This is a genomic window from Candidatus Cloacimonadota bacterium (assembly GCA_021734245.1).
Taxonomy (GTDB): domain Bacteria; phylum Cloacimonadota; class Cloacimonadia; order Cloacimonadales; family TCS61; genus B137-G9.
Genome location: JAIPJH010000002.1, coordinates 1 through 57,671, shown reverse-complemented (window position 1 = coordinate 57,671; position 57,671 = coordinate 1). Strand labels below are relative to the sequence as shown.

General features: G+C 37.7%; 45 protein-coding genes, 1 rRNA gene and 1 pseudogene (1 of these 47 running past the window's edge). 32 read left to right on the top strand and 15 right to left on the bottom strand.

Annotated elements, in window-relative coordinates; genetic code table 11:
• The 3 genes in view from K9N40_00805 to hcp are tightly spaced (at most 30 nt apart) and all read left to right on the top strand, a layout consistent with a single transcriptional unit that may run on beyond the window.
• On the top strand, window positions 1–170 hold the final stretch of the coding sequence (locus K9N40_00805; GenBank protein ID MCF7813000.1) for a 4Fe-4S binding protein. Its footprint begins 652 nt before the window's first position; the window shows 170 of its 822 coding nt (coding positions 653–822); its start codon lies off the left edge, out of view; it ends in the stop codon at window positions 168–170.
• A 30-nt stretch (window positions 171–200) separates the two neighbouring features.
• Complete coding sequence (locus tag K9N40_00800) at window positions 201–1,391, top strand: anaerobic nitric oxide reductase flavorubredoxin (GenBank protein ID MCF7812999.1); 1,191 nt, start codon at window positions 201–203, stop codon at window positions 1,389–1,391.
• A gap of 25 nt (window positions 1,392–1,416) precedes the next feature.
• A complete protein-coding gene (gene hcp / locus K9N40_00795) occupies window positions 1,417–3,084 on the top strand; it encodes a hydroxylamine reductase (GenBank protein MCF7812998.1) in 1,668 nt (555 codons plus the stop codon).
• Window positions 3,085–3,269: 185 nt separating this feature from the next.
• Here hcp and K9N40_00790 read toward each other — a convergent pair whose 3' ends face one another.
• Window positions 3,270–5,327: an ATP-binding protein gene (locus tag K9N40_00790; GenBank protein MCF7812997.1), complete on the bottom strand. Its 2,058-nt coding sequence runs from the start codon at window positions 5,325–5,327 to the stop codon at window positions 3,270–3,272.
• A 285-nt stretch (window positions 5,328–5,612) separates the two neighbouring features.
• On the opposite strand from K9N40_00790, the gene K9N40_00785 reads away from it, so the two are divergent.
• On the top strand, window positions 5,613–5,834 hold the full coding sequence (locus K9N40_00785) for a hypothetical protein (GenBank protein ID MCF7812996.1): 222 nt from the start codon (window positions 5,613–5,615) through the stop codon (window positions 5,832–5,834).
• Window positions 5,831–6,094, top strand: a complete 264-nt coding sequence (locus tag K9N40_00780) for a type II toxin-antitoxin system RelE/ParE family toxin (protein ID MCF7812995.1) — start codon at window positions 5,831–5,833, stop codon at window positions 6,092–6,094. Before K9N40_00785 ends, K9N40_00780 begins: the two co-directional genes overlap by 4 nt.
• Window positions 6,095–6,276: 182 nt before the next feature.
• Here K9N40_00780 and K9N40_00775 read toward each other — a convergent pair whose 3' ends face one another.
• The gene (locus K9N40_00775; GenBank protein MCF7812994.1) at window positions 6,277–7,023 is read right to left on the bottom strand and encodes a peptidylprolyl isomerase; all 747 of its coding nucleotides are present in this window, start codon (window positions 7,021–7,023) and stop codon (window positions 6,277–6,279) included.
• A 184-nt stretch (window positions 7,024–7,207) separates the two neighbouring features.
• Between K9N40_00775 and K9N40_00770 the strand changes: the two genes are divergently transcribed.
• Window positions 7,208–7,726: a lipocalin family protein gene (locus tag K9N40_00770; GenBank protein ID MCF7812993.1), complete on the top strand. Its 519-nt coding sequence runs from the start codon at window positions 7,208–7,210 to the stop codon at window positions 7,724–7,726.
• Here K9N40_00770 and K9N40_00765 read toward each other — a convergent pair.
• Window positions 7,723–10,107: a hypothetical protein gene (locus K9N40_00765; GenBank protein ID MCF7812992.1), complete on the bottom strand. Its 2,385-nt coding sequence runs from the start codon at window positions 10,105–10,107 to the stop codon at window positions 7,723–7,725. The genes K9N40_00770 and K9N40_00765 overlap by 4 nt on opposite strands.
• Before the next feature lie 164 nt (window positions 10,108–10,271).
• On the opposite strand from K9N40_00765, the gene glgP reads away from it, so the two are divergent.
• Genes glgP through K9N40_00750 form a run of 3 tightly spaced genes read left to right on the top strand, consistent with a single transcriptional unit; the run spans window position 10,272 to window position 17,671 of the window.
• Window positions 10,272–12,815, top strand: a complete 2,544-nt coding sequence (glgP, locus tag K9N40_00760) for an alpha-glucan family phosphorylase (GenBank protein MCF7812991.1) — start codon at window positions 10,272–10,274, stop codon at window positions 12,813–12,815.
• Window positions 12,816–12,861: 46 nt separating this feature from the next.
• A complete protein-coding gene (locus K9N40_00755) occupies window positions 12,862–16,074 on the top strand; it encodes a hypothetical protein (GenBank protein MCF7812990.1) in 3,213 nt (1,070 codons plus the stop codon).
• Window positions 16,064–17,671: a glycogen/starch synthase gene (locus K9N40_00750; GenBank protein ID MCF7812989.1), complete on the top strand. Its 1,608-nt coding sequence runs from the start codon at window positions 16,064–16,066 to the stop codon at window positions 17,669–17,671. Before K9N40_00755 ends, K9N40_00750 begins: the two co-directional genes overlap by 11 nt.
• A 580-nt stretch (window positions 17,672–18,251) precedes the next feature.
• Here the strand turns inward: K9N40_00750 and K9N40_00745 are convergent.
• Both K9N40_00745 and K9N40_00740 read right to left on the bottom strand, forming a co-directional pair.
• A complete protein-coding gene (locus tag K9N40_00745) occupies window positions 18,252–18,992 on the bottom strand; it encodes a hypothetical protein (GenBank protein ID MCF7812988.1) in 741 nt (246 codons plus the stop codon).
• Window positions 18,993–19,266: 274 nt separating this feature from the next.
• On the bottom strand, window positions 19,267–19,950 hold the full coding sequence (locus K9N40_00740) for a hypothetical protein (GenBank protein MCF7812987.1): 684 nt from the start codon (window positions 19,948–19,950) through the stop codon (window positions 19,267–19,269).
• 161 nt (window positions 19,951–20,111) lie between these two features.
• Here K9N40_00740 and malQ point away from each other — a divergent pair, with 161 nt between their 5' ends.
• Complete coding sequence (malQ, locus tag K9N40_00735; GenBank protein MCF7812986.1) at window positions 20,112–21,584, top strand: 4-alpha-glucanotransferase; 1,473 nt, start codon at window positions 20,112–20,114, stop codon at window positions 21,582–21,584.
• A gap of 171 nt (window positions 21,585–21,755) precedes the next feature.
• On the opposite strand, the gene K9N40_00730 is transcribed toward malQ, so the two are convergent.
• Both K9N40_00730 and K9N40_00725 read right to left on the bottom strand, forming a co-directional pair.
• A complete protein-coding gene (locus tag K9N40_00730) occupies window positions 21,756–22,670 on the bottom strand; it encodes a tetratricopeptide repeat protein (protein ID MCF7812985.1) in 915 nt (304 codons plus the stop codon).
• A gap of 157 nt (window positions 22,671–22,827) precedes the next feature.
• Window positions 22,828–23,802: a hypothetical protein gene (locus tag K9N40_00725; protein ID MCF7812984.1), complete on the bottom strand. Its 975-nt coding sequence runs from the start codon at window positions 23,800–23,802 to the stop codon at window positions 22,828–22,830.
• Window positions 23,803–23,897: 95 nt separating this feature from the next.
• Between K9N40_00725 and K9N40_00720 the strand changes: the two genes are divergently transcribed.
• The 8 genes from K9N40_00720 to K9N40_00685 all read left to right on the top strand — a co-directional run bounded on the left by K9N40_00720 (window position 23,898) and on the right by K9N40_00685 (window position 30,665).
• Window positions 23,898–24,587, top strand: a complete 690-nt coding sequence (locus K9N40_00720; protein MCF7812983.1) for a TIGR04283 family arsenosugar biosynthesis glycosyltransferase — start codon at window positions 23,898–23,900, stop codon at window positions 24,585–24,587.
• Window positions 24,588–24,598: 11 nt separating this feature from the next.
• Window positions 24,599–24,931: an arsenosugar biosynthesis-associated peroxidase-like protein gene (locus K9N40_00715; protein MCF7812982.1), complete on the top strand. Its 333-nt coding sequence runs from the start codon at window positions 24,599–24,601 to the stop codon at window positions 24,929–24,931.
• Window positions 24,932–24,936: 5 nt separating this feature from the next.
• Window positions 24,937–25,902 (top strand): arsenosugar biosynthesis radical SAM protein ArsS, encoded by a 966-nt coding sequence (gene arsS / locus K9N40_00710; GenBank protein MCF7812981.1) that lies wholly within the window; start codon window positions 24,937–24,939, stop codon window positions 25,900–25,902.
• Window positions 25,903–25,989: 87 nt separating this feature from the next.
• Entirely contained in the window at window positions 25,990–26,673 is a 684-nt protein-coding gene (locus tag K9N40_00705; GenBank protein MCF7812980.1) for a TIGR04282 family arsenosugar biosynthesis glycosyltransferase, read from the top strand.
• Complete coding sequence (locus K9N40_00700; GenBank protein ID MCF7812979.1) at window positions 26,603–27,346, top strand: DUF547 domain-containing protein; 744 nt, start codon at window positions 26,603–26,605, stop codon at window positions 27,344–27,346. Before K9N40_00705 ends, K9N40_00700 begins: the two co-directional genes overlap by 71 nt.
• A complete protein-coding gene (locus K9N40_00695) occupies window positions 27,343–28,758 on the top strand; it encodes an FAD-dependent oxidoreductase (GenBank protein ID MCF7812978.1) in 1,416 nt (471 codons plus the stop codon). The genes K9N40_00700 and K9N40_00695 overlap by 4 nt, the downstream gene beginning before the upstream one ends.
• Before the next feature lie 129 nt (window positions 28,759–28,887).
• A complete protein-coding gene (locus tag K9N40_00690) occupies window positions 28,888–29,940 on the top strand; it encodes a hypothetical protein (protein MCF7812977.1) in 1,053 nt (350 codons plus the stop codon).
• A gap of 8 nt (window positions 29,941–29,948) precedes the next feature.
• Entirely contained in the window at window positions 29,949–30,665 is a 717-nt protein-coding gene (locus tag K9N40_00685; GenBank protein ID MCF7812976.1) for a TVP38/TMEM64 family protein, read from the top strand.
• Between the two features lie 12 nt (window positions 30,666–30,677).
• Here the strand turns inward: K9N40_00685 and K9N40_00680 are convergent, their stop codons facing one another.
• Window positions 30,678–32,006, bottom strand: coding sequence for an amidohydrolase (locus K9N40_00680; protein ID MCF7812975.1), 1,329 nt, complete (start codon window positions 32,004–32,006; stop codon window positions 30,678–30,680).
• 198 nt (window positions 32,007–32,204) lie between these two features.
• Here K9N40_00680 and K9N40_00675 point away from each other — a divergent pair, with 198 nt between their 5' ends.
• Together K9N40_00675 and trxA are read left to right on the top strand one after the other, a co-directional pair.
• On the top strand, window positions 32,205–32,453 hold the full coding sequence (locus K9N40_00675; GenBank protein ID MCF7812974.1) for a glutaredoxin family protein: 249 nt from the start codon (window positions 32,205–32,207) through the stop codon (window positions 32,451–32,453).
• A gap of 12 nt (window positions 32,454–32,465) precedes the next feature.
• Window positions 32,466–32,891 (top strand): thioredoxin, encoded by a 426-nt coding sequence (gene trxA, locus K9N40_00670; protein ID MCF7812973.1) that lies wholly within the window; start codon window positions 32,466–32,468, stop codon window positions 32,889–32,891.
• A gap of 258 nt (window positions 32,892–33,149) precedes the next feature.
• Here the strand turns inward: trxA and K9N40_00665 are convergent, their stop codons facing one another.
• From K9N40_00665 to K9N40_00640, 6 genes and pseudogenes are all read right to left on the bottom strand, one after another.
• Window positions 33,150–35,006 (bottom strand): carboxypeptidase regulatory-like domain-containing protein, encoded by a 1,857-nt coding sequence (locus K9N40_00665; protein ID MCF7812972.1) that lies wholly within the window; start codon window positions 35,004–35,006, stop codon window positions 33,150–33,152.
• A gap of 88 nt (window positions 35,007–35,094) precedes the next feature.
• Entirely contained in the window at window positions 35,095–37,965 is a 2,871-nt protein-coding gene (locus tag K9N40_00660; protein ID MCF7812971.1) for a carboxypeptidase regulatory-like domain-containing protein, read from the bottom strand.
• A 324-nt stretch (window positions 37,966–38,289) separates the two neighbouring features.
• Window positions 38,290–42,426 (bottom strand): sigma 54-interacting transcriptional regulator, encoded by a 4,137-nt coding sequence (locus tag K9N40_00655; protein MCF7812970.1) that lies wholly within the window; start codon window positions 42,424–42,426, stop codon window positions 38,290–38,292.
• A 40-nt stretch (window positions 42,427–42,466) separates the two neighbouring features.
• Complete coding sequence (locus K9N40_00650; GenBank protein ID MCF7812969.1) at window positions 42,467–43,165, bottom strand: SDR family oxidoreductase; 699 nt, start codon at window positions 43,163–43,165, stop codon at window positions 42,467–42,469.
• Window positions 43,166–43,302: 137 nt separating this feature from the next.
• Window positions 43,303–46,026 (bottom strand): annotated as a pseudogene (locus tag K9N40_00645) (bifunctional acetate--CoA ligase family protein/GNAT family N-acetyltransferase).
• The gene (locus tag K9N40_00640; protein MCF7812968.1) at window positions 46,011–46,928 is read right to left on the bottom strand and encodes a histone deacetylase; all 918 of its coding nucleotides are present in this window, start codon (window positions 46,926–46,928) and stop codon (window positions 46,011–46,013) included. Before K9N40_00640 ends, K9N40_00645 begins: the two are co-directional and overlap by 16 nt.
• Before the next feature lie 443 nt (window positions 46,929–47,371).
• Between K9N40_00640 and K9N40_00635 the strand changes: the two genes are divergently transcribed.
• From K9N40_00635 to K9N40_00620, 4 genes are read left to right on the top strand one after another with little or no spacing between them, the layout of a single operon-like run.
• The gene (locus K9N40_00635; protein ID MCF7812967.1) at window positions 47,372–48,550 is read left to right on the top strand and encodes a PAS domain-containing protein; all 1,179 of its coding nucleotides are present in this window, start codon (window positions 47,372–47,374) and stop codon (window positions 48,548–48,550) included.
• 19 nt (window positions 48,551–48,569) lie between these two features.
• Window positions 48,570–49,736, top strand: a complete 1,167-nt coding sequence (locus K9N40_00630) for a 4Fe-4S binding protein (protein MCF7812966.1) — start codon at window positions 48,570–48,572, stop codon at window positions 49,734–49,736.
• Between the two features lie 9 nt (window positions 49,737–49,745).
• On the top strand, window positions 49,746–50,234 hold the full coding sequence (locus K9N40_00625) for a cache domain-containing protein (protein ID MCF7812965.1): 489 nt from the start codon (window positions 49,746–49,748) through the stop codon (window positions 50,232–50,234).
• Window positions 50,235–50,251: 17 nt separating this feature from the next.
• Window positions 50,252–50,479, top strand: coding sequence for a hypothetical protein (locus K9N40_00620; protein MCF7812964.1), 228 nt, complete (start codon window positions 50,252–50,254; stop codon window positions 50,477–50,479).
• On the opposite strand, the gene K9N40_00615 is transcribed toward K9N40_00620, so the two are convergent.
• Window positions 50,472–51,686: a hypothetical protein gene (locus K9N40_00615; protein MCF7812963.1), complete on the bottom strand. Its 1,215-nt coding sequence runs from the start codon at window positions 51,684–51,686 to the stop codon at window positions 50,472–50,474. The genes K9N40_00620 and K9N40_00615 overlap by 8 nt on opposite strands.
• 167 nt (window positions 51,687–51,853) lie before the next feature.
• On the opposite strand from K9N40_00615, the gene K9N40_00610 reads away from it, so the two are divergent.
• The 8 genes from K9N40_00610 to K9N40_00575 all read left to right on the top strand — a co-directional run.
• Window positions 51,854–52,954, top strand: a complete 1,101-nt coding sequence (locus tag K9N40_00610) for a peptidoglycan DD-metalloendopeptidase family protein (GenBank protein MCF7812962.1) — start codon at window positions 51,854–51,856, stop codon at window positions 52,952–52,954.
• A 15-nt stretch (window positions 52,955–52,969) separates the two neighbouring features.
• Window positions 52,970–53,365, top strand: a complete 396-nt coding sequence (locus K9N40_00605; GenBank protein ID MCF7812961.1) for an FMN-binding protein — start codon at window positions 52,970–52,972, stop codon at window positions 53,363–53,365.
• Between the two features lie 2 nt (window positions 53,366–53,367).
• A complete protein-coding gene (locus K9N40_00600) occupies window positions 53,368–54,405 on the top strand; it encodes a threonylcarbamoyl-AMP synthase (protein ID MCF7812960.1) in 1,038 nt (345 codons plus the stop codon).
• A 29-nt stretch (window positions 54,406–54,434) separates the two neighbouring features.
• Window positions 54,435–54,959, top strand: a complete 525-nt coding sequence (locus K9N40_00595; protein ID MCF7812959.1) for a hypothetical protein — start codon at window positions 54,435–54,437, stop codon at window positions 54,957–54,959.
• Window positions 54,959–55,867 carry a ribonuclease HIII gene (gene rnhC / locus K9N40_00590; GenBank protein ID MCF7812958.1) on the top strand — a complete coding sequence of 303 codons (909 nt, stop codon included), beginning with the start codon at window positions 54,959–54,961 and terminating at the stop codon, window positions 55,865–55,867. Before K9N40_00595 ends, rnhC begins: the two co-directional genes overlap by 1 nt.
• A gap of 8 nt (window positions 55,868–55,875) precedes the next feature.
• Window positions 55,876–56,412 carry a gamma carbonic anhydrase family protein gene (locus tag K9N40_00585; protein ID MCF7812957.1) on the top strand — a complete coding sequence of 179 codons (537 nt, stop codon included), beginning with the start codon at window positions 55,876–55,878 and terminating at the stop codon, window positions 56,410–56,412.
• The gene (locus tag K9N40_00580; protein MCF7812956.1) at window positions 56,409–57,335 is read left to right on the top strand and encodes a hypothetical protein; all 927 of its coding nucleotides are present in this window, start codon (window positions 56,409–56,411) and stop codon (window positions 57,333–57,335) included. The genes K9N40_00585 and K9N40_00580 overlap by 4 nt, the downstream gene beginning before the upstream one ends.
• Window positions 57,336–57,563: 228 nt before the next feature.
• A 16S ribosomal RNA gene (locus K9N40_00575) occupies window positions 57,564–57,671 on the top strand; the annotation flags it as partial.

The window sequence follows — 57,671 nt, the reverse complement described above, 5'->3', positions numbered from 1 at the left end:
AACTGGCTGAGATCTTCATTAATCAGGATATCAAATCTCTCACTATCGTGCGCATGGAAGTTCCCTGCTGCGGCGGCACTGAATGGATCGTGCAGAAAGCGATGGAGAAAGCAGGAAAGATTATCATGCCGCGTGTGAATGTCGTATCGATTCAGGGTGAGATTATTTAATTTTAAAAAAAGCCAAATAGGAGGCATAAAATGAGTTTTAATGTGAAGAACAACATTTACTGGGTAGGTAAAATTGACTGGGAATTGAGAAAATTTCATGGCGAGGAATATTCCACACATAAGGGATCTACTTACAATTCCTATCTGATCCGAGAAGAAAAGAATGTATTGATCGACACAGTGTGGCAGCCTTTTGCTAAAGAATTCGTGGAAAATCTGAAAAAAGAGATCGATCTGAAAAAAATCGATTTCATCATCGCCAATCATGCCGAGATAGATCACAGCGGTGCCTTGCCTGAACTGATGAAAGAAATACCAGACACACCAATTTACTGCACCAAAAATGCACTCGATTCGATCAAAGGACATTATCATCAGGACTGGAATTTTAAAGTCGTGAAAACAGGTGATGCTCTGGAAATCGGCAACGGCAAAAAACTGATCTTTGTAGAAGCTCCCATGCTGCACTGGCCAGACAGTATGTTTGAATATTTGACTGAGGATAATGTGCTGTTCAGCAACGATGCTTTTGGCCAGCATTATGCCAGCGAATTCATGTTCAACGATCTGGTCGATCAGGATGAATTATGGCGGGAATGCATCAAATATTACGCAAATATTCTAACCCCTTTCAGTAAATTTGTCATAAAAAAAATCCAGCAATTCCTGGAACTGAAATTACCTCTGGATATGATCTGTACCAGTCATGGCGTTATCTGGAGAGACAATCCGGCTCAAATCGTTGAAAAATATCTGGCTTGGGCTGATGCCTATCAGGAAGATCAGGTGACAATAGTTTACGACACCATGTGGAATGGCACCAGAATAATGGCTGAAACAATAGCAGCCGGTATCAAAAATGCCGATCCTGCGATCAATATTAAGCTCTTCAACGTGGCGCATTCCGACAAGAATGATGTCATCACGGAAATCTTCAGATCCAAGCTGGTTCTACTGGGCTCGCCCACGATCAACAAAGGAATTCTTACCAGTATCGCAGCTCTTCTGGAAGAGGTCAAAGGCCTGAGTTTCACTGGCAAAAAAGCTGCTGCCTTTGGAACTTATGGCTGGAGTGGTGAATCGCCCAAACTGCTTTCAGAAAAACTGGCAGAAGCTGATTTTGAGATCATTGCAGAGCCGCTGAAAGCAAAATGGAATCCCGATGAACAGGCAAAAAAAGAGTGTTTTGAATTTGGAAAAAATATAATAAGTAAAATTTAAAAAAAAATAACAGGAGGATGAATTAATGAGTATGTTTTGTTATCAATGTCAGGAAGCTCTGGGCAACAAAGGCTGCACCGTGAATGGAGTTTGCGGTAAACCAGCTGATGTGGCAAATTTGCAGGATCTTTTGATCTATGCTTTGAAAGGACTGGTGATTTTCCGTTCCACAGCCAGCCTGGAAGTACGAAAACAATATGCCGATACCTGCAATGAACTGGATGATTTTATCGTGGGAATGCTGTTTTCCACCATCACGAATGCCAATTTTGATCGGGATTTTTTCGTGAAGGCCATCAAGGAAACCATCAAAATGCGGGATATGGGCAAAGAAAAAGTTGCCGAAATGGGAATAAAGGACATCAAGTTTGCCGATCATGATGCTGCCAGTTTTACGATCACAGATGAAAACGTCGATGCCAAAGCCCAGCAGGTGGGCGTGTTGCAAACCGACAACGAAGATATCCGCTCCCTGCGTGAACTGCTGACTTATGGTTTAAAAGGAATCGCTGCTTATGCTCATCATGCCAGGCAATTGGGCAAGGAGATCAAGGAAATTGTGATGTTCACAGAAAAAGCGCTCATCGCCACGCTGGATGATGGACTTTCTGCCGATGATCTGGTGAAACTTGTGCTGGAATGCGGAAAAGTTGCCGTGGATACAATGGCTGTTCTGGATGCTGCAAATACCGAAACTTACGGCAATCCTGAAATTACAGAAGTTAATATTGGTGTTCGCAATAATCCGGCTATTCTCATTTCAGGCCACGATCTGAAAGATATGGAAGAACTGCTGAAGCAGACCGAAGGTACGGGCGTGGACGTTTATACCCACAGTGAAATGCTGCCGGCTAATTATTATCCAGCCTTTAAAAAGTATGAACATTTTGTAGGAAACTATGGAAATGCCTGGTGGAAGCAGGATAAGGAATTTGCCAGCTTCAACGGACCCATTCTGATGACCACGAACTGCATCACTCCCGTTAAAGATTCTTACAAAGACAGGATTTTTACCACCGGTATGGCTGGCTATCCCGGTGTGCCACACATTGCCAGACCAGAAAAAGGCGAAGCCAAGGATTTTAGTGAAATCATTGAACTGGCAAAAACCTGCGATCCGCCAATTGAGATTGAAACCGGAAAGATAGTGGGCGGATTTGCTCATAATCAAGTAATTGCATTGGCAGATAAAGTGGTGGATGCCGTCAAATCCGGTGCTATCAAACGTTTCATCGTGATGGCAGGCTGCGATGGGCGTCACAAAACCCGTGATTATTTCACGGAAGTAGCCGAAGAATTGCCGCAAGATACGGTTATTCTTACTGCCGGTTGCGCCAAATATCGTTACAACAAACTTGATCTGGGCGACATTGGTGGCATTCCCCGTGTGCTGGATGCCGGTCAATGCAACGATAGTTATTCGCTGGCTGTAATAGCTTTAAAATTGAAGGAAGTTTTTGGCCTGGATGACATCAATGATCTGCCGATCTCTTTCGATATTGCCTGGTATGAGCAGAAAGCTGTAACAGTGCTACTGGCTCTACTTTATCTCGGTGTGAAAGGAATTCGTCTGGGCCCGACTCTGCCGGCTTTCTTATCTCCAAACGTGGCCAAAGTTCTGGTGGAAAACTTCGATATTAAACCGATCGGAGAGGTGCAAGCCGATGTGGCAGCGATGACGGCTGGGAAGTAGGATTAGCAACGAATAAAGGGCGATAATTCATGGGCTTACAAGTTCATAATCGCCCTTTATTGTAGATTCGATGCTCCAAAAAAAGAAGACATTCTTGCCAAAAAAAGCTTCCACGCAAATCTAGATGTTTTTAACGTGAAAATAAGATTCTATCAGTTATATAAATAAAAGTAATAGGATAAGTTTTATGAAAAATAATCTTTTATTATCTGTAAAGTGGGTTGTAAAGAAATAATTATTTCTTGAAAATGGGTTTCATTTAAATCAATAATGTAATTTCTGAAATCATCCTTTTTAACTCTTTTTATTTTCTTTGAAACCTTTATTATAGCAATATTGTCTTCAATGAACTTTCCTCTCAAATATTCATCTAAAGATAAATTATTTGGAATAGCTCTAATTTCAAATTTGTTAGCATCTTCTAAAAAGTCATTATTATACAAATAATCCCAAATAAAATCTGGAAGTAATTCGTCAATCGAATATTCTATTCCTTGTTTTTGAAGAATTTCAATCAATCTATTGTTAGGTTTTATATATTCATTTTTAACTAAATTATTTTCATTACGATTATCTTTAATAAAAGAAACAGCATTTTTTCCAGCACTGTCGTGATCAAATAGACCTAAGACTTTATGTCTTGAATCCTTAAATGAACTACCAATAATTTTTTTTGCAACACCATTTGCACTATTGGCAGATTTAATCTCAAAATTTATGTTATCACCTAATATTTTTTTAAATACACACTCTTCAAATAAACCTTCAACATATAATATTGGTCCATTTTGTTTTTCTAAAACCTCTTTTTCTTTCAAAAATTGTTTTTCTTTTTCTTTTAGTTCTTTTGAATATTTTGCACGTATTAGTGATGTTCCTAAGTCATCTTCTATATCTGATTTTGTTGTGCTAAATTCGAAAGTCTGATTTTCAACATCAAAAATCTTAATAACTGAAAAATCCGAAAATTTATCACTGGATGCTTTCTTAACGTGGTACAAGTTTGCTTTCCTTTCACTGTTTTCAATTTCTTTTCCATCGTAAATGGATAGAAACTCTTCTGAATGAGTAGTTACAAAGATTTGCTTATTTCTTGAAAAATCTTTTTTAAGGATATCAGCTAAAGCTTTTTGATTTCTATACTCAGATGAATTTTCAGGCTCTTCAAATCCCCATAAAAAATATTTTTTATCATTCTGTATTGAATCAACAAAATCCAAAATTTGGGGAATAAATCGAGCTCTAATACCATCACCTCTTAGTTTCAAAGAAAGGGTTTTATTTGTACCTGTTCCAATATCAAAATTCTCAAAAAAATCTCTTAGATCGTCACCTACTTTGAATTCTGATGATAAAAATGTAGTAGATGAAAAAAGTGAATCTGAAAATTTGTTTATTTGGTTTTCAAGAGATCTTATTGCTGATTGCATCTTTGAAGTTGCTTTTATTCGAGATTCAATATCATTGAGTTCTTTTATACGCCATTTTTTGTCTTTCAAATTTTTTCTTTTTTCAGGTTTTAGTTTTTTCTTTTTTATAAATGATTGCCAGTTTTCAATTTCATCTTTTTTACTCAACAATTTATTAACTGAATTCTCCTCATTAGAAAGCAACTGTAAAATAGTCTTACCATATAAGTATGAAAAAAAAGATTCATCTTTTATTGCTGGTACATATTGAAATGAAACAGATCGGTTTAAAAAACCTGAGAATTTAACTCTATAATTCCATTCTCTTTTCTTTGCTCTTTCTTCCAGATTTGATTTAGTCTTATCATCTAATTTCTCAAAATTGTCAGGTAAAAATACGTGATATACTAATCTATTTTTATCAGCTCTGGAATCTATTCTAATAGTTTTACTAATATTTTTTATTTTAAATTCATACCAATAATTTCTAAAACCGTTAACATCATAGAATTTTGATATTGAAAATCTTGATGGTAAAAATTTATCTCTTTTATTATCCCATGAAATATCAAAATCTAATTGAATTTTTACAACTCGATTTCCAGATTTTCTTTTTTGAATATTTAGATCAGATATATGATTGAATGATTGACCTCTATTGACTTCATTGTTGAAAAATAGATTTAAAGCTCTTAGTACATTCGATTTACCAGAATCATTTGCTCCAGAAAATATATTTAAATCGGCTACATCAACAACTTCAGCAGTATCATCTTTCCTAGTTCCACAAAAAGATCTAAAGTTTTCGATGTGGATTTTTGTAATAACTTTCATGCTATCCCCTCAAAATTAAATTTGATGATTATCAAAAATTGCAATTTTCATTTGTTAGTCAAGCTGCAATTTTTTCCAATAAATATTTCAATATTAAAAGAGTAAAAGAAAAATTGTTATAGTTTATAAAATAATTTTAGAAATTCCAATACTCTCATAGATATTAAACCCAATATTAAAAATTAAAAACCTGCTTGATTTTTGGAAACCAGGCAGGTTAAAAACAAATCATGCTTGACAAAATACACTGTAAAATACACATTACTTTCTGTATTTGGAGGAAAAATGGAAAAGCACGAAAGATTGAATATTACGCTTCCGGCCGGAATTGCTCTGGAATTGAGTAAACTGGCAGAAGAGATGAACAATAAAAAGAGCCGCATCATTGCAGATGCCCTGGAACTTTACTTTGATGAAATGGATGCAGAATTAGCAGAAAAAAGAATGATAGAAAACGGTGAAGAACTCGTTCCGGCTGAGAAAATCTGGAAAGAACTAAGCTTGTGAAATACGGCGTCAAATTTCATAAGAAAGCAGTTGAAGAATTTAAACGGATCGATCCTGTCTGGCAGAGAAGGATCAAAGCAAAAATCCTGCAATTAGCCGAAAATCCGGCATCTTTGAAACACAATTTGAAAGCCTTGAAAGGGAATTTACAGGATTTGTTTCGACTACGAGTTGGCTCCTATCGAATCATTTTTCAGAAGAAAGAAAACGATTTAATCATCATCATAATTAGAATTGCTCATCGCAGAGAAGTGTATTGAAAAATGTTGTTTCTCTCGTCACGAGCGAACTCGCTGTTTTTACCGATCAACTCCGATCAGCTTTGATTTCATGGCTTTCGAGACGTGAAGTACAACTAAAAAAAAAACCTGCCGGAATTTAAATTCCAACAGGTTTATTTTCAAATTCGAGTAAATACTTGAAAATTCGTGGTTTATAAAACCTACATCATTTCCACATTATATTTTCCTTTCAAATCCTGCAGTTTATTAAAGTATACTTCGTGCTGTTTTTTGGCTTTCAGGTCTTGAGCTACTTTATCTTTTAATTCGGCAAAATCTGCTTCTTTAGCTTCTTCTTTGTCGTTAAGCTTGATGATGTGATAACCGAACTGAGTTTTTACAGGTTTGCTGATATCACCAACTTTCATATCGAAAGCTACAGCTTCATATTCGGGAACCATCTGGCCGCGAGGATACATTCCCAGTTCACCGCCTTTCTGGCTGGAAGGGCATTTGGAATGGTCTTTTGCAGCCTCAGCAAAATCGATTTCCTGCTTCATTAATTTGTCATAAATTTCATTACATTTGGCTTCGTCTTCCACCAGAATGTGACTAGTATTTGCCGAGGCCGGAAGATCGTATTTGCTTTTATTTTCCTGGAAATATTTTTCAATTTCATCTTCTACAATTCCCACCTGACGCATCGTGGAATTTATGTTCACTTGAGTTAATATCACATCTTTCATTCTGTTCATTTCATTCTGGAATTCGGCTGTTTCTTCGACTTTGCTGTCGATGGCATCTGCCAGAAAGAGGTTCTGATTAACTAATTCGTCCAGAATGCGTTTTCTACCTTCTTCATTGTTGAATTGAGCTGCTCGTTCCTGCCCCATACTGCGCAAGAAATGATCTACATCAAATTGGGTTATTTCTTTTCCATTCACTTTAGCTAAAACTTTGTTTTGCATGTCTTATCCTTTTTATTTTTTTTTTAATTTGCGTGTCAACCTGTGAGGTGTGGTCTATCTGTCAAAGGGTAAATCATTAAAAAGAAAAAATATTAGGTGTAGTCGGAGAGAAAACTTCACATATTAAATTCTCTTTGCCTTAGGCAATATTAGCTTTAATTTATAAAACAAAAAAGGTGATATAATGAAATCAATTGGACTATTCGTGATAATTCTTGCAGCTTCTAATTGTTTTGCTGCTCCCAAAACAACAGGAATAAAAGTGGTTGAAGATTTTAAGTTGGAAAGATATCTGGGAAAGTGGTATGAAATTGCCAGATTACCGCATTTTTTTGAGAAAAATCTGCAACAGGTTACTGCAACTTACACACTTTTGGAAAATGGTAAAATAGAAGTTTTGAATAGAGGATATAACACCAAGAAACAGAAATGGAGCGAATCCAAAGGAAAAGCCTGGATTCCTGATGAAACTAAGCCATCAGAACTGAAAGTAAGTTTCTTCTGGCCCTTCTCATCAGCTTATCGCATCATTTATCTGGAAGAAGATTATTCTCTGGCAATCGTAACCAGCAAATCATTCAATTATTTCTGGATTCTAAGCCGAACTCCGCAGATTGCCGAGGAATATTACAATCGACTTATTGAAAAAGCTGGATTATGGGGATTTAATAAAGAAGAGATCATCAAAGTTAAGCACGACTAAATTCTTTTTAGAATTCTTCCTTCATATTCCTTGATAATTATGATATCTGACTCTTCACTTTCAGAGATCAAATCACAATAATTTTCTTTCAATTTAAATTCTTTGATCTCATCCGAATTATTGATCAAAACCAAAATTGTATTTCTACCTAAAACTCTTTCAAAAGCAACAAGATGATTCTGTGAAACTATTTTTAGATCTCCATAGATCAAACATTCATTTTCATTTCTTATTTTTATAATTTCAGAATAGAAATCATGCAGTTTTTGCAGTGTATTTTCTTCTTTGTAATTCCAATTCATCGGTCGGCGATTATCTGGATCATCGCCACCACGCAAACCGACTTCATCTCCATAAAAAATATGCGGAACTCCAATCCAGCTCATCTGAAAGAGAACTGCCAGTTTCAATTTTCTAATGTCACCACTTACAGCTTCCAGAAAACGATGTGTGTCGTGGCTGTCCAAAAGATTCATCATCAAGCTCAAACCGGCAAATCCATAATGATGCAGGCCATTCAGCATTTCCTGCAGGAATTTTCCTGAATCCCAATTATGCAGAGCAAAAAACTGCAGCATCGGCTCGCGAAAATAGGAGTAGTTCATCACGGCATCGAAGTATTTATCCAGCCATTCTTCGGCATTATGCCAGATCTCTCCAACCAGGTATGCATCAGGTTTCAGCTCTTTCACTTTGGCTCGAAATTGCTTCCAGAACCAGAAAGGAACTTCGTTGGGAACATCCAGCCTGAAGCCGTCGATCTGCATATCTTTAATCCAGAATTCAGCAACATCCAAAAGATGATCAACCAGCGGTTCATTCACTTCTGCATCTTTTTCATCATGCAGATAATTTTCCTCAGGATGAAAACGTGAAAGATCAAAATTCAAATCGGGAAGATCGGCATGCCCCCACCAGCATTGATAATAATCGGAAGCTCTGAATTCATTGGAAATCTTTTTTGGTAACGGGAACTTGTACCAATCGAACCAGTTGAAATAGTTCGATTTCTTTCCATGTTTTAAACAGTCCTGAAACGCGAAGAACCCAAGCCCTACATGATTGAAGGCAAAATCCAAAATTACTTTTATTCCAATTTGATGACATTCTTCGACCAATTTCATAAATTCTGAATTTCCACCAAAATGGGGATCGATTTGAAAATAATCGTAAGTATCGTATTTATGATTGGAAGCAGATTCTACCAGGGGATTGAAGTAAATACAATTCACACCAAGCTCTTTCAGGTAAGGAATTTTCTGAATTACACCGATCAGATCACCACCAAAAAATGTAAAATGTTTTTGCGGATCATCTTTCAAAATCTGCCAGTTGCTCCAGTCTTCTTCATACTTGAATAATTTTTTACGAGCACCTTCCGAAAGCGGATTTTGTTTGGGATCGTAATACCATTCTCTAAAATTCTGGTTCAATTTTGGATTTCCATTTTTAAAGCGATCGCAGAATATCTGATAGATCACACTTTTTCTGATCCAACCAAGATCTTGCGGTTGCTTTTTTATGTGGAAAAAATTATCATTTATATTTAGATATTTAGTTTTGGATTTTTTGATGAACTTCAATTGAAAATTCTCTGAATTTTTTTTGCAATTTAGGATCAAAGAATAAAAATCTTGATTTGAATTGGAAAAATATTTGTTTAAAGAATATGTTTCTTCATTCCAGATAAGCTGAACCGAATCTACATTATTGCGATAAGTTTTGCAGGCAAAGCGAACAAAATTATTTCCAATCTCTTCACCGATCGGAAAATGATCATCAACCAAGCCAAAAGTAAATATTTCCGCTTCATTTCCTGTGAATCTGGTTGAGTTTTCATCTACGCTCAAAACCGAATTTTTTCCACCCCGATCATCTGGTTTCAAATTACTATTTTTTGGATCAGTTATCCATTTTTCATTATTCACGATCAGCTTGTATTCATGCTCTCCTTTGGGTAAAAGAAGATTCAGTTTGAATTTATTTTTATCAATTTTTTCTAGTTTATTTTTCTTCGGATTCCAATCATTAAAACTTCCGGCAATGTAGCAATTCTTGATATTAGTTTCAGATACAAATTCAATTGGTATCACATAAAGATCGGAAGATTCTGTTCCCACATAAACTATGCTGTTTCTACCACCTCTGTTGTCATCTTCATAGTAATTTGCAGTTTCATCGGCCAGCCAATGTCCATCCACGATAAATTTATAAGAATATTTTCCAGCTGGAAGTTCCAACTCAATTTCATAGTTATCAGCTTGTTTTTTCAGCTCGTATTCATCTGGTTTCCAATCGTTGAATGAACCACAAATGAAAACTTTTTTCACTCCCCCGATGGGAGGTGTGTAATTGAACTTTGTTCTATATTTTTCTATCATAATTTTATCCTTATCTGAATCTTTTTATGACAGTAATTCCGTCAAACAAAACCTGCAGCCGAAAAAAATAAAAAAGTTTTAATGGTCATCATATTAAAATAGTCGACTAAGAGAGTTGACACATATTCGACTTATGTAAATTTACATATTATATGGAGGTAATTATGAAAGATAATATAAAATTCAAAAATTTTTATGTGAATCCGCAAGTTCCCAAAGACATGGAACCGCTATTAAAACTTGCTCGTAATCTCTGGTCAACCTGGGATCCAGATGCATTTCGCTTATTTAATCGAATCGATCCGGTACTGTTCAGAAAATTTGATCATAATCCGCTCAAAGTTCTTCAAGATGTTCCTAATGAAAAACTGGAAGAACTTTCACAGAATTCCGGATTTATGAACGAGATGAACTCGGTGTATGAAAAATTCGAAACATTCCAGCAATATGAAGGTTTCTTTCTGGATGAAAACGGAGAAAAAAAGAAGTTTGATCCCGAGTTTAAAATTGCCTATTTCTCGATGGAATTTGGAATTCATGAATCTTTACCGGTTTATTCCGGAGGTTTGGGAGTGTTGAGCGGAGATCATCTGAAAGCAGCTTCCGATCTGGGAATTCCATTAACAGCTTTTGGACTTTTGTATCGTTATGGCTATTTCAATCAACGCATCGATCTGGAAGGAAAACAGCAGGAAGTTTACACCGAAAATGAATGGTACAATAAACCGATTCAGAAACTGAAAGATAAAGATGGCAAGGATCTCTTACTTTCTATAAACTTACGTGATGAAAAAGTTTATTTAAAAGTTTACAATGCTTTTGTGGGAAAGGTTCCGCTTTACCTTCTGGATACCGATCTGGAACAGAATAAACCGCAATTTCGTGCCATAACCGATCACCTTTACGTGGCCGACAGAACCATGCGAATGCTGCAGGAAATAGTGTTGGCATTTGGTTCGCTGGAATTGATAAAAGCTTTGGAATTGCAGCCTAATGTGTATCATTTGAATGAAGGACATTCTGCTTTCCTGATTATAAAAAGATTACAGAATTTGATAACAGAAAACAAATTCAGCTTCGATGAAGCTATGAATCTTATAAAGGGTAGCACGGTATTTACCACTCATACTCCAGTTCCAGCTGGAAATGAGGAATTTGATTCTCAACTTGTAAAATTGTATCTGGAAAAAGAAGTTACATCGTGCGGAATAAGTTTTGAGCGTTTCAGCGAATATGCTAAAATGCCAGGGAACAACAATTTCAATCTTTCTGCTTTGGCTATAAGATTTTCCAAATTTGTAAATGGTGTTTCCAAAATACACAGTGAAGTAGCCCGTGAAATGTGGCATCCTATTTATCCAAACCTTTACGAAGATGAATTTCCATTTTCCGCCATCACGAATGGTGTTCATGTTCAAAGCTGGATCAGCAGGCAGATGGCTCGCTTGTTTGATCGTTATCTGGGAACGGATTATCAGCATCGGGCAGATGATGAAAACACCTGGAAAAATATTCATACGATTCCCAATGTGGAAATCTGGCATGCTCATCAAGAGCGCAAAGAACAATTGATCTCTTTTGTACGAAGACGTCTTCTGCATACTCTGGTTTATCGGGGAGCTTCGGCAATTCGAGTCGGTTCAGTTTTAAATCCCAATCATCTTCTGGTAGGATTTGCACGCAGATTTGCTTCTTACAAACGTGGTTCGCTGATTCTGCACAACAAGGAAAGATTGTTGAAGTTGCTTTCCAATGAAGAAAGGCCAATCCAGTTTATTTATGCTGGTAAAGCACATCCTGCAGATGAAAAAGGAAAAGCTGTCATCAAATCTCTGATCGATTTCGCGAAAGATATTGGAATGGAACACCGCTTCGTATTTCTGGAAAATTATGATATTAATATTGCTCGTCATCTGGTGCAAGGTGTAGATGTGTGGCTGAATAATCCGATCAAACCACATGAAGCCAGCGGAACTTCGGGCATGAAAGCTGGAATGAATGGAGCTTTGAACCTCAGTGTTCCAGATGGTTGGTGGCCGGAATGCTATAACGAAGGCAACGGCTGGTCGATAACCAGCGGAGACAACATTTTTGATCCCAGTGTGAGAGACACATTGGAAGCTAATGAAATTTATGATATCCTGGAAAATGAGATTACTAAAATTTACTATGATCAGGATAGAAATGGTCTTCCAAAAAATTGGATCAAAATGATGAAGAATTCTATTCAAGATGTGGGAAGTCAATTCAATATGCAACGAGTTCTGCGTGATTACTTGAACAAATCTTATTTACCGAGTTACCATAACAATTTGCAGCTTTCTGAAAATGAATTTGTAAATCTGAAAAAATTACAAAAAACTCAGGATATGATAAAGCAGTATTGGAATAAGATCAAATTCCAGAAAGTGGAGATGAATATTTATCCAGACGAGCATGTTGAGAGTGGTTTGGATCTTAATGTTAAAGTGGAATTATTTATCGATAGTGCTTCGGAAGACCTGATAAAAGTGGAAGCATTTTATATGGAAAACGAAACCGACTGGCAGGTAATTCCGTTGGATTTCACTGGTAAAGAAAAGGACATTGCTCATTATGAACTGAAAACAAATATCATTGGTGCCGGAAAGCAGAGTATCAATGTTAGAATTCGACCAAAACCATGTTTCTTCCAGCAATTTGAAGATTATATAAAGTGGTATTATTAAAGGATTGATTGGTAAGAAATTGAGAAATATTCCAGTAAAAAAATCAGTGTTACAGAAACTGCATCTAGAAGAATTTCTGCAGTCAGATGGTTCACTTGCTTTTAAAGACAGCAAGGCGTTATACAAAATAATCGAGAAATTAAGCAGCGAAAATATAAAAAATATTTCGGCCGGTGAATTAAACGGCTTGCAGCTGCTCATAAAGATCTACAGGCAGATTATTTCTGCTTACACAATCAAAAATGCTCCTTCAGCCTGGAAAGATATTTACGAGCATATCCTGCACAATTCTGATCAAAATGATTTTAATCAGTTCAAAGATCAAATACAGAAGAACTATGCAATCAATGAAGATGAAATTATCTTTGAATCTCTTATTATCTGGTTTTGCAACCAAAACGAAGCCTTCCAGAAATTTAGTATTTTCTTTGATGATAAAAAGTTAAAAAAGCAAAAAACGTATCATAAACTGATAGAATTTTCTAAAAAATATTTTTCCGAAAAACCCAAAATAGCACAGAACTACAGTTTGCTGGAATTAATTCTGATAGCCATGAAAAAAGGTTCTATTCAGCAGCAGCTGGAATTTATCCGAACTCATTTTGGTGAACTTCTGGGTGATCTGCTCTGGCAGCTTCTGGAAGGTTTGGACATTCTGAATGAAGAAACAACTTTCCGTGGTGGCGGACCCGGTCCAACTCAGATTTACGATTTTTCCGATGAAGAATATGAAAGATTTTCCGAAGATCAGGATTGGATGAGTAAGCTGGTTCTGCTGGCAAAATCTACTTATGTGTGGCTGGCGCAACTCAGCAGAAAATATGATCGGGAAATCAGCAGACTCGATCAGGTTCCACCAGAAGAATTGCAGGAAATTTCCGATAGAGGTTTTTCTGGAATCTGGCTGATTGGAATTTGGGAACGCAGCGATGCTTCCCGAAAGTTCAAGCAGCAGAAAGGAGATCAGGAAGCTATTGCCAGTGCTTATTCGCTCAAAAATTATCATGTGGCACACGAGCTGGGTGGCAATGGAGCAATGCATGAACTGCAGAAAAAAGCCTGGCATTTTGGAATGCGGATCGGCTGCGATATGGTTCCCAATCACATGGGGATCGATTCCGATTGGATCGTGCAGCATCCCGACTGGTTTCTACAGGAAAATGAACCCCCATTTCCTTCCTATAATTTCCATAGTCAAAATCTATCTGATCGAGGAGAAATCGAGATTTTTCTGGAAGATCATTATTTTGACGAAAGTGATGCAGCAGTTGTTTTCAAGCTTTATGACAAAAGAGATGGCAGATCGCGTTATATTTATCATGGAAACGACGGAACCAGCATTCCCTGGAACGATACAGCTCAATTGAATTATCTGCTGCCGGAAGTGCGGGAAGCTGTTATCAAAGAAATAATCTCGATTGCAAAAAGATTTCCGGTGATCCGCTTCGATGCTGCTATGACGCTGGCGAAAAAGCATATTCAGCGTTTGTGGTTTCCAGAACGGGGAAGTGGCGGAGCAATTCCCGGACGATCTCGACATGCGATGAGCAGAGAAGAATTTAATTATCATATTCCCAACGAATTCTGGCGGGAAGTAGTCGATCGCGTGGCACAAGAAGCTCCTGATACATTGCTTTTAGCTGAAGCTTTCTGGATGATGGAAGGTTATTTTGTGCGTACACTGGGAATGCATCGGGTATATAACAGCGCTTTTATGAATATGCTGAAAGCAGAAGAAAATCAAAAATATCGCGAATCGATAAAGAATGTGCTGGAGTTCAATCCACAAATCCTAAAACGATTTGTGAACTTCATGAGCAATCCCGATGAAGAAACTGCGATCTCACAATTTGGCACGGATGATAAATACTTCGGAGTTTGCATTTTGATGGCAACAATGCCGGGACTTCCCATGTTTGCCCACGGTCAGATCGAGGGATTTACTGAGCGTTACGGCATGGAATTTTCCAAACCAAAAATGTGGGAAAATCCTAATAGATATATGGTGGAAAGACATCAAAAAGAGATCTTCCCATTATTGAAAAAACGGGAATTGTTCAGCGATGTAGAAAAATTTGTTCTCTACGATTTTGTAAATACCGATGGCCATCTGAATGAAAATGTTTTTGCCTACAGCAACGAGTTTCAAGGTCAGCGATCTTTGGTAGTATACCATAATGTATTTCAGGAAACGTGGGGAAATGTTCATCATGCCAAAAAACCGGTCTTCGTGGAAGACAATATTGAATGGCAACAGGTCACACTGGCCGAATTATGGAATTTGCACAATGAAGATAACTGGATAACGATCTTTAAAGATGCCATAACCGGACTTTCTTACATACGAAGATCTAAAGATCTATACGATAGAGGAATGTTCCTGAAATTATCTGCCTTCAAATATCACGTTTTCTGGGAAGTGGTCGAGGTTTATGATACCGCGGGAATATATGCCAGACTTCACGATCATCTGCATCTGGAAGGAACGAAGAATATCAATCGGGAATTGAAGAGAATGGAATATGCTGATCTGCTGGACAGTTTTGCTAAACTAATTTCTAAAGAATTTTTGAAGCAGCTTATCCTTAAATGGAAGGCCAAAAAAATTAAAGATAATGCTTCCTGGCAGAAAGAGTTGAATTTCAGGATCAGCAAAAATATTTCTGAATTGGTTGGGAATTTTGAAGTAAAAAAATCAGATAAAATTTCAAAATCGATTTGTGAAAATATCCAAAATGTTGTGCTGCTGAATTCCGATGACCTTTCCGAAAAAGAAAAACTTTCAATTTTATTGGTTTCTATGTTAGAACCCCTGATCGAGATCTTCCAAAATAAGTTTGGTAAAAATTGGTATCATGATTCCCTAATTGATTCCGAGATCAATTCAATATCAGAAAAATTTATTCCCGAACTTGAAGAAGATTTTGCTTTCCAGATTGGTGTGATTTTAGATTCCATAACAAAGATCAGAGATGCAGAAGATCAATTGGAATGGCTAAAGATGATTCTACAGAAACCTCGAATAATCAAGTTCCTGGCAATTAATGAATTTGAAGAAAAAATTTGGTTCAATCTTGAGTCATTTGCAGAATATATCAAATTGATGGAAAGCTTGATTTTATTGTTTATCACAAAGAAAAGATCTCAAAATAAATGGTTGAAGTTTTTCAAAAAAATCAAACAAAATTTAATTAGTTCAGAATATCAGGTTGAAGTGCTTTTGGAAAGTCTCGGGGAGGAAAAACCGCATGAGAAATAGAAATGCCAATGCTGTAAATCAGGAGATCAGCCGGCAGTACGAAAACGTAGTAACGAAAAGCAGTAAACCCAAGATTTTGCTTTGCACCCCTGAGATCACAGAACTGCCTGAAGGTATGGGAAATGCTGCCAATCTGTTTGCTGCCAAAGGCGGTGGAATGGGCGATATCTCTGCCAGTTTGGTTCGTCACCTGAATGATAGCCAGGAGTTTGAACTGCATATCGTGCTGCCCAAATACGATCGCACCGTGAAGCAAATGGCGGATATTACCAGCCAGAAAATCGATAAGCTGGCAGTTGTATTGAGTGGACGTGGAATTCATCTGGTAAATGACAGCGCTTTTTCATACCTGAAAAATCCTTATGAAGAAAATCCTTTTCATTCACCGATCAAACGTTCTCTGGCTTTGCAGAGGCATGTAATAAATTTACTGCTGGATTATATTCAACCCGATGTGATCCATTGTAACGATTGGATGACAGGTCTAATTCCGGCAGCTGCCAAAGCAAAAGGAATTAAGACGCTGTTTACATTACACAATATTTTCACAGAAAAGCAAACGATGATGGAAATCGAAAGCAGCGGAATTCGCCCTGTAGATTTTGTGGAATGGTTGTATTTTGGAAATTATCCTGAAAATATAAAAGAAACCTGGCCGCAGCATTTCAAAACCAATTATATTGATTTTACCGCTACCGCGATTTTTGCTTCTGATTTTTTTAATACAGTAAGTGAAACATTCCTGCAGGAATTAAGAGAAAATATGTTCCCCGAAATCGTGTCAAAACCAATCTTTGAAATGATAAAAATGAAATGCGACAGCGGCAGAGCAGCTGGAATTTTAAATGCACCAAACGACACAGTGAACTCCAAAGTAATGCGGGATATCATCAACTTCAATAAATACAACATGATGGAGAAAAAGGCAGAAAATAAAAAACAATTCCAGGAAAAAATGAAATTACCCATCGATCCTGATATTCCTATTTTCTTCTGGCCGAACCGATTATATTTTCAGAAAGGTCCCGATCTTTTGATAGAAAATCTGGATTACTTTATGAAGAAATTCCGAATGCAAATCGCTGTGGTGGCAAATGGTGATAAAAAACTGGAAAAGATCCTGGATAAATACGATGCCAAATACAAGAACATTTCTTACATGAATTTTGATGAATCTCTCAGTAATCTGGGAAAAGCTGCTGCCGATTTCATTTTGATGCCGTCGCGCTACGAACCTTGCGGATTGCCGCAGATGGAAGCTCCCCGTTTTGGAACGCTGCCCATCGTGCGCTCCACGGGAGGTTTGAAAGATACAGTTGAACACCTGGATGTAGTGAATAATACAGGAAATGGCTTCAGTTTTCTGATTGCCGATAAAGAAGGTTTGGAATTTGGAATTCGGGAAGCTATGAATTTTTATGCTTTGCCAACCGAACTAAAAGAAAAGCAATTACAGCGCATTATGAGCGAATCGAAACGCAGATTCAATCTTAAAAATACAGCTGAGAATTACATGCAGATCTACCATAAATTGATTCGAGAAAAGCGGGATGGTAGAGTTCGATTCTTTCCGTCAGCTTCTTTCGAAAATTCTTGAAATTGCTGTCGGAAAGATTAATCATTAATCATTCCATATCCTTCGATACGATCCGGCAGCTGCCGGATCACTTTCATCCTTCGTAGTACTACGAAGAACGAACAGGATGACAGCTTTGGTTTCCGTCATTCTGCCAGCCAAGGCGTAGTCCCGAATTCTTTCGAGACGAAGACCGGAAGCATCTTGCAAAGGTTGTTCTCATGAAGAATCTCGAAACGGAGTTTCGTTAGAAATTGCGTTCCAAAACTGGAGTTTTGGAACGAGAAAACTTGTTGTGCATCGAGAAGTACTGTCATTCTGCCTGCCAAGCCAAAGCTGGGTGAAGGCTGGACGTCTCATGCACGTTGTTCTTACGGCTTCGTGCCCACTTCGCCGGCACAGGTTGGAAGAATCTCTTTTGCCGCTTATGAAGGAAGTCACCACATTAAAATTTAATAATAGTAGGATTATCACCCGATTTCAATGAAAAATTGCCATAATATCAGTTATTTTCATTTTATCTTCTGTTCTTGCATAAGATTCAGTAACACAAGGCCTTCCAAGCTAAAGAAAGCCTAGAAGGTTTATAGAATTTATGTTTCTAATAATCGTCAAGCATATCCCACCAAAGTTCCCAGTCGTCTGATCCGTAAACGTTCAGATAATCAATATCTAAAGTTTGATTTCTCCAGATAACATAACCGACGCCATCGGCAAAAATATCTTCATAGGTTATTTGATTCACATAAGTTCCGTTGATGTAGAAATTGATTTTATTTCCTTCTTTCACCAATTTCAGTGTATTTGTACTGCCGTAGGTATTTATTAGATAGCTTTCGGTCCAACCAACATATTCTGTCCATTCACCTTCTTTCATTTTACCAATTCGATAAAAGCCATTATCGGAGATATTGAATGTGTAGAAATTATCCGCATTATCAACTCCCCACATCACCCCATAACCACGATCATCCACTCCACCGGTTTGTTTCATCGAAGTCTCGATAGTAAAAGGATAATCACCATCCATGTAACTCCAGTTCCATACCAAATAACTACCTTCTGTTCTTTTGTGTTGGAAGGTCATCTTTCCATTTTGAATTTCGATTGAACGCTCATCGTCGTCACCCGTAGTCCAGCTGTTATCGTTGTTGTCGAACGAATCGACCAGAAGATTCATTAATTCTGACGATTCTTCTGTGGTTTCTTCTGTGGTTTCTTCTGTGTCGGTGGAAGTTTTATTAGCAGGTTTTGCAGCCCTTTGAGCAAAAAGTGAACATGCAACTAAAAGTATAAAAAAAATACAAAAATTTTTTTCATTTCTTCTCTCCTTGTATAGCAAGCAGCTTGCTTGCTGCTAACTTATTTATTTATCGACCTGCCAGGTCGATATACTTTTGGGCAATTCACGAATTGCCCCTACAAGTTCTCTTCTTCTTTGATGCAATTTACCAATTCTGTTCCACATTTTTCACATCTCCATCTTACAGCTTCGTGCCCACTACGCCGGTACAGGTTGGAAGAATCTCTTTTACCGCTTATAAAAGGAATCCATTATGTCTAATAATAGAAGGATTATCACCCGATTTCAATGAAATATCCGAGGAAGAATCTAGTTAATAATCCAACATTAAATCTTCCATCATCCATTCCCAGTCCCCGCTTCCCTTCACTGTGAGGTGATCAATTTCAATCGTTTGATCTCCCCAGATCACGAAACCAACTCCATCGGCGAAAATGGTCTCAAAATCTATCTGATCAACATAACTGCCGTTGATATAAAATTTGATTTTGTCTCCTTCCTTTTCCAGCTGCAGAGAATTTCTAATGCCATTTGTATTTATGCGGGAAGATTGCGTCCAATCTACATAAGCATGCCATTCTCCCTCTTTTTTTCGTCCAATCCGATAATAACCATTATCGGTGATATTGAAGGTGAAATAATTTTCTGCGTTATCAAGTCCCCAGAGTAAACCAAAACCGTAATTCTCTGCCCCGGCAGTATGATTCATGGTAGATTCGATCAAAAAAGGTTCATCCCCATTCAGACATGACCATTGCCAGATATAATAACTACCTTCTGTATTCTTATGGCGAAAAATCAATTTACCGTTTTCGATCTTCAGCAGGTAATCTTCATTATCTCCCAGAGGCCATTCTTCCGAGTTGTCTTCAAAAGTGTCATAAAGTAACTCCACCATTTCTACTTGTTGCTCTGTGACAGATTGCTCGGAAGAACTTTGCGAAAACAGCGGAAAAGCAAAAATAAGAATAAAACAGACGACCAATAAATTTTTCATCATTCGCTCCTTTTTTTTATTTTTTTCACTTTTTGAATATGATTTCAAATTAACACAAAATCCATCTTTATGAACTTGATTCATCAATCAAGATATTTTTTTTCTTGCCTTTTTGGGAAGGTCATTCTCAATGCTGTCAAAATTTTTTAGGAAGGTGAATTTTGAATTTTAAAGAGAGACAAAGTGGAGCTTTGTTACACGTTACTTCTCTTCCAAACATTCAGGGAATTGGCACTTTGGGAAAAGAAGCTTTTGAATTTGTAGATAAACTTTCCAGGGCAGATCAGAAGATCTGGCAGATCTGTCCGCTGGGTCCCACAGGTTACGGCGATTCACCTTATCAGACGTTTTCAGCTTTTGCTGGAAATCCGCTTTTATTGGATATGAACGATCTGGTTCAAAAAGAATTATTACAGTTATCTGACCTGGAAAGCCTGGAGAATTTATCACAGGAAAATGTAGATTATGGTCGCTTGTTCATCGAGAAAAATAAACTGCTGAAGAAAGCTTATTACAGTTTTCAAAAAGATGCAGATTATGATAAATTTTGCCAGCAGAATGAATTCTGGCTGCATGAATATGCACTTTTTATGGCAATAAAAGATCATTTTGGTGGTAAGTCCTGGATTGATTGGCCGCAAGATGTAAAACTGCGTTCATCTCTGGAAATGGAAAAGTTCAGTATCAATCTGGTAGATGAGATCGATTATTATAAATTTTTGCAGTTCATCTTCTGGCAGCAATGGAGCAGACTTCATGATTATGCCAGACAAAATGGCATTGAGATTTTTGGTGATATTCCCATTTTTGTAGCTTTGGATAGTGCTGATGCCTGGTCGAATCGGCATTTGTTTCTGTTTGATGAAAATGGCAATCCCACTTTTGTTGCCGGAGTTCCGCCGGATTATTTTTCTGTAACCGGACAATTGTGGGGAAATCCGCTTTATAACTGGCAAAAGATGCAGGAAAACGATTTTGCCTGGTGGAAACAGAGATTTGGTCATTCGCTCAAAATGTTCGATCTGATCCGAGTTGATCATTTCCGTGGATTTGCCGGATACTGGGCTGTTCCATTTGGCGAAGAAACTGCAATTAAAGGCAGCTGGCAGCCGGCTTTGGGAGAAGAGCTGTTTTCTGTCCTAAATTCTACTTACGGTTCCATGCCGATCGTAGCGGAAGATCTGGGCGTGATCACCGATGATGTGATAGCATTAAAAGAAAAGTTTGGTTTTCCCGGCATGAAGATTTTGCAGTTTGCTTTTGGTGGGGGAGATGATAATCCTTATTTACCGCAGAATTATGAAGAAAATTGCGCAGCTTATACTGGAACTCATGATAACGATACAACTTTGGGCTGGTTTCAGAAATTGAGTGAGGAACAAAAAAAACAAGTTTGTGATTATCTGAGTTGCAGGGAAAATGAAATATGCAAGGCAATGATAGAAGCGATCTGGCAGAGTAAGGCAAATATCGCCGTTGCACCGATGCAGGATTGGTTGGAACTGGGAAATGAAGCCAGAATGAACACTCCCGGTAAAGCTGCTGGCAACTGGCAGTGGCGAATTAAAGAAGAGCAGTTTGATGAGAAATTGATTGAAAGCATGAGAGAGCTGACAGTTGAGTTTGAAAGATAACTGAATATAATCTTTGGAACAAATTATTTTTTGTTATTTTACCCAGTGAAGCACTGGATTCTTGTAGTGTCGTACCCATAGCGCTCATTTGCTGATAAGCTGAAATCCTGAACTTTTAAAATAGACCCTCTTAAATTCTCCCTTACGAAGGGAGACTATTATTGAATACTGTTAAAAATCTTCGTTCAAAAAATCAGTTGCCAGATCGGCATATTTGTCTGCTGATTCTTGATCTCCAATTTTCCTGTAAATCTTTTCCAAAGTCATATAAGGAACGGCAAAAGTAGGGTTTGCATCAAGCGCTCTTTGGGAAAATTCGATAGCTTTTTCATATTCTTTCAAATCAAAATAAACATCACCAATCTCTGCCAGATATAAAGATCTTTCGGGATCGATCTTGTTTACCCGTAAAATATCTTTTAATGCCAATTCGTTTTTATTCATCTCGCGATAAACCATAAATCGATGATAATAACCCCAATCACTTTCGGGGGAAGAAACGATAGCTTTACTGGCATAAAACAGGGCAGAATTTGTATCTTTTTTATTCAGATAGAAACGTGAACAATCACACAAAGTGATAAAATCATCCGGTTCCATTTCCAATTTCAGAGAAAAATATCTCAGATAATCTTCGTCACTGAAATCATCATTGGGAACGAATTTCCACCCCGTTTCTGGAATGTAATTTTCGGCGGTTTTATCGGCTGATGAAATAGTAGAAATTTTTCCATCCAGTTCCAGGTAACTTTCCAGAAAATCAGCAAAACTGTCATACAAAATTCCCCAATCGCAAATAGGATCTTCATGAAAAGCATCGAAAACAGGTGATTCTCCACTTTGCAGCGGATTGACAATTACCAGCAGTTCGTTGTTGATCGCTCTGGCTATCGGAATTATCGGATAAACGCCCTGCCAGTCATTGAACAATTTCCAACTCCACAATTCTAATTCCTGATATTTTTGATACATTTCCTGTAAGCTGAAAATTGTGAGTGAATTCCATTTGGCAGTCTCAAGTCTTTCCTGTAAATTTGTCTGACCTTTGAAATAAGCAGGGCAGATGAATCCGCCATTGAATTTCAACAGGAATTTCTGGTAAGAATCAGGTAGTTCAATTCCGGTTATCAGTTCGATCTTGTCGATTTCTGCAGCCGAAGCTGGCGGAGCAAAAATATATTGATCTGGATTGGATTTTACCTTCTTTTCCAGATCTTTTAGAATCTTTTTAGTTTTATCTTCTTTATTCGTAATAAGTTATTTCCCTGATATATTTTATGTCTGGCTCATCGTTTTTGTATTCAATTTTTTCTGCCCAATTTCCCTGATCGTCATATTTATATTCATATCTGTAAGTTGTTATCGTGCCTTCCAGATCAAATTTCATCCACTTGTCATCGCCGTGTTCATTGTATTCGTAATCTTCGGAGCGAACTAAAACAGCGTTCTCATACAATTCTACCTGGCTTACCTTATCGATGTCGTTGTAAACGTAATCATATTTTTTGATTACTTCATCGATCTTATTTTCTGAAATCATTGTCACAGGTTTATCATTCTCGTTGTAAGTTAGTATGTTTGTTTCCTTCAAGTTATCATCTTCATCGTAAAGCCAGCTTTTTGTCAGATTTCCGTTTTCATCATATTCGATCTTTGTATGATTTCGCTGTTCATCTCCATCGAAGATCTTTTGCTCGACGGGTTTTCCATCGTTATTATTTACATATTTGTAAGTAGTAGTCACGTTCCCATCAGTATCGATTTCCTGCGATTTAATTTTGTAGCCCTTTTCATCGTATTCAAAAATATATTTTCCCAGAAGATCATCGTTTGCACCAAACTGTTTTTCTTCCAGCATATTGCCGTCTTCATCATAATCGTATTTATAACAATATTTTATTCCAGCACCGTCTGAATCTATTATTTTGGAATTGTTGCCAGATTCGTCATATTCGTAAACTGAGCTGCTGAAAATTGTACCATCTTCCATGAAATTTTTTTCTTCTATCAGATTTCCCTTAACATCGAAGATTTTGATAGTTTTTGCTGAAATTGTACTTTTCAATTCCCACACAAGCTCTTCAGAATCGGTATCTGCTTTAAACGTGGAGCTGGTAATTGCTTTAACTTTTCCCTCTAAATCTTCCTTTGCCAGATCTGTCTCGGAAATGAGCGCTAATGAAAGTATTAAAACGAGTATAAGTAATCTTATCTTCATTTTTCTAACCCCACCTATTTTGAATTTAATTCAAGAAAGTTATTGCCCATCTTTTGGCAATAATTATTTTTATAAACAAAGTGAAAGAGGGATTAATGATATCAATAATAATACCAGTTTACGATGAACCTCAAATCAATTCATCGCTAGCGAAACTCAGGAGTCAGGAATACAAACATCTTGAAATAATAGTAGTAGATGGGGATGAAAATGCAAAAACTTTGAATTTGATAGAAGACGATAACGTAATCAAAATTGCTTCCCGACCTGGCAGAGCTGTCCAAATGAATGCCGGAGCGAAAAAGGCAAAAGGAGACGTCCTGCTTTTTCTGCATGCCGATAGTTTGCTGCCCGAGAATGGACTGAAAATGATCGATCAGATAATCAAAAGCGGTTTCAAAGCAGGTGCTTTTGATATCTGGTTTGAAAGCAGGAATTGGCTGATCCGAGAAGTGATCTCTCGAACAGCATCGTTGCGCAGCCGCCTTTTCAGAATTCCCTACGGAGATCAAGGTCAGTTTTTCAGCAGGTTTTTTTTTCATGAATTGGGTGGCTATGCTGAAATTCCAATAATGGAAGACATTCAAATAATGAAGAGAGTAAGAAGTAAAAAAGAGAAAGTGTTCATTATTCCGCATAAAGTAAGAACATCGGCAAGACGTTGGGAAGAAGAAGGTATTTTTTTTGTGATGCTGAGAAATCCAATTTTGTCGGGATTATTTTTTTTGGGTGTGCCGGCAGAGAAATTGATTAGATTTTATCCAAGAGCAAAAGATAAAAGTTGAGGAGAGACGAAATGGATGTATATTACAAATCGGAAGATCTGAAGAAATTCGGCAATATTACCCGCGTGAACAAGAAATTGGGCGATAAGTATTTTGATTATTATAATAGCGTGATGGCGGCAGGAGCGCTCAGCGAAAGGGAAAAAGCTTTGATCGCCCTGGCAGTGGCTCATGCTCAGAAGTGTCCCTATTGCATCGAAGCCTATACCGATGCCTGTCTGGCCAAAGGTGCGGACGAAGAGCAGATGAATGAAGCTGTGCACGTGGCTTCTGCCATGCTTGCCGGCATAACTCTGGTTCACAGCACCCAGATGATGAATAAGATCGATGAGACGCTGATTTGAAATAGATGGAAACGAAAGAACAGCTGAAGCTGCTGCGGCAGAAGGCATCACCTTTTGAAGAAAAACTGGAGGAAGTTGGTTCATATCCGTTAAAAACGGTCAGCATCAAAACTTTTCAGGTCAATATCGGTAGAAAATGCAATCAAACCTGCCGGCATTGTCATGTGAATTCTTCTCCAAATGATGAACGTGAAATGGATCGTGAAACTGTGGATCTGTGTCTGGATGTGATCAGGAATACTGCCCAGATCGAAACGGTAGATATTACGGGCGGAGCTCCGGAAATGAATGAAAACTTCCCTTATTTTGTTACAGAAGCGCGGAAGGCCGGCAAACAGGTCATCGTTCGCAGCAATCTAACCATTCTGGAAGAACCCGGTTATGAATATCTCTATGAATTTCTGGCGGCGAATCAGGTGCAGATCGTGGCATCACTGCCGCATTTTAGAGCCAGCTCCACTGAAAGGCAGCGGGGCGATGGCGTTTTTCGGAAATCAATTCTGGCTTTGCAGAAATTGAATCAACGAGGCTATGGAAAAACGCTGAACTTGAATCTGGTCTATAATCCCACCGGACTTTTTTTAAGTTCAGATCAGGCACAGTTGGAAAGGGAATTCAAAGAAAATTTGCATAAAAATTACAACATTGTTTTCAACAATCTGTTCTGCTTAAATAATTTTCCGATCAACCGTTATCTGGAAACCCTGGTACGGGCAGATAAATTGCAGGATTACATGGATATGCTGGTTGATGCTCATAATTCCTGTACTATAGATAATTTGATGTGCCGTCATCAGATCTCGGTGAGTTACGACGGCTATATTTATGATTGTGATTTTAATCAAATGCTGGAGCTCAAAGCTTTTCCCATTGGTCACATCAGAGATTTCGATCTGGATAAGATTCTGGCCAGAATGATCGCTGTTGCCAATCACTGCTATGGCTGCACAGCCGGCAGCGGATCCAGCTGAGGGGGCGAAATCTCGGAATAGTTTATTCCGCTGAACGAAATGAAATGCAAACTTATTTTTTTTACCAAATACCCTCAAGCGGGTCAGGTGAAATCCAGATTAGCCCGAACGATAGGGGCAGAAAAAGCAGCAGAGATCTATAAAGTTTTATTACTGGATAACTGGCAGCGTGTTATCGAAAGTGGCTTGCCGGTGGGCATCGAATATTCGCCTGCCGCTTCTCTGAAAAATTTTCAGCAACTTCTGGGGCTGGAGCAGGAATTTAATCTGCAGTCTGGAAACGGCATGGGTGGGCGAATGGCAAATGCTTTTGCCGGCTGTTTTCGGCAGCCATTCGATGCCGCTGTACTTATCGGAGCCGATGTGCCCGAACTTTCCGCAGAGTTGATTCTGGAAGCTGCCGCTTCTCTGAAAAAACATGATGTTGTCCTGGGTCCTGCCGAAGATGGCGGATATTATCTGATCGGCTTTACCAGAAAGAGTTTTGATCCGCAATATTTTCAAAGAATCTCCTGGAGCACAGATCAGGTCTTCCAGCAAACCACAGAAAAAGTTTTGGATAACAAAAATAAACTATATATTATTAGCAAAAGATGTGATTTCGATAATTTTGATGATGTCAAAGAATTCCTGGGTAAAGTAAGCCGCAATGAACGAATTGCTCAAGAAATCAGGCGTATCTTAAATAGCGAGGTGATCGATGAAAACAGCACTGATAACAATATTGTTGCTAATAATTTTAAATCTGGCAGCGCAGACCGAAATTTATGATAAATGGGATAAGCTGAGTAATAAATATATTCAAGCAGAAACGAAAGAGGGCATCGCATTTCATAGTCTGGACTATCGAAAATTAGAAAACGATACTATATTTGCCGAAATCATTCTTTCACTGCAAAAGTTTGATATTTCCCATTTGTCAAATCACGAAAAGAAACTGGCATTCTGGATCAATATTTACAACATCGCAGCCGTCAAAGTTGTATTGGATAATAATATCCCAGCCAGCATTAAAGATGGCGGTAATCTGTTCAAACCGGTTTGGAAGAATGAGGCAATAGATGTTGGTGGCAGGATTTACTCACTGGGCGAGATCGAGCATGAAATACTGCGGCCGATGAACCAGCCGCTTATCCATTTCGGTATAGTTTGTGCATCTCTTTCCTGTCCCGATCTGATCAAACAAGCCTATCGACCTGAAACTGTGATCGGCCAACTGGAAGAAAATACCAAACGCTTTTTGCAGAACAAAACAAAAGGTATGAAAGTGAATCGAATCAAAAAAACGGCAGAAATCTCCAATATTTTCAAATGGTTCAAAGACGATTTTGAAAGCGTGCCGAAATTTATCGAGAAATATTCTGAGGTTGATATTAGTGCTTACAAAATCAAGTATCTGGATTATAACTGGAATCTGAACATTCCAAAGGAAGAAAGAAGATGAAATATGATTATCATGTAATTGTTCTGGGGGCAGGCAGCGCCGGTCTTACAGTTGCTTCCGGTGCAGCGGGATTGGGTGCCAAAGTAGCTCTGATCGAAAATCATAAAATGGGTGGCGACTGCCTGAACTACGGCTGCGTTCCCAGCAAAACTTTTTTAAGGACTGCCCATCTGGCAAAGGATATTACAAATTCAGATGAATTTGCCCTGGCTGCGGATTTACAAAAAGTTGATCTGAAAAAAGTGATGCAGCGGGTAAAATCGGTGATCGCCGAGATCGAACCCCATGATTCCAAAGAGAGATTTGAAGGATTGGGAGTAGATGTATTTCTGGTTGAAGCAACTCTTATCGACCCGCACACTGTGCAGCTTGGAGACAAGCAAATAAGCGGCAAGAAAATTGTTATTGCCACTGGTTCCACGGCTCGCATTCCGCCCATTCCCGGTTTGGGAAAAGTAGATTTCCTTACCAATAAAACGATCTTCGATCTAAGTGAGCTGCCAGATCATCTGGTGATAATCGGTGGCGGACCGATCGGTTTGGAATTGGGGCAAGGGTTTCGGCATTTAGGAGCAAAAGTTACCATCATCGATCATAACGATCATCTCTTCCCCAAAGATGATCCGGAAGTTTGGCAAGTGATGAAAGAGGTTTTTGATCGCGATGGAGTGGAGCTGTGTTTGCAGTGCAAAGTTAAAGCGGTTTCACAGCAGGATAAGCTGAAAACTGTATTGGTGGAAAGTGCCGGAAAAGAAATTAAAATTTCCGGTGACGCACTTCTGGTTTCTGCCGGACGCCTTCCCAATACAACCGGTTTGAACTTGGATAAACTCGGGGTAAAAACAGATAAGCGCGGTTACATCATCAGCGATAATAAAATGAAAACATCGATAAAAAATATCTTTGCTGCCGGCGATGTGACAGGTCCCTTCCAGTTTACCCACATGGCGGGATATCAGGCTGGAAAGGTCGTGCCTAATGCCATTCTGGGTTTTGGTTGTAAAGCCAGCTACAAGATGGTTCCCTGGACGACTTATACCAAGCCGGAAGTAGCTCATATCGGTTACACGCAGCCCTGGGCAGAAAAACTGGGTATCTATCGAGATGCTCTGATCTTCCGATTAGCGGAAATTGATCGAGCCAAAGCTGATAACGACCGAGACGGATTTTTGAAGCTGATCCTCGGTAAAAAAGGCAAAATCATCGGGGCTACACTGGTTGGTGAAAAAGCAGGTGAGATGATCCCGATAGCCAGTTTAGCAATTGCCAGAGGTATGAAAGCTTCTGCCTTTGCTTCGGTTATTTTTTCCTATCCCACCCAGGCAGAGATCTTCCAGCGACTCAGTTTTGAATATATGAAACGCTCATTCAAAGACTGGATGAAAAAATTGATCGAAAAACTTTTTTTGTAAGGAGAGAAGATGCCAAAAATTGTATGTTCAATATGCCAGGAAGTACATGATGAAATAGAGAATGGCAAGTGTCCGGTACATCCAGAACACAAAGATTCCTTTTATGATTTTAAAAACAGCGATGAATTTTTGCAGAAAGAGGTGAAACGCGTCGCACTGGAACAGACTGAATTGGGATTGCAAGAATTGGTGGATGGCCTGCAGGCGGTCATCATTAATACCGAACCGCAAAATCTAGAACCGGCAGCTCAGGAATTTCTGGATTATACCGGCTATAAATTTGATTCTGCATTTGAGGATGAAAATTTTGTGAATTGCCTGCTGATGCAAAAAGGTTCTGCCGATATTCTATTGCGCAGCAGAAAAAATGCGGAAAATCCATTTCGGGAATTCAATCTTAATCCCAAATCGCAACATCTGCCCAATACCAGATTAGAGAGCTTTGTATTTAAAGCAAAAGATGTCGCCCGATATTTTGAAATTCAAACAAAACGGAGCACAAAATTCCTGCAGAAAAAGCCGCTGGAAACAGAAAATTTCAAATTCATCCAATCTGTTCCTTCGCAATATACCGGCATTTCCATCGGTGTCATCGAATGGAAAAAAGGATCAGGAAAATATCAGACTGCCGACTCCAAACCACTTAATTGGAATTTATCAAAACCAGCCCGTCAATATCTCGGCAGGATCGGTTTATTGGATCATACAGCTACTCGCGTGCGAGCCGAAGATCGTGATGCTGCTATCATCGAATTTATGGAACTCACCAATTATCATTTCGATTTCGCCATCTATGTGAAAAGCTTCAATTCTATCACCAACGTTGCCCGGCTTTCCAGCCAGGATTTTGCCATGGTTTTCACTTCCGGAATTGTTCCTTTCAAAAATCTGGAAGAATCCGGTCCCACCGAAAAATTCATCTATAATTATGGTACGAGAACGCATCACATGGCATTCGTAACTGATGAAATAGAAACTGTTTATGAAAAACTGAAAGAAGACAAAATGGAATTTCTGGTTGAATTGATCGGTTCGCCTGCCGCAGGTTTGAAACAAACTTTTACAGAAGCTTCGCCAACTACTTTGCTGGTGAATGAATACATTCATCGTTACGGAGATTTCACCGGCTTCTTCACCAAAGACAACGTGACGCTACTGACAAAATCAACTGAGAAACAATAGGATCAGTTATGAAATCATACCAGAAAAAACTGCTTATCCTGCTGGTGATAATCCTGATCATTGCGGCAATCAGATTTACCGGCATTCACAAATATCTTACCTTCGAAAATCTGCAGGAACAGAAAAGTATTTTGCAGGAATATGTTGATGCCAACTATCTTTTAGCCGTTATTCTATTCATTTTGATCTATGCAGTCTCGGTGGCTTTTTCCATTCCGGGTGCTACCATTCTCACTCTTACAGGCGGTTTGGTTTTCGGCACCATTTTGGGAGCTTTGTATGTGAATGTGGGAGCAACTTCCGGTGCTATCGGAGTTTTTCTGTTTGCACGCTATCTGCTGGGAACAAAGCTGCAGGAAAAATATGCTGATAAACTGGCGAAATTCAATAAAGAACTAAAGATCAATGGCTATAGCTATCTGCTTTCTTTGCGGTTCATTCCGCTTTTTCCCTTCTGGATGATCAACCTCTTTGCCGGGCTAACCAAAATTCCATTGCGTACTTATGCCTGGACCACGGCTTTTGGCATTTTACCGGGTTCGCTGGTTTATACTTATACCGGAAATCAATTGAATACGATCAATTCACTGAAAGATATTTTCTCATGGAACATTCTACTGGCTTTTATTCTGCTGGGACTGCTGGCACTTCTGCCTTCGATCTTGAATCATCTTAAAAGAAGAAAAAACAAGACTTCAGGAACAGATACCACAAAAACTATCTGATACACTGACAGATCACTTTGCCACAAATTCTGTAATTTTTTGCTGGTGATAGCGGGCTTTTGCAAGCAATTCGGCTTCTTCCACAAATTGCAGTTGGCGATCTTTCATCACGATATTGCCATTAATCACCACGTCTTTAATATGTTCGGAAGAAAGCGAATAGACAAGATGCGAAAAAGGATCGTAGATGGGAAGAGCTTCCAGACTGTTAATATCGATTGTGATCAGATCGGCAAGTCTGCCTTCCTGCAATGAGCCGATCGAGTTCTGCTTCTGCAGAGCTTTTGCACCGCCCAGCGTGGCTATTTCGATCATCTGCCGGGCTGGCAGAATGGTCGGATCATTATTGAGCGCTTTCTGCAATTTTGCCGTTAAACTGATCTCCTGCAGCATACTCAGATTGTTGTTGCTGGCTACGCCATCTGTTCCCAGGCTCAGGTTGATGCCTTCTTTCAGATAATAGGCAAAGGAATCGAAACCGGAAGCCAGCTTCAGATTACTACTGGTATTGATGGCAATAGAGACATTTTTTTCCGCCAGAATATCATGTTCCTCTCTACTCAGCCAGATGGCATGAGCAGCAACGACAGGTTGCTCGAAAATTCCCAGCTGATTCAAATATTCTGTGGGGCGCACGCTGTGTTCTTTCAGGCAATCTTCAACTTCCTGTCTGGTTTCCGAAAGATGCAGATGCAGAAGAATTCCCAGTTTTGCCGCCAGCTCTTTTGCTTTGATCAGATTGGTTTTTCCACAAGTGTAAATTGCATGAGGAGCCACAGCAAAATCTATCAGACCATGATCTTTATATTTGGCATGCATTTCCGAAATATAGGCAAAAATCTCATCTGCATTTTGATATTTTACCGCCGGATAATCCAGAACTCCTTCACCCAAAACTGCTCGAATGCCTACTTTTTGAGCAGCTTGTGCCGCTTCATCACCAAAAAAATACATGTCGTTAAAACAGGTTATACCGTGACGGATCATTTCGGCGCATCCATGTAGAACTGCATCATACACGAATTCAGCAGTCAGAAAATGTTTTTCTGCCGGCCAGATGAAATTGGTAAGCCAATCCATTAATGGCAGATCGTCCGCCAAGCCCTTGAAATAGCTCATGGCTGCATGAGTATGGGTGTTCACAAATCCCGGCATCACGATCTTTCCGGTGGCATCCAGCAGATTTTTCCAATTGTATTTTCTTTCTAAAGTCGCGTTTTCCCCAATTTCCATGATCTTGTTATCTTGGATGGCAACACTGCCGATTCGGGGTTTTTGATTATAAGTTAACAGCAATCCGTTTTGGATCAGCAGATCAATTTCAATTAATTTCTTTTTCATGATCGAGAAATCAATATAATAGCAGGGAAAGTCAATCATAATTTTTATGAAATTGAATATTTATAATGAAATATCATTTTCAATCCCAAACTGATATTCCGAAAATATTTAAAAGCAAAATTCCTTACTTTCAGCAAACTATTTGACATTGTGTAATATTGAATTATATTAAAGATAAAAGATGAAAAAATAAAGGAGATGAAGAAAATGAAAAAAGTTATTGTTTTCAGCACGCCAACCTGCAGCTGGTGCAGAAAATTGAAAAGCTACCTGAAAGAAAACAAGATCAAATTTAAAGATATCGATGTTTCCAGAGATCAGAAAGCAGCTCAGGATATGATGCGTAAAACCGGTCAGCAGGGTGTTCCGCAGATGTGGATCAACAATGTTCCGGTGGTGGGATTTGATCAGAAGAAAATCGATAAATTATTAGAAATCAGACAGTAGGAGTTCTTTACAATGAAAAAAATATTTTTACCAATACTATTACTTTCTGCAGTCATCTTTCTCACTGCAGGCGATTCCCGGGAAATTGAACATTTGAATCTTGAATCTTTTAAAACAAAAATTTTTGATTATGAAAATTCGGCAGAATGGAATTATGAAGGCGAACTGCCGGCAATTATCGATTTTTATGCCGACTGGTGCGGACCTTGTAAACAGGTTGCACCGATCATGGTGGAACTTTCCGAAGAATATGAAAATAAGCTGATAATTTATAAAGTAGATACAGATGAGCAGCAGCAGTTGGCTGGAATGTTTGGAATTCGCAGCATTCCCTCGATTTTATTCATTCCCACAGAAGGCCAGCCCAGAATGTTTTCCGGTGCCTATCCAAAAGCAGAGATGGTTAAGATCATCAATGAAGTTTTGGGTGTGGAATAAGATAAATAAAAAATAAAGAAAATTCTTAAATTTGACTATCACCGTGGCAGAGCCAAGGTGTATTTCGCTAAATTTATTTCAGCAAGCTGAAAATCGAATTTTCATTATTTATCCCTCTCCGGCAACTGCCGGATCTCCCCTCAAACAGGGAAGAAAATTTGGAAACCCCGATGTAGAGCAGCGAGGAATTCTTTCGATTAAAAAACCTGCCAGTTTTTTCCAAACCTGGCAGGTTTTTTTTATCAGAGGTTACTGAGATTATTTAAGAAGAAGTAATTTCCCAGTTTCCTGATAATTTCCAGATCTGATTCTAACAAGATAAACTCCAGTGGAAACGGGTCTTTGATTATCATCATCACCATTCCAGACTATTTTGTGATTTGATGATTGGCTGACTGGAAGATTTGCAAAGGATTTCACTTTCTGTCCTTTCAGATTGTAGATTTCGATCGTCGCAAACGCGGATGTTTGCGTTGTATCAAAGCTGATCGTTGTGGAAGGATTGAAGGGATTGGGAAAAATTCTTAAATTACTTTGCTGTTGCGGTAATTCTTCTCCAGCTTCTGTATTGGGATCTGTTAAAGTGAAATTCCAGGTTAAATTACCGTTTACAGGCAATTGAGCTTCATCGGAACTATAGAATACTTTTGTTGCGAATGCAGTGTAATTCAAGTTGTTCAAAGAAGGAAGATTATATTCGCCATTGCCATCAGTATAAGCATAATCCTGCACATTTCCAAAGGGATCAATAAAAGCTACAGTGGCATTGGCAACAGGTTCACCCGTTTCATCCAACACAAAGCCGTTGCAACCCAGATAACCTGTTTCCTGAGCAATATGCATATCGATATCTATATCGTTAACATTTGATACAACTTCCAGCAAAACAGCATCTTCATAATTGATGGCATCTTCAAAAAAAGTAGGAATCGAGATAGGAGAAAAACCATAAATGTAATATTCTCCACCGGGAAGGTCTGGAATTACATAACCACCATTTATAGCATCAGCAGAAACAGTTTTTTCCCATTCTTCATCACTGGAAACTGCAACAGCAAGCATGGGAACACCTTGTCCTGCAGATCCATCGATACTTAGAGTACCACTGACAGAATAATCCCCCCCCATATCTTCGTTCAAATCAAAATCGATATTGTCAACATTCTGATTTAATTGAATCCAGGTTGCATCCAATGGTGTAGCAGCATCATCATAAAATTCCACACTGTTTGTCTGGATATCTTTTGCCATTACAAGATATTCATTTTCAGTTACAAATAACTCATAATATCCATTTTGATCTGAAAAACTGATTGGTATTCCCATTCCACCCATGCCATTTCCTTGCGGATTTGATCCACTCAGAGAAAAGGCATAAATCTCTGCTCCAAAAATTGGATTGCCAGATGGTTCATCATAAACATAACCGGAAATTGTGTATATGTTGTTAGATTCAAGTGTGATATTTATTTCTTCAATCGTTCCATTTTCCAGAGTTATTATCTCAGCTTGTGGCCAGGCGGGTGTTCCATTATAAAAATAGGGAAGATAGTTTGGATGAATTGCAGTCAAAAGATAATTTCCATCTGGAATATTTTCCAAATTATAAATTCCATTCTCGTCAGAATTGGTTGAAAAAGTTGCTAGCCAAGGAGCGCTATATTGTTCTGGAAATAAATCGATCAGAACATTTTCTATCGGCTGATTGGAAATATCGGCTACTAAACCTGTAACTGAGTTATCTCCACCAGGGAAGTTAGCCTGAAAATCAAAATTTATATTTTCCTGATCGGGATTCATATTGGAGATGTGGATGGAAGTTGCATTTGTGGGTATGAAAACATTATCATAAAAGAGGAATTGACAATAAGGAGCCTGAATCATTGCGCTTACAAAATACATTCCAGGAGAATCTATATCAAACTGATAATATCCATCTTCATTACTGATGGTCATATCAACTGGAAAGAAATTCATTCCAGGTTGTTGTGAATGTAATTCTATGATCGCATCTTCCACCGGTGAATCCAGAAGGTTTGTATATCCACTTATCGAGTATGCATTAAGAACTAAATAGCTAAAAACTAAAAACAAAATCAAGATGATCTTTTTCATCTTATCCTCCCATAACAAAATAAGTTAGCATTTTTCATTCCACAAATACCAGCCGACGGCCAAAAGCCGCCGACTGATTATCTATATTTTATTTCATCAAGATCATCTTATTTGTTCTGCTTTGATTTGCAGCTTTGATCTTGTAGAAATAGATGCCGCTGGATACTGATTTCTGATTGGAATCAACTCCATTCCAAACTACACTGTGAACTCCGGCTTCCATTTGATCATCAATCAGTCTGGTTACCATCTGACCTTTCACGTTATAAACTTCCAGGTCTACTTTTCCAGAAACTGGAAGGTTAAAGCTGATAGTAGTTGAAGGATTAAACGGATTTGGATAATTGTTGATTGAAAGAAGATCTCCAATTTCCGGAGTATCATCTGTTCCGGTTGGTCCGGTTGGTTCCAGAGTAAAGTCGATGCTGGTATTATTGTTCATCGTTGTGCTTGTGCTGGAAGTATTGTAGAACATTTTAGTAGCATAAACGGTTACTTCACCTGTGTTTACGGTATTTACTTCATAATAACCGTCGCCATTGGTTTGAGCTACTGCCACAATATTTCCTTCATTGTCACTGATAGAAATTGTAGAGTTAGCCAAAGGTTCATTTTGACTATTCGTTACATAACCGTTCAAACCAAGATAGCCACTGCCATTTATTGGAATGATCTCGAAATCGATTCCAGTTACAATGCCAAGAGCATTTACTGTAACAGCATCTTCAAAGTCGATTACACCTGGATAATAAGTAGGAACTCCGCCATCGCTGATAGCGAAAATGTAATAATCATTTTCGGGAAGGTTTGTAAGTTCATATTGTCCAAGTTCGTTTGTAAAACTAGCTGTACTGAATGTTTGATCTACTGATACACAGGTCACCATTGCATTCTCAACTGGCAATGTTGCTAATGTAACAACACCTGAAATTGAGTTATCATAATTAGCGGGTGCTGTGAAATCGAAGTTGATTCCGGTTACATTATCTTCCACCAGAACAACATCGGCTACATCAGGACTTGGTTTATGATCGTAAAATTGGATTTGAGTATTGAATAGATCGAGAGTTTGAGCTCCAAAAATGTATTCTCCTTCGGGAACTTCCAATTCAAAATAACCGGTTGCATCTGGACTTGCATTCAAGTTGCCAATTCCACCGTTACAGCCGTTTCCACCAGGATTTCCAGGATTTCCAGGTCCACCGGGATTGCCGGGATTCCAGTTGTTGGAATGGGCAAACACGATTGCATCGGAAATCGGATTGCCAGCATCATCCAGTACATAACCACTAACTGTATACAGTACAGGTAATTGCAAAACAGGATCTATCGTGATCATATCGTCTTCTGCGATTGTGATGATTGTTGCATCTTCCCAGTTTGTTACACCATCAAAGAAATAAGGAAGATAACCTTGCGCATTCACTGAGAAATAATAATCTCCGGGAGGAATATTATCTATTTCATAAATTCCGTTTTCGTCGGAGAAGCTGTGAGCAAAGAACCATTGACTTGGATCTACAGGATAGAGGAAAGCATTTGCGCCTTCTACAGGAAGTGCATCCACATCGGTAATTGTACCGGAAACTACTGAATTGTAGGAAACTACAATAAAATCAAAATCGATTCCGGAAACTGGTGCATTTACTGTTACCAGATCAGCTTCCTGCCAGTTTGTTTTGTGATCGTAATATTGAACCTGCATATTCATCCAATCCATCAGATGAGCAGCAAAATAGTAATCGCCTTCTGGAATATTGAGTTCAAATGTACCATCAGCAGTAGTATTTGCAAACCATTCACCCATCATTCCACCAGGACCTCCAGGTCCAGGTCCATTTCCATCTTCAAATGCTGTTACAAAACAGTCTTCGATCGGATTTCCTTCATCATCCAATACAATTCCTGTAACTTGATATAGAATAAGTGGTTGCAGAATTGGATCTATAGTTATTACATCATCGTCTTCTATCGTTATAAGCGTAGCATCCTGCCAATTTGTTACTCCATCATAAAAATAGGGAAGATAACCATCTGCCATTATAGAAAGATAATATTCTCCGGCGGGAATTTCTGAAATAATGAAGTTGCCGTTCTCATCTGTTTCGGCAAAGAATTGGAACCAGGGCATTCCACCATTTTGAGTAATCAGGTCAACATAGGCATTTTCTACAGCTGCACCTGTGTTATCTGTAACAACTCCGTTTATTTCGGCAGTTCCAGGACCAGTTCCTTGAATGAAAAAATCGATATCCACTGCTGCAGGATTATTTTCATCCAGCACAATTGCATCAGCTAAGCTGGGATCTTCTACCATATTATAATATAAGGTAGGCTCATCGGGAATTTCCAGTGAAACATAATATGTGCCAAATTCCAGACACTCAAACATAAACATCATTCCCATCACATCCTGTTCCTGAATTGGTAAGACAGATGGATCAACAGGAAGTTGATCATACAATTTTACAGTAGCATCCAGCATGCCAGGACCACCAGGACCTCCAGGTCCACCAGGACCTCCAGGTCCACCAGGACCTCCAGGTCCACCAGGACCTCCAGGTCCACCAGGACCTCCAGGTCCACCATTACTCATTACGCTTCCCATTATAATACCTTGCGGGATTGCATTAAGAGTAAAATCGATTCCTGTCACATCAGGATTTACATCTGTTACTTCCACAGGAGTTGCCTGCTGCACTGAAGTTACACCATCATAAAATATGTGAAATCCCATACCAGATAACTTGACAACATAAGTACCAAGATCGACATCTGTAATTGTGTACGCTCCATTTTCAACAAAAGCTTCATAATGAACTTGTGGATTACCCGGTTCAAATGCTTCTACTATGTAGCCATTGGCCGGGTTTCCATTTACTGTACCCGATATAGAACCTGCAAATAGAATTTGAGATACTAATAACATCAGGGCAAAAAGTGTGAGAGTTTTTTTCATGTTTACCTCCATTTTCAAATTTTTTATTTTTTCACTTTTCAAAACTCACGCCCTATTAATATGCATTACCTGTGCCAAACCACAAAAACCACGGAAATATGTTTGTTCACTATTCGTAACTGCATGAAAGATGGAATGTTAGAGACGGACAAAATATTTTCATAGTTGCATAAAAATAAAATTCGCACAATCAAATCTGAAACAATTATGCTACAGTATTATTTTAAGAAATATTATTAGTGTTATCTACTATCATAAAGTCTTGATAGGCAGGTATTTATAAAATAGTTAATAAAATGTTACACAAAACCATAAATGATACAGTTATCTTAAGATTCGATAGATTTGTGGTCTGGGAATCTTGCCCAGCTTACTGGCTTTATTAACATTGCCGTCTGTTTTTGCTATCAGTTGATTTGCATATTTTTTATCAAGTTGAGAGATTATTCTTTTTCTATACTTACGATATTCATTCCATTCCAAAGGAAGTTGTTCAATTGAATTGAGATTAAAATCTTCATCATTTATATCTAAAGAATCGGCTTCTAAGTCATCTCCTGAAGATAGTAATACAGCCTTCTCCAAGGTGTTTTCCAGTTCCCGCACATTGCCACGCCAGTCTTTTTGTAGCAGCTTGTTAGCAGTTTTGGGGTTGATTTGAGTAATTTGTTTTCCAAATTTTTTATTAAACTTTTGCAGAAAATATTCAGCAAGAGGAAGTATGTCATCCCTTCTTTTGGAAAGTGGAGGAAGTTCAATTTCTACTACATTTAACCTAAAGTAGAGGTCTTCACGAAACGTTCCCTTAGCTACAAGTTGATCCAGATTCTGATTGGTTGCTGTAATAATTCGGAAAGAAACGGGTATTTCCTTATTTGAACCAAGAGGAGTAATGATGCGATCCTGCAGAACGCGCAAAAGTTTTGCCTGCAAAGCTGGCGGCATATCACCGATTTCATCCAGAAAAAGGGTACCGTTATTGGCTGCTTCTATTTTTCCTTTTGTATCTTTTATTGCACCTGTAAAGGCACCTTTGGTGTAACCAAACAGTTCGCTTTCCAATAAGTTTTCTGGTATTGCAGCACAATTTACAGCGATGAATGGAGCACGAGAATTATATTCACGATGCAGTGCTTTGGCGATGAGCTCTTTTCCACTTCCCGTGGGACCGGTAATCAAAACATTAACGTTATGTGAACCCACAGTCTTCATCAGGGAAAATATATTTCGCATTGGTTTGCTGTTACCGATAATTTCTGGAAAGGAACTCTTTTCAGTATCTACGAAATGTTCTCTTTCTTTTAATAAGGTCTCAATTTTTTCTGCTTTTTCCAAAGCTGCTCGAGATTGCACAAAAAGCGTTTCCAGAAGATTTTGTTCCTGTTGACTAAACTCCTTGGCGTCGGTTGCATCAGCATAAATAACTCCGCGAATTTCGTTGTTTACGATGATGGGATAACAAACTGCCGTCCTGAGACCTAAGCCAAAAATACTGGAATGAATATCAAACGGAGTTTCTTCCTGAAGGCTTTCAAAAAACCTGATATGACCTAGTTTTATGGTTTCCTGCAGAATTGTTCTACTGATCCTGATCTTTTCCAGGTCGAGAGGATTTAAATCTCTATTCATACCTATCTGAGCTAGCATTTCACCATTGTCGAATTTATAATAAACAGCACGTTCCAGTTCTGCAATTCGAATAACACCTGCCAATATGGATTGCATCGAAGAATCGAATGATTCATTGCTGTGAATTATCGAAATAATTTCCCACAAAATGTCCAAATGCTGCTGTTCTGGTTGTGTTTCAGTGTTTATTTTTACGCTTGTAAGTGGATGAAATGGATGTAATGTGGCAAAATTTTTGATTTCATTCTGCAGCTCTTCAAATTTAAGAAAATCTAAATTTTGATTGATCATAACAGCGTTTTGAAGATAACCAAAACAGTCGTTCCGAAGGCCAAACTCTCTGAAAATTGCGGTTAACATTCGAGCATCTGCAGTAAGAAAAGCTTTAGCAAAATTCTGAAACAATTTATCTTTAAATTGTTTGGATATCTCTGCAGCTTGTATATAGTTACTGCTGTAATAGTAATACCAGAAAAGTGCCTGATTTTTTTCATCGCCTACGTTTTGAGAGGTAATTAAGATTTTATACAAATCATCAGTTTTATTATTATTAGAATGAATTAAAACCGGCATCATACTCATTGCAAAATTTTCTAATAATTGAGCTTGTTCCTGAAGTTTGTCATCTGCAAAAATCTGCAGAATAATTTCATCCAGATTTTCGGCTGATCCAATAGCCCATTGCGCCTGAATCCCATAGATCTGAGCCCATACTTCGATATTTTTTCTATTAAATTTACGTCCAAACTCGGCGGCAGTTTGAGCTTGATAAAGACTTTTTTTCCATTCTCCTTTGCGCAGGTAAACGTCTGCCAGGTTCAAATGAGACATGGTCGTAAACTGTTTGTTACCAAACTTTTGAGCTTCGTCCAGTAGTTTCAAAAAAGTTCCTTCTGCTTTCTGGAATTGATTTGATTGAACATCAATTACTCCCATATTATTTATGGTGCGAAGATATGAATTTTTATTTTCCTGATTTTGAAATATCGGTAAAACTTCTTCATAGATTTTTCTGGCTTTATCCAATTGATCTAATTCCTGCAGAATTACAGCTCGATCAGATGCAATTACAGCATAATCCAAACTGGAATTATCAACTTGGATTTCTTCGTATTTTTTCAACGATTCTTTCAAATTGCCATTTTTTCGAAGCAGAAAAGCCTGTTTTTTTTGAAGTGATAACGACAATTTTATTTCCCTGGAATACAATTGCAAAATTTCAAAGGCAGATGAATAGTATTGTTGCGAAACCAGGTCGTTAATATACTTTTCCAACAATTCGATAGTTTTAGTTTTTTTATCCAGAAGAATTGAACATTGCAAAGCAATTGCGTAAAATCCTTGTTCTTCGGAAGCAGAAAATAGTTTCTCTAATTGATCTTTTTTAGGTTTTGTTTTATCGGAATCGGAATTAAAATACAAACCATCATTCTTTATGTTTATATTCGGATGTAATAAAAGATCAGGAAGTATGTTTGAAATGTTTGTAAAAACGTATTTCAATAAATATATAGGAATAGATAATTTTATAGCTGCCAGTAAAGTTACAATATCCTCTGGAATATTTTCTGTTTTTTCTTCGGTAAGTAAACTTAATATATGGATTCTGGCAAGAAATGGTTTAGCGCTAAAATCGGATTCCATTTGTACATTTTCTAATTGATATTCTTGAACAAGATTTTGTACTTCTTTTGAATCCACATTTGGAAGTTGACTCTTTTTTTTGTAATTAATGATCAGAGTGTTCTCAAAATCTGATAACTCCTTGAATAATTTAGTTTTCACGTCGATCAAGTCTCTTTGAAGAAGATAAGTTAATTGAGAGTTTTTTATTGAATCTACAATTTCATGTTTTGAACTAATCTTATTTTCAAATTGCTTGAAGAATTCCTGAGGTTGCCAGATAAAATCTGATTCTTTAAGCAGGATCGGGTGACGATTTTCAGATTCCAACCATAATAAAGCATTCTCAGCTATTCTATCTGGTTCATCTTCTAAAGAGCAGGTTAAAAATTTATTCTGCAATAGTTTACTTACACTTTTTGTCTGGCACTCAAAAAGATGTTGTTTGATAATATCAATTTTATTTTCATAAATCTTAATACCACTCACTTCAGCATAATGCCGGGCGATCTTTGGCATCGTTGGTCGCTTTGTAGGACGAAATGCCAGCATCGACTGGAGGAAATTGTCATCAACATTATCATCCAGAAATTTTTGCCAACTATCTTCTGAAAGAAGTAGTTTTTTATAATCTTCATACTCGAAATTATCGGCAGGAAGAAACTCCTGCATCACTTGGAAAGCAAGCAATCCGAATGAAAAAACATCAGCAACATAAGAATTGATCCTTCGACTTAGTTTTTCTGGTGCAGAATAAGCAGGTGTACCGCGGAATATGTTATCATAAAAGAAGTTAGGTGTTGCTAATCCTAAATCTATAAGTACAGGTTCACCATTCCTGATGAGAATGTTCTCCGGTTTCAGGTCGTTGAAACATATTCCTGCTGAATGAAGATGGGAGAGCGTTCGGCTTAAAGCAGCCAGAAATTTGTTTTTCTGTTTTTTTGTTTTAAGATTTCCAGGTAATAAACTTGTTCCTTCTATGTACTCTTGAAAAAGTACTGGTGGATCGCTCTGGAATTCAATTGCTTTTACAATATTTGGTGAATCGATAGCATTAAGGAAAAGGAATTCCCTTCTTGCTTCCGAAAGCGAGGAAGAATTGTATTCTTTTAAAACAACCTTTTTCTTATCTTTATCTTCTGCCAGCCAAACTTTAGCAAATGAGCCTTTTCCGATTTGGTCTAATTTCTTATATTCATTTTTCATGTGTAAAGAATCAAAAATGATACAGTTTTGGTCAATATATTTATTTACTTCTATAATCTTGTGCTTTGTATAGTTTACCGCTTCCCTCTTTTTGTTCCAGAAGAACAGGAACCAGTGCGCCCGGTAATACAGAATCAGGATGATTTGGAGCATGAGGTCCGCCCAAGTCTGTTCTCAGCCAATCAGGATCGAGAAGATTCATCAATACATTTGTTCCTTTTAAAGTGGGAACCATGTCTCGCACGTATCTATCTAAAGCAGCTTTGGAACAGCTATAAGGCATTAGTTGCGGTTCTTCTTTAATTCCTGATGTAACATTTACGATACGACCCCAGTTTCTAAATATCATTCCCGGCAAAAAAGCATCACAGAGTTTTGCTGGAACTATGGAATTAATTAGAAAACTTTGCTGATATTCTTCGAAAGCAGGTTCATATAAATTTCGATATGTAGTCATGATAGCTGCATTATTGTACAAAATATCCAGCTGATCATTTGTTATTGATTTCACTTCAGTTATCAATTTTTCAACTTCATCGATATTTGATAATTCTGCTTCAAGTGCATAAACATCAAAGCCTTTTCCTTGCAGCTTTTCCATTATTGGTTTTGTACTTTCCAATTTGCGGGAATGCAATATAACTTTGCAGCCATTTTCGGCAAGAGCCGTGGCCACACGCATTCCAATTCCGCGACTGGAACCGGTTACAAGTGCCCATTTTCCTGATATATTTACCATATTTTCACCTTCTATATTATTGATAATAATTTTTCCATAATTAGTAAAATATTTCCTGTATTCTGGATGTCAATTGATTAATCAAACAAAAAAGGCTCGAAAATCAAATCGAGCCTTTTTAAGATTATAATTTGTGATTAATCGTTAATCACCAATTCAGCGTAGTAACTGTCTTCTCGTTTTTCCAACTTAAAACCACGGATTTTGAACATGTGCAGCATGATGTGATTTACAGCTAAAACATTTGCTGTGATCTTTTTGATTCCGCGTTCTTTAGCAATTTCATGAATGTAGTCGGTGAATTTGTTGCCCAATCCCTGATTATGCCACGGATCTGCTACAACAATAGCGAATTCAGCAGTTTCGTTATACTGATCGGCAATTAAACGAACAACGCCGGCCATTTTCTTTTTACCATTTTCTTCCACTTCGGCAATGATAGCAATTTCACGATCATAATCGATCTGTGTATAGCGAACCAGTTGTTCGTGAGAGATTTCTTTTATGAGCTGGAAGAAACGGAATCTTTGAGTACGTTCACTGAAATTTGAGAACATTTCTTTTTCCATCATTTCATCTTCTGGCTTGATAGCACGAAGTACAACTTTTTTGCCGTTAGTCATTACAAAGTCAGTTGTATATTCGGATGGATAAGGAGAGATAACCAGGTGCTTGCTATAATTATCATCAACTTCTTTGATGGTAGTATCGAGCAGAACTTTTGCATCCAGAACCACTCCGCCACGTTCATCCACACCAAAGGGATTGATATCTATTTCGCTGATCTGCGGGAAGTCCATCAACAGATAAGCAAATTTATAAAGCAGGAATTGAATTGCTTGAATATCAGCACCAGGCATTCCACGATAACCTTTAATTAATTTATATATTTTTGTATCTTCTATGATGCGCATTGCCAGAGCCATGTTCAAGGGCGGAAGGCCAACTCGTGTATCTTTGAAGATCTCAACAGCAACTCCACCCATTCCAAATACGATGGTGGGACCAAAGATAGGATCTTTTTTACAACCGATAATAAGTTCATACTTACGTTTCATCATCTGCTCAACGAAAACACCTTTAATATCTGCGGTTGGCTTTTTTTCTTTAGCAGATTTCATTATTTTGTTATATGATTTTTTAGCTTCTTCTTTGCTGGTTATGTTCAAGATAACACCACCCACATCGGTTTTGTGAAGAATATCTGGAGAAGCGATTTTCATAACCAGGGGATAACCGATTTCTTCTGCTAATTCAATAGCCTTTTTTTCTGATGAAGCAAGTCCATTTTTTATTACCGGTATCTGATAATTATCCAAAAATTGTTTTGCTTCATATTCAGTCATCACGGATCTGTTATCTTTCATAACTGTTTGGATCAATTTCTTGTTAGATTCTTTGTCTGGCTTGAACTGGCTTGGAATGTGCGATGGAGTTTCATGCAATATTTGCAGGTTTCGAGAATAATTGTACATTACCATAAAAGCTTTCACAGCATCTTCAGGAGCCTGGTAAACCGGAATATTGTTTTGTTCCAGAACTTTCTTTCCTTCACGAACATCTTCAGCTCCCATCCAGCAAGCCAGAACTGTTTTATTACACTTCTTCTCGATTTTTGCCAGTTCTATGGCAACAGCAGTAGGATCTGTCATAGATTGCGGAGTAAGGATTACTAAAATTCCATCCACATTTTTGTCTTTGGCACAAACTTCCAGAGTTTTAGCGTATTGCTCCGGTCCGGCATCTCCCAAAACATCCAGTGGATTTCCTTTACTCCAATGCGGAGAAAGATGCTGATTTAATTCTTCAATTATTTCATCAGAAAGTTTTGCCAGCTTTCCACCATTTGCAATCAAAGTATCTGTAGCGATCACACCAGGTCCACCTGCATTTGTAACAATTGCCAAACGGTTGTTGTTTGGTCTTGGCTGCATGGCCAGAGCTTGGGCGATATTGAAAAGTTCTTCAATCGTGTCCACTCGAATTACACCTGCACGTTTGAAGGCAGCATCGAAAACGAAATCATTTCCTGCCAGACTTCCGGTGTGAGACATTGCTGCCTGAGCACCTTCACTGCTCTTTCCTGCTTTCAAAATAATGATAGGTTTGTTTCTTGCGAAAGCTCTCGCTGCACTCAAGAAACTGCGTGCATCTTTCAAAGATTCCATGTAGATCACAATGCTGTTGGTTTGAGAATCAGTTCCAAAATAATCGATCAGATCATTGAAGCTGATATCCATCATCGAGCCGATAGATACGAAATGACTGAAGCCAACATTCTGTTCAATCGACCAATCCAGAATTGCAGTACAAAGCGCCCCGCTTTGAGAGATAAATGCGATTTTACCAGGACGTGCCATTTTACTGGCAAAACTGGCATTAAACTTGATGGAAGGTTTTATAAATCCCAGACAGTTGGGTCCAATTAAACTCATGTTGTACTTTCTGATAGAAGTATGGATCTGATTCATCAGTTCTTTACCTTCTTCTCCTGCTTCAGCAAAGCCGGCAGAAATCAGAAGAACACTGGAAACACCAGCAATTCCACAATCTTCCACGATAGCCGGAGCTGTTTTTGCCGGAGTAGCAATAATTGCCAGATCTACTTTGTCGGGAATGTCTTCAATTCTCTTGTAAGCTTTCACACCCAAAACATTGGTTCTTTTGGGATTGACCGGATAAACGATTCCGTCAAAACCAGAGCCAATGATGTTGTCCATCAGGGCAAACCCAACACTTCCCTTACGAGCTGAAGCACCAAAAATTGCTACAACTTTGGGATTGAACATTTTGGTTAAGTTCTTTACGATCATTTTTACTTCCTTTTTATTTTTTTATTTTATAATTAAATTGATTTCCAAAATTTCTTAAGATTATGAACTGCTAAAGCTTTACGTCCTTCATATTCATAAAATGTCTGAATCATGGAATCTGTATTTCTTTCTTTAAAACGCATTTTCTTATTGTTTATTCCATCCAGGAAATTATATAAACAACGTGGGAACATCTCAATATTATAACCACCTTCCAAAGTAGCAAAAACATTGTCAAAATTCTGAGAGATCATTTTTCCGATCTTGTGAAAAAGATTAACAGAAACTCTCAAATTCAAAAGTAAGTCGTATTGATGAGCGTCAAAACCAGCTGAAATACCAACAATATCAGGATTAAATTCTTTTGCAACAGGCAGAAATGTTTCAAATGCTTCCATAAAGATTTCATCACCACTTTCGGCAGGAAGTGGAACATTTATCGTATAACCTTCGCCTTTACCGGTTCCTATTTCGTTTGCATCGCCACCACCAGGGAAAGCTGGATATTCATGGAGCGACCAATACATTACCTGATCTGAATCGTAGAAGATCCTATTTGTTCCGCAGCCAAGATGACCATCGATATCGATAATGAGAACCTTTTTGCCCTGGTTTGCATGATATTTTGCTGCAATTGCGATATTATTGAACAGACAAAATCCGCTGGAACGATCGGGATGTGCATGATGGCCTGGTGGACGTGTAAGAGCAAAATCACCGGTTTTTGAAGCCATTATAGTTGCACCGACAGCATATATAGCTGCCTCATAACTTCCTTTGGAAATGATTGTTTCAGGATCGACGTGCCCACTTTCATTCTCACTAAATTTTTTCATTCTTCTAATATATTCTTTTGTATGAATTAATTCCAGATATTCCTCACCACTTTCCAGTTCAGTGACAGGCAATTCTCCCAAAGAAGATAGTCTTTTCTTATTCTCTGGATGCATACCTGTATCATGTTTCAAAAATACTGGATTGTAGATCAATTCCATTTTTTTTACCTTCACTTTTCTCTTTTTTTTGTTCCAAATGCAATCGAAAATAACTGCCTTAGAAACATGGTCAAATTTTTAATCTGACAAACTGAGTCAAGTTTAATCTGCGAATGCACATAACTATAAATAATTAAAAACATTTACAGGGATAAATTTTTGTTATAGAAAATCAAAATTGATCATCTCTAACTGCTTTATTGAATAGTCGTTCAGAAAAAAGTCAATTATTCTTTTGGAAGTTTGGATAAATTATTCATCAAATAAAATTCTTCGCTGCTCCGCGTCGTGATTTTCCAAATTTTTTTTATTCTCAAATTTTTATTTCTTAGCATTATCTTGACGTAGAAGACTCTTATCATCAATTTCGGAAAAGTGAAAAATATATTGGAGAGATGATGTCTGATTTTGTTCAGAAACAGGTGGAAAGGAGAGAACATCTTCTAAAATTTTCTCAGGGAATTTTGCAGGGAAAAGACGGAAAAAGACTGCTGAAAAAATATGGTGAATCAATCCAGAACATTACTCCCCACGATATGATCTTCATGGAAGAACAGCAGCTGAAAATGGGTATTTCGGCAACTCAGATAAAAGAAAAAATCGAAAAAGTGATGAACGTGATCTACGAACCATTGCGAAATTATAAATGGGATAAACCTGCAGAAGATCATGCTCTATCACATTTCATGCAGGAAAATGAACAGCTTAAACTTATCCTGCAAAAGATGAAAAAAAATTTGCAGAAAAAAAACCTGGAAGAACTCAATCAGAATTTAAATAAATTGCTCCAGATCGAAAAACATTTTCTGCGAAAAGAAAATATTCTCTTTCCATATCTGGAACGCGTTTGGCAAAACTGCCGTCCGCTTGCTGTGATGTGGTCTTTGGATGATGATATTCGCATGAAACTGAAATGGCTGAAAAAACTTCTGAAAAAAAAGCAGGATTTCGATAGCGATCTGTACAAAGAAATTGGAGAGCTTTTCTTTTTGATGTATGGCATGATCTTCAAAGAAAATCTGGTTGTTTTTCCGGTTGCCATGGAAACTCTATCCGAAAGCCATTGGAAAAAGATTGCAGCTCAAAGCAAAGAGATAGGATATTCTTTTATCGATCCACCCGAAATTCATATAAGCCTTGAAAAACCTGAAAATAGAAAGAAAGTGAATTTGACAGATTTCAATTGTGAAACTGGCAGATTATCTAATATGCAGATTGAGAGTATATTTAATAACCTGCCGATTGATATCACCTTTATCGATGCCAATGATGAAGTGAAATATTTTTCCAATCCCAAAGATAGATTTTTTCCGCGTTCCCCGGCTATCATTGGCAGAAAAGTGCAGAATTGCCATCCACCGGAAAGTGTTCACATGGTGCAAAAAATTCTGAATTCATTTAAAACAGGCGAGAAGAATGAAGCATCTTTTCACATTCAGTTGAAAGGAAAATTTGTTCAGATCAGATATTTTGCGTTACGCAAAAATGATAAATATATCGGAACATTGGAAGTTAGTCAGGATGTTACCGATATTCGTAAGTTGAATGGAGAGAAAAGGTTGTTGGATTGGGATTAATATTCTATAGGGGAGGTTTATGAATTCATCTGTAAAAGTATTGGTTTGTGTTTTTTTGTTGATTGCTTTCGTCATTATTGGTTCAATAATTTCTGTAAAAATGTGGTCAAATTCAGAAGAAAAGATTGAAGTGCCAGAGAACATAAGTATCGACAGGGATATGACTTTGGCACAAATTGCAAAACAAAATGAAATTCCAGATCCTGTAATGAAAAAGGTCTTTGATGTTTCTAAAAAAGAAGAACTGCAAAAGAAGTTTTCAGAATTTTCGCTCACTGTTTCTGAAGCCGAAAACAGTTTGAAAAAGCAAATTATATTTGCTGCCGAAGAAGGAGCTAAAGACTGGAAAAAGATTCTGGTGAAATTTGTTTTATGGTTCATATTTCTGGTTCTGATCTTCTTTTTACTGCGTAATAATGCCATCGATTCCGAACGTAGAAAATGGCTTTATTTTGTGGCAGTTGTTATTTTCGGTATTTTTCTGGGAGCCGATCCAGGGCCGATGGGAACGGTAAAAGATACTATCGTTTTGTTTGGACAAGTTAAGATTATTTTCCCACCCAGATTATTTGCCATGACGCTTTTTCTGATCACTGTGGTTTTAGCAAATAAGTTTATCTGTTCCTGGGGTTGTCAGGTTGGAACGCTTCAAGACCTCAATTTTAGAATTAATCGCCGGAAACACGAACCTATTATCCCTCAATTCAAATTGTCGTTTGCTTTCACAAATACAGTCAGGATCGTGTTTTTTATTGTTTTTACAGCGGCTGCTTTTATCTGGGCTTTCGATCTGGTGGAAGAATTCGATCCTTTCAAAATATTTAAACCAGCCACTCTCGCAGCGTACGGAATTTTCTTTCTGGGAATTCTATTTCTGTTGTCTATCTTTGTCTATCGTCCCTGGTGTCATCTTTTCTGTCCTTTTGGCTTGCTGGGTTGGGTGTTGGAAAAGATCAGTATCTACAAGATTAAAGTTAATTATCGAAAATGCATTGCCTGCGGAAATTGCGCTGAAAGCTGTCCTTCTTCAGTGATGGAGGCGATCCTGAGAAGGGACAGAATAATCCCCGATTGTTTTTCTTGCGGAACGTGTGTGGAAGTTTGCCCTACAAATGCCATCAGCTTCGACAAAGGTAAAAGAACAAAACCACCTGCTGGTAAATTTGATGAGATGAATAAAAAATAAGGAGGAATCATGAAGAAAATTTTTGTAGTATTATTATTATTGATAGGATTAGCAAATCTTTCAGCAGCAGAAGTTCACAAGGATAAAGACATGCTGATAAAATGTGAAGTGGAAACAGCCGTCAGTATGCTGCAGACGATTTACAACAAGTATGAAGCTGGTGAAATGTCTATTGATAAAGCAAAAAAACTTGGTGCCGATCTTCTGCGCGATCTGCGTTATGGTGAAGATGGTTATTTTTGGGCAGACACGACAGAAGGTGTGAATGTTGTTCTCTTTGGTAATAAAGATGTAGAAGGAAAAAATCGACTGGAAGCACAAGATCATCATGGCAATTTTTTCATTAAAGATCTTATCGCAGCAGGTAAGAAGGGCGGTGGTTACGTGGAATACTGGTTTCCCAAACTGAAACAGGAAGAACCTGTTGCCAAGCGTTCTTATGCACTGCTTTTCAAACCTTTTAGCTGGGTCGTGGGGACAGGCTATTATACAGAATAAGGGAAGAAAGAAAGGTTTTGCTGACATTAAAATGTGCAAAATGTAAAAGTAAACTTTTTAAATATTATAAAGTAGGAACGGGCAAAGTACTCAGGTGTTACTTTGCCCGTATTTCCAAAGATCGCTCCATCAGAAAAAACGATCAGGTTTTATGCGAATGCGGAAATGTGATCGGTAAACTGGAATCTAACTGCATTCGCATGAAACAGAATAGTTTTATTTATTCCGGAACGAAAGTCAAATAGATTCTACAGCTCGCAATCGATTATCCTGGCAATTTACAAAATCTTTCATTTGTACCATTTTTTTTAATGATTTTGGCATAACCATCAGATCATTGCCGATCATCTGATGTTCACATTCTCCCACTCTTTTTCCCTGATACCAGAGTTTATATCTGTTATTGCTGGCTGCCCAGACGAAATTAGCAGTGCGAGATAAAATAAAGGCCGGTCGGAGAGTGTTGTCTTTTCTATTCAGATAATCTTCAAAAAGATAAGTAGTAGAGGATTGCGGATGAAATAAAAGCAGATGATTCCCAATTCTTGAATTGTTATTGCTAACTTCAGGAGAAATATTCATTCCTTTGTCGATAAGATAAAATCCATCGCTGTCTGCACTCCAGAATGCCGTATCTTCATTGCCCAGAATTTGAGGCCTTTGATAATCTTCTCCGCTGTCACCTTTAAAATTCTGGAAAAGCATTGTATAATTGATTTTGGGGAGATAAATCAGAACATCATCATTGACAAATGTGCCAATTGCATCTGCACTAATGTCGAGTTCGTTGTAGAAGATAGAAAAATTAGACTTCCCGGTTTTGCGATAGATCAGCTGATCTTTCTCCGCCAAACGGATAGTTTCATAAAATGTATTTTCCTGACAGTTGTGGTAATTCTGTAGAAGCATATTTGCTTCCAGATCATCCACGTAAACAATCAGATCATCATTGCAGCGATGAGCATTATGATTCAAATCCAGAAGTGTATCAGCGATCAAATAAAAGTACTTACCCTTTTTTATCCAGGAAACCTGCATTTCATCGTTTATCAATCTGGCAGCAGATAGAATATTTTCTTCAGATTCTGCATAATCTTTCAGTAAATAGTCTTGATTTCTGTAAGCGACCATGAAAATATCATCGATCCAATATGGAGTAGAATTATCTTGAACAGCTTCTCCGTTTTCATAAAGAAAATAGCCATCACCCGATTTCTGCCACAGGATTTCTTCACCTTCTGCCAGAAAAACTGCTTCAAATTCTTCCTCTTTCGGCGCTGATGCATATCCCTGTAAAAGATAATATTTGTTCATGACTTCCAGATAGATCAGCAGATCATTTCCTGACCACTGATTTGAGATTTCGCCTGAAATCTCTTTTCCATTGATATAAACATAAAAAAATTCACCTTTCTTTTTCCAGCTGATTTTTTTCTTTTTCTTAAATAACATCTTTTCTCCTACAAATATTTTAAATTTTATTTTTGGATTTGAAGATTCTGCTTTTTGTTGTCAATTGATAAAATAAAATTAATAAATCAAAAATAAATTAAACTGATTTTTGCTTCTCTGTGCTTGACACAAAAATAGACACTCCAGAAAATTAATTTAGAGGAAAAATGAAAAAGGTTTTGATAGTATTTATTCTGCTGTTTATGCAGTTTGCGTTTGCAGCTCAGGATCTCGATGAAAAGCAGAAACAGCTGGAAGAGATCAACGAGCAGATCAATAAACAGGAAGAATTTATCCAATTGACTGAAGAGCAGAAACGCCAGAAACAGCAGGATCTTCACAACACAGAAAAGAAGAAAAAAGAATCGGAATCAAAGGTTCAGAAACTTAGATCAACCGAAAAACAGCACAAAAAGAAATTGGATACGACTTTAGAAGAAATAAAAAGCACATCAAGCTATTTGCAGGAGCTTTTGAATTTATGTGAAACGGAAGTTAATAATCTGGTTTTAGCTCATTATCAAAGTCAGCTGTTTCCTCAGAAGAAATTGGAATGTAAGCTTCTTGCCAGCATGGTCGATATGACATCACGAAAGATCTTTAAAGTAGATTCTGAATGGTATTCTCTGCAAAAGAAGAAGAAAAGTGCGAACAAAGAATACGAAAATATTATCTGGTCGCGCATTGTTGCCGATAAAAAACGCAAAGAATATTCAAATGAAATCGCGTCAATTCAAACCAATATCCAGCAATTGGATCAGGACAAAGCAAAAGCTTTAGCCAGAAAAAAGGAATTGGAACAGAATGCGATTGCTCTTGATAATCTGATAAAAAAATTGCAAACCGAGATCATCGAGGAAGATTTTTCTTACGTGTTTCCCACAGCTAAATTGATCTGGCCAGTTCAGGGTAAAATTTTTAAACCTTATGGCGAACAATATAATGCTGAATACAAAGTAAGCACGATGAACGACGGCATCGATATTTCTGCCGAAACCGGCAGCAATATTGTTTCAGTGGAAGATGGTGAAGTGGCGTTTGCAGAATGGTATAATGGTGCCGGAAAGCTTATCATTATCGATCATAAAAATGGTTTTCATACGTTATATTCTCATATCGGAACGCTGCGTGTTTCCAAAGGTGACAAGGTCAAAAAGAATCAGGTTATTGCACTTTCAGGTCAAACAGGTTCAGCTCAAATTCCCAGCCTGCATTTTGAAATTCGCAGACGTGGAGTTCCAGTCGATCCGATACAATATTTGGAGTAGAAAAGGAGAGAAGAGATGAAAAAAATCATTAAATATCCAATTATTACTTTTATCATAATTTTATTGATTTTTGCCGTAATTGCCAGCTGTGCTTTCCTGGAATACAAAAAAAAACTGAGAGAAAACCCGGTGGAAAATGTAGATGTCAAAAAAGTGCAAGATGGCGTATATACTGGCTGGTTCGATGCTACACTGGTAAATGCAAAAGTGGAAGTTACAGTACAGAAGGGAAAGATAATCGATTTGAAACTTCTTCAGCACGATCATGGAAAAGGCTATTCTGGTGAAGCTATTCTGGCAAAAGTTTTGAATGAACAAAGTTTGGAAGTGAATATGATTACCGGTGCAACAGCAAGCAGTCAAACTATCTTAAAAGCTATCGAATTTGCTCTCAGAAAAGGATTAGATTAATAATGAAGATATACAATAAATGGTCGGAAAAAATGAATAAACCGGATGCTATATTTCTGCATTATACAGGTCATATGTTTGGAATTGGTTGCTCTGCTTTCGATCAAGATTCAATTATAAAAATTCATGAATTGAAACAGCGCGAAGGAAACAAAGGTTTTATTGTTTTAATTCCAGAATTAAATTGGTTAGAAAAATATCAGGTTTTTGTTCCGCAGGAGATCAGGAGACTTCTGCAGCAGTACTGGCCGGGAGAGTTAACAGTTATTCTTCCCGATCCAAATGGACATTTCAAAAATATTTCTGTGGATGATTTTGTTGCTTTCAGAGTTCCCAGCAATCCGTTTTTACGTGAGTTCATCAAGAAATTCGGTAAACCGATTGTTAGTACCAGCATCAATATCAGTGGAAAAGAGCCAGAAGTTGATCTAAAAAAGATAAAAGCAAATTTTGAAAGTTGGTTCGATTTTGCTATTTTACCCAAAAATATCAAAGTTGCAGACGCAATTCCTTCTATAATCCTAAAATATGAAAAAGAAGATCTTAAATTGGTGAGAGAAGGAAAAATCAAATTTGATGAAATCAAGAATTCTTATGAATTGCCAAGAATATTGTTTGTTTGCACTGCCAATATTTGCCGAAGTCCAATGGCAGATTACTATTTAAAAGATAAAATTGAAAAAGATGGATTGAAATACGATGTAAGATCTGCAGGTTTCTTGGGAGGTGGTTTTCAGATATCAGAAAATTCTAAAGCAATTCTTGCGGAAGATGGAATGAATGCAGCGGACCACATTTCTACACAATTGAATGATGATGTTGTTCGCAGAAGCTGGTTGATTTTAACCATGACGGAAAAACATAAAGAGATGTTGATTGAAAATTTTCCAAATGCAGCCAAAAAAACTTTTACGATTTCCGAATATGCCGGATTCAATCAGGATATCGATGATCCTTATGGCTTGGATATCGGCCATTATCGTGAAACTTTTAAGAAAATTAAAACCAGGATCGATTTGATCTGGGAAAAATTGAAGTGATTTTTTATAATTAGGAGGGAGGAGTGAAAATGCATTTTGTTTTTAGCGGAGTTTTTTGGGGTTTAGTTCTGGTGTTACTGGGATTATCGATGATCATAAAGATTGTTTTCAAAATCGATTTACCGATAATAAGAATTGTGTTTGCTGTTATTCTGATATATTGGGGATTAAAATTGCTGTTCGGCCTATCTTTCAGCATAAAGAAAGATAATGATGTTGTGTTTAACAATGCTGATATCGAACATGTACAAGCTGGAAAAGAATACAATGTGATATTTGGAAAGAGCAATATTGATCTCAGAGATTTTGATCTCCAAAATGAAACAGCAAAAGTTGAAATAAATGTAATTTTCGGAAACGGAGTTATCTATTTGAATCCAGATATTCCTGCCAGGATAAAGATCGATGCTGTTTTTGCAGAAGCAAAACTACCAAAAAAGACCGTTTCTGTGTTTGGTGATTTTATTTATGACACACCTGGTTATGTGGAAGGAGAACCTTATCTATTACTGAATGTCGACGTTGTTTTTGGGAATGCAATAATTGAATACTGATGAATAAAATTTTACTAAAATATATCTCCGAATTTATTGCAGAAGCAGAAAAAAAAGGTTTAAAACTTATCGATGAACGAGAGATAAATTATGGCGTTCAGCTGAAGTTTTCCAGTGGAAATGATGAAATTCCGGTAAACGTATACAATTCTGTAAAAAAAGGAATTAACCCAGTTGTGGGTGGTTCTCCCACTTCAAAACTGCGACCGATAATTCAGCAAATTTTAAATCAAGAAGTAGAAACCACAGCATCAGATCATAAATGGAAAATTTGGGCTGGAACTGATGAATCTGGAAAAGGTGATTTTTTTGGACCTCTTGTTGTGTGTGGTTTTATCTGTAAAACAGCGATGATTCCATCTTTACAGAAACTGGGAGTTAGAGATTCAAAGCAGATCAAAGATAAAGAAATTGCAAAGATTGCAAAGCAGCTTTTTGCCAAATTCATGCCGCAGATTGAAACGATTTCGTTAATGCCTTCCAAATATAATGAGCTTTATGAAAAGTTCCGTTCCCAAAATAAAAAATTAAATGAGCTCCTTGCCTGGATGCATGCAAGAGTTATATTGAATCTAAAAGTTAAGCATAAATTTGAAGGTGCAGTGGTAGATAAGTTTGCCAGCGATAAGACCTTGAAAACCTCTTTGAAAGAAATTCAGCAGATCGAACTACTTCATAAGTTCAAAGGTGAAGATGATCTGGCTGTAGCGGCAGCTTCGATTATTGCACGCTATTTATTTATATGGAATATGGAAGAAATGGAGAAGAAATACGAAATGGATTTTCCAAAAGGAGCCAGCGGCAAAGTAAAGAAATCTGCAGAACAATTTGCGAAGATTCATGGTAAAGGAAGGCTTCAGGAAGTTGCCAAGATCCATTTCAAAACTTATAACGAATTAAATTTATAGGAAAAACAATGATTTCAAAATTCAAAGAATATGAACCTGAATTAGGAAAAAAAGTATTTGTAGCAAAAACAGCGGAAATAATTGGAATGTGTGAAATTGGAGAGGATAGCTCTGTCTGGTTTGGTGCTGTTATCCGTGGAGATATTCATTATATTAAGATCGGAGAACGAACCAGCATTCAAGATCTCTCTATGATTCATGTTACACGCTTTACGAAAAAAGACATGAGTGACGGATTTCCGGTGAAAATTGGAAACGATGTTACTGTAGGTCATAAAGCTATGCTGCATGGTTGCACGGTAGAAGATGCTTGCCTTATTGGAATGAGTGCAACGCTTCTGGATGGTTGCAGAATTGGAACGGAATCTATCGTTGCTGCTGGAGCTGTCGTTCCTCCAAATAAAACTTATCCACCTCGAAGCCTAATTATGGGCGTTCCAGCCAAAGTTGTACGCCAACTTTCCGATGAAGATGTTCAGGGAATTTATCAATCTGCTCAACATTATGTTAATTTTAAAAATGATTACTTGAATTTAGAGAAATGAAAACTTTTGTAGCTGAGAAAATGCCGGAACTATTCTGGCATGAAATCAAGCAAAATGGTTGGGAAAGTTATTTTTCTACACTTAATAAAAAAGAAGCTGAAATAGTAATTATCCGAACTCAAACGAAAGCAAATTCAGTTTTTTTTGATCAATTCCCAAAAATGAAAATGATCATTCGAGCTGGTACCGGTTTTGATAATATTGATTTGGCTGAAGCAAAAGGAAAAAATATTATTGTCTGCAATACACCGGAAGCAAATGCAATTTCTGCTTATGAACACACGATGTCTTTTATTTTTGCTCTACTCAAACAGCATCAGATCTCAGAGAATAATCTGCTTTCAGGAAATTGGAAATCTGGCTTGCAGAATAATTGGGAATTGTCAGAATTAAAAGCGCTGATCGTTGGAGTTGGCAGAGTGGGAACCAAAGTTGCCACAGCTCTTCGGTTTTTTGGTGCAAATGTAAAGGGTGTTGATCCTTACTTAACTAAGGAAGAATGGGATGATAAACAAATAGATGCAATATCCTTTGAGGAAGGTCTTTCCTGGTGTAATTTACTTTCATTTCACTGTCCGCTTACCCCCAAATCATTTCATATGTTTGGTGGGTCGATCCTTGCTTTTTTTCAGAATCCTCTTTGGCTGATCAATACAGCACGTGGAAAAATTGTTGATATCAATGCAGTCGAACAAGGATTACGTTCAAATAAAATCTTAGGTTTCGCAACAGATGTATTTGAAAATGAACCACCCGATTCACTGGATTTTTTTAAATCAGAAAATGTTTTAATAACACCTCATGTAGGCTCTTTTACAAAAAGTGCAAAAAAGAGGATGTCATTAGAGACTTTGCAGGTTTGGAAGGCATATATTTCTTCTGGAAAAGTTCTTAACGATATAGCAAAGTTAAAATATTTGTAAAACATACAAATTCAATATCTTATTAAATTTCTGCAAGTTGACGATGTTTATTGTCGCAAGCTAAAAAAAAAGATAGATAAAAAGTAATTTTTAATTTGACATGGAGAGGGTAGGTTTCAATTTTGCCAAACCTTGTTTTTAGCGAGGTAATTTTTTTTGTTCTTTAGAGAGAAATTTAGGAAACGAATTAGATAGATGTGAATGGTGAGTGAGTAAGGATATATTTTTATAACGAAGAGTTTGATCCTGGCTCAGGACGAACGCTGGCGGCGTGGATTAGGCATGCAAGTCGAACGCGAAAGTAGAGCTTCGGTTTTACGAGTAGAGTGGCGGACG

Excerpts from the sequence above, each read along its gene's own strand:
- K9N40_00800 (MCF7812999.1), top strand. The coding sequence starts at position 201 with ATGAGTTTTAATGTGAAGAACAACATTTACTGGGTAGGTAAAATTGAC.
- hcp (MCF7812998.1), top strand. The coding sequence starts at position 1,417 with ATGAGTATGTTTTGTTATCAATGTCAGGAAGCTCTGGGCAACAAAGGC.
- K9N40_00790 (MCF7812997.1), bottom strand. The coding sequence starts at position 5,327 with ATGAAAGTTATTACAAAAATCCACATCGAAAACTTTAGATCTTTTTGT.
- K9N40_00785 (MCF7812996.1), top strand. The coding sequence starts at position 5,613 with ATGGAAAAGCACGAAAGATTGAATATTACGCTTCCGGCCGGAATTGCT.
- K9N40_00775 (MCF7812994.1), bottom strand. The coding sequence starts at position 7,023 with ATGCAAAACAAAGTTTTAGCTAAAGTGAATGGAAAAGAAATAACCCAA.
- K9N40_00770 (MCF7812993.1), top strand. The coding sequence starts at position 7,208 with ATGAAATCAATTGGACTATTCGTGATAATTCTTGCAGCTTCTAATTGT.
- K9N40_00765 (MCF7812992.1), bottom strand. The coding sequence starts at position 10,107 with ATGATAGAAAAATATAGAACAAAGTTCAATTACACACCTCCCATCGGG.
- glgP (MCF7812991.1), top strand. The coding sequence starts at position 10,272 with ATGAAAGATAATATAAAATTCAAAAATTTTTATGTGAATCCGCAAGTT.
- K9N40_00750 (MCF7812989.1), top strand. The coding sequence starts at position 16,064 with ATGAGAAATAGAAATGCCAATGCTGTAAATCAGGAGATCAGCCGGCAG.
- K9N40_00740 (MCF7812987.1), bottom strand. The coding sequence starts at position 19,950 with ATGAAAAATTTATTGGTCGTCTGTTTTATTCTTATTTTTGCTTTTCCG.
- K9N40_00725 (MCF7812984.1), bottom strand. The coding sequence starts at position 23,802 with ATGAAGATAAGATTACTTATACTCGTTTTAATACTTTCATTAGCGCTC.
- K9N40_00720 (MCF7812983.1), top strand. The coding sequence starts at position 23,898 with ATGATATCAATAATAATACCAGTTTACGATGAACCTCAAATCAATTCA.
- K9N40_00715 (MCF7812982.1), top strand. The coding sequence starts at position 24,599 with ATGGATGTATATTACAAATCGGAAGATCTGAAGAAATTCGGCAATATT.
- arsS (MCF7812981.1), top strand. The coding sequence starts at position 24,937 with ATGGAAACGAAAGAACAGCTGAAGCTGCTGCGGCAGAAGGCATCACCT.
- K9N40_00700 (MCF7812979.1), top strand. The coding sequence starts at position 26,603 with ATGAAAACAGCACTGATAACAATATTGTTGCTAATAATTTTAAATCTG.
- K9N40_00695 (MCF7812978.1), top strand. The coding sequence starts at position 27,343 with ATGAAATATGATTATCATGTAATTGTTCTGGGGGCAGGCAGCGCCGGT.
- K9N40_00685 (MCF7812976.1), top strand. The coding sequence starts at position 29,949 with ATGAAATCATACCAGAAAAAACTGCTTATCCTGCTGGTGATAATCCTG.
- K9N40_00680 (MCF7812975.1), bottom strand. The coding sequence starts at position 32,006 with ATGAAAAAGAAATTAATTGAAATTGATCTGCTGATCCAAAACGGATTG.
- K9N40_00675 (MCF7812974.1), top strand. The coding sequence starts at position 32,205 with ATGAAGAAAATGAAAAAAGTTATTGTTTTCAGCACGCCAACCTGCAGC.
- trxA (MCF7812973.1), top strand. The coding sequence starts at position 32,466 with ATGAAAAAAATATTTTTACCAATACTATTACTTTCTGCAGTCATCTTT.
- K9N40_00665 (MCF7812972.1), bottom strand. The coding sequence starts at position 35,006 with ATGAAAAAGATCATCTTGATTTTGTTTTTAGTTTTTAGCTATTTAGTT.
- K9N40_00660 (MCF7812971.1), bottom strand. The coding sequence starts at position 37,965 with ATGAAAAAAACTCTCACACTTTTTGCCCTGATGTTATTAGTATCTCAA.
- K9N40_00655 (MCF7812970.1), bottom strand. The coding sequence starts at position 42,426 with ATGAAAAATGAATATAAGAAATTAGACCAAATCGGAAAAGGCTCATTT.
- K9N40_00650 (MCF7812969.1), bottom strand. The coding sequence starts at position 43,165 with ATGGTAAATATATCAGGAAAATGGGCACTTGTAACCGGTTCCAGTCGC.
- K9N40_00640 (MCF7812968.1), bottom strand. The coding sequence starts at position 46,928 with ATGCATCCAGAGAATAAGAAAAGACTATCTTCTTTGGGAGAATTGCCT.
- K9N40_00635 (MCF7812967.1), top strand. The coding sequence starts at position 47,372 with ATGTCTGATTTTGTTCAGAAACAGGTGGAAAGGAGAGAACATCTTCTA.
- K9N40_00630 (MCF7812966.1), top strand. The coding sequence starts at position 48,570 with ATGAATTCATCTGTAAAAGTATTGGTTTGTGTTTTTTTGTTGATTGCT.
- K9N40_00625 (MCF7812965.1), top strand. The coding sequence starts at position 49,746 with ATGAAGAAAATTTTTGTAGTATTATTATTATTGATAGGATTAGCAAAT.
- K9N40_00615 (MCF7812963.1), bottom strand. The coding sequence starts at position 51,686 with ATGTTATTTAAGAAAAAGAAAAAAATCAGCTGGAAAAAGAAAGGTGAA.
- K9N40_00610 (MCF7812962.1), top strand. The coding sequence starts at position 51,854 with ATGAAAAAGGTTTTGATAGTATTTATTCTGCTGTTTATGCAGTTTGCG.
- K9N40_00605 (MCF7812961.1), top strand. The coding sequence starts at position 52,970 with ATGAAAAAAATCATTAAATATCCAATTATTACTTTTATCATAATTTTA.
- K9N40_00600 (MCF7812960.1), top strand. The coding sequence starts at position 53,368 with ATGAAGATATACAATAAATGGTCGGAAAAAATGAATAAACCGGATGCT.
- K9N40_00595 (MCF7812959.1), top strand. The coding sequence starts at position 54,435 with ATGCATTTTGTTTTTAGCGGAGTTTTTTGGGGTTTAGTTCTGGTGTTA.
- rnhC (MCF7812958.1), top strand. The coding sequence starts at position 54,959 with ATGAATAAAATTTTACTAAAATATATCTCCGAATTTATTGCAGAAGCA.
- K9N40_00585 (MCF7812957.1), top strand. The coding sequence starts at position 55,876 with ATGATTTCAAAATTCAAAGAATATGAACCTGAATTAGGAAAAAAAGTA.
- K9N40_00580 (MCF7812956.1), top strand. The coding sequence starts at position 56,409 with ATGAAAACTTTTGTAGCTGAGAAAATGCCGGAACTATTCTGGCATGAA.